This window comes from Aquidulcibacter paucihalophilus, from assembly GCA_030285985.1.
In the GTDB taxonomy this organism is placed as follows: Bacteria; Pseudomonadota; Alphaproteobacteria; order Caulobacterales; family Caulobacteraceae; genus Brevundimonas.
In genome coordinates, this window is sequence record CP127384.1 from 564521 (window position 1) to 621369 (window position 56849).

The window sequence follows — 56849 nt, forward strand, 5'->3', positions numbered from 1 at the left end:
GTTGATGACCAGGGCCCCGCACCGGTAGCCCGCTTCGGCGAAGGTCCGGCAGATGACCTCGAAATCCCGACCGCCGTGCGAGGTCAGGGCTCCGCAGACATTCTCGACGGCCATGACGCGCGGTGCCCGGCCTTCCGCCGCCAGCGCGCGGGCCAGCCCCCAGAAGTCGTGAAACGTCCCCGACCGTTTGCCGCCCAGACCGGCACCGACGCCGGCCAGCGACAGATCCTGGCAGGGGAAGGAGCCCCACATCAGCGCCGCTTCGCCCGGAAGGTCGGCGGCGGTCAGGGCGGCGATGTCGCCAACCTTGAGACCCGCGTCCCCCCAGTTGGCCCGATAGGAGGCTGCCTTGGCCGGATCGAAGTCATTGGCGAACAGGCAGCGCCAGGCCTCCCCGAGGCCTGCGCGCACCATCCCGCCTCCGGCGAAGAACTCGTAATAGCCCCCCGGCACGGGCTCCCTGACGGTCGATTCGGCCATCCGCGAACGCTGACGCGGCGACAGGCGGAAGTCCACAGATGGTCCGTCGACGGTAATTCTTGCGTCGCTAAAGCTTGGGAAAGGGTCGGTGGGTCATGGTGGGCGGTCATCACGGAACCGAAATGTCCCCAGGGAAGCTTGTCCTCGTCGCCGCCTTGCTGCTCGGCTTCGCCTTCGCCGGCGGCGCGGAGGCTGCGACCCAGTCCCGTGAGAGCCGGATCGAGCTGGCCCAGCGCGTCGAGCAACGGGCCGCCGCCACCAGCTTTCCGGCCCTCGAGGCTTTCGGGGAAGCCGCCCTCACTCACCCGGGCCGCGAAGGGCTGAACCGGCTCTATCACGTCATGTGGATCACCCTGAACCAGGGCGATTTCGAGCGCGCCGAGGTCTGGAACAACCGCCTCGCCGCCGCCGCCCTGGCCCGTCGGGACGAGCGGTACCAGATGATCGCCAGGTTGAATGCCCTGGCCATCCGCTACGACAGCGGCGACAACGCTGCGGCGGTCGACATCGACCAGATCGCCCGCACCACCACCGACTGGTTCGTCAAGGCGCACGCCATGCGCCTCAGCGCCCTCGCGCTCATGGACCGCGACCGTATCGGCGAGGCGCTGCGCCTGCTGACTGCCGCCGACGCGGTTATTCCCGATGACGCTCCCTTTGCCGACACCGCGCGCGCGGGCCTGTGGGAGGTCACTGGCCTGGCCCTGATGGACCTGAACGACATCGAGGGGGCGACCACGGCCTTCCGCCGCTTCGAGATCGATTTCTCCAATCCCGCCTATCCTCGCCCCGATTTCGACGCCCTCTACAACCTGACGCGCCTCTCGGTTCAGGTCGGCGACCAGGATCTCGCCGACCAGCTCTATGCCGCCCATCACCGGCTGTCCCTGCGAGCAGGGCTGGAGAGCCTGACGGTCTATGACGCCAATCTCTGCGCCCTGGTGGCCGAGGGCGGCGGCGACTCCCGGGGCGTGCTGGACTGCCTCTCTCCCTATGGCACCGACCTTGGCGCGGCGGAGTTCCTCGCGCCGCAACTGCTGCCGTCCCGCGCCCTCGCCTATGCCCGCACGGGTCAGCTCACCCTGGCGCGCCGGGACCTCGCCGAAATCCGCCGCCGCGAGGCCGCCGGCCTGTTCCGCGAAGACGGCATTTCGGAAGTGCCGCGGGTCGAGGCCGCCCTGCTCTTCGCCGAGGGCCGGACCCGGGAAGGCTTCCAGCGGCTGGAAGCCTATCACAAGGCGCAGGACATCCAGACCGCGCGCCGGTTCAGCGCCGGCATCGGACAGGTCACAGGCGACATGCAGGAGCAGCTCGCCGAACGCCGCCGCCAGCTCGACACCGCCCGGACCAATACCCGGCTGCAGAAGGACGTGATCAGTTCCCAGCGCTGGATCGTCGGCATTGCCATCGTCTTCTTCCTGACCGCCGCCGGCCTGCTGGTCTGGCAGTGGCGCTCGGCCGGGCATCTGCGTCTGGCGCGCCGCGCCGCCGAGGAGGCCAGCCGGTCCAAGAGCGACTTCCTCGCCAATATGAGTCATGAGATCCGCACGCCGCTGAACGGTGTGGTCGCCATGGCCGACGCCCTCGCCCGCAGCGACCTGGGCGCGCGGGAGCGCGAGATGGTCGATATCGTCCGGTCGTCCAGCGACACCCTCCAACGCCTGCTCTCCGACATCCTCGACACCGCCAAGATCGAATCCGGCCAGCTCACCATCGAAACGGCCCCCTTCCATCTGGCCGACATCGTGCGGGAGACCGCCGCCCTGTGGCAGCCCAAGGCAGAGGAGAGGGGCGTCGCCCTGGTGATCGAGATCGCGCCGACCGCGGAGCGGCGGGTCCATGGCGATGCGGTGCGCATCCGCCAGATCCTCACCAATCTGGTCAGCAATGCGCTGAAATTCACGGCCGAGGGCGAGGTCCGGCTGAGCGTCGAGGACACTGCCGACGGCCGCGTCCGCTTCACCGTGACGGACACCGGTGTCGGCTTCGAGCCCGATCAGAAGGCCCGCATCTTCGGCCGCTTCCATCAGGCCGACGGCTCTATCACCCGCCGCTTCGGCGGCACGGGCCTGGGCCTGACCATTTCGCGCGAGCTGGCCGAGCTGATGGGCGGAGTCCTCGACTGCGACAGCCAGCCGGACATCGGCTCACGCTTCTGGTTCGAGACGCCCCTGCCGATCGCTGCAGAGGCGCAGGCCGGCGACGCGGTGGTTTCAGAGGCCGGGTCTGACGCGGTTCCGCTGCGGATCCTGCTGGCGGACGACCATCCAGCCAACCGCAAGGTGATCGAGGTCCTGTTGTCCGGCGCCAGCGCCGAACTGGTCTGCGTCGCGGACGGCCGCGAGGCCCTCGAGGCATTCCGGGCCGGTACCTACGACCTGGTCCTCATGGACATGCAGATGCCGGTGATGGACGGCCTGACCGCCACCGCCGAAATCCGCGCCTTCGAGCTGCAGCGCGGCCGGGATCGTACGCCGGTCCTCATGCTGACGGCCAACGCCATGCCCGAACATGTCGAGGCCGGACGCAAGGCCGGCGCCGACGGCCACCTGGCCAAGCCGGTGACCATGGCCACCCTGTTCGCCGGCATAGATCAGGTCCTGACCGCCGCGGCTCCGGGACTCGACGCCGAGGCTGCCTGACCGCCCGGGAGGATCTGTTCGCTGAACGCGCGGGGCGCATTGCCCGGTGTTTTGGGCTAGGAACGCCGCCCACCGTCCGGAGCCTCGTGCATGATCCCCGCAACCGCGCCGACGGTCGGCATTGATTTCGGCACGACCAACACCGTCGTCGCCATCACCGGTCCCGACGGCGCTGCGGTCGTTCTGCGCTTCGATGCCCCCCCGGGGGAGGTGACAGCGTTCCGCTCGACCCTGAGTTTCCAGGTCCGGCCGGCCGCGGGCAACCAGTCCTCCGAACGGGTCGTGCAAGCCGGGCCCTGGGCCATTGACGCCTATGTCGAGGACGCCCTGGAGACCCGGTTCATCCAGTCGTTCAAGACCTTCGCGGCCAGCGCCGCCTTCACTGACACGGTGATCGACAACCGACGCTACAGGTTCGAGGATCTGCTCGGCGCCTTCCTCCTGCGCCTTCGCGCGCACGGCGGCGAGCGGATGGCCGCCTTGCCGCCCCGCGTCATCGTCGGCCGGCCGGTGACCTTCGCCGGCGGCGCACCGGATGAACAGCTGGCGCTCGGACGCTATGAGGCCGCCTTCGCCCGCCTGGGGTTCACCGACATCCGCTACGCCTATGAGCCGATCGGCGCGGCCTTCTTCTTCGCGCGGACGCTCAGTGCGGACGCCAACGTCCTCGTGGCCGACTTCGGCGGCGGAACCAGCGACTTCTCGATCGTGCGCTTCGAACGGTCCCCGGAAGGCCTTCGCTCGACCCCCCTGGCTCGCTCGGGTGTCGGCGTGGCGGGCGACGCCTTCGACTACCGCATCATCGACCACCTGGTGTCGCCGGAACTGGGCAAGGGCGGGGAGTACCGGTCGTTCGGCAAATCACTTCCAATCCCGCAACGCTACTACGCGGCCTTTGCGCGCTGGGATCAGCTTGCGCTGCTAAGGGCGTCCAGGGAGATGCGCGACATCCGCGCCCTGTCCCGCACGGCCCTGGAACCGGAAAAGCTGGACCGGATGATCGAGATCCTCGACGACAATCACGGCTATGCGCTCTACCGCGCCGTATCAGCGCTGAAGATGGACCTGTCGAGCCGCGACGAAGCCACCTTCTCCTTCGTTGCCGGGTCCATCCGTATCGAGAAGCCCGTCAGTCGTTCACAGTTCGAAACCTGGATCGCGCCGGACCTCGCGGCCATGGAGAAGGCTGTCGATGACGCGATGGAGCTATCGGGATTGGCGACCGACCAGATCGACCGGATATTCCTGACCGGCGGCACGTCGTTTGTCCCCGCCGTGAGAGACATCTTCCATCGACGATTTGGCGTTGAACGAATCGAGACGGGCGGCGAGTTTGAGTCCATCGCATCGGGTCTGGCCCTGATCGGGCTCGAGCCGGACCTGGATGTCTGGAGCGAGCGTCGATCGCCTTCGAACTGAGCCCGCACCTCGCGCGGACCATCACCCGAAAAGGGCGTCCGGCTTCCTGCAAACCATACCCGGCCCGGACTTCGGCCCAACGGCCGCTTCTTCCGACAGATGTTTGAAAGAAAATGGCGCGCCCGGAACGATTCGAACGTCCGACCCTCAGATTCGTAGTCTGATGCTCTATCCAGCTGAGCTACGGGCGCGCTTGGCCGCGAACGGCGAGGGCGGGTATCTAGCGGAGGCAGGGGCGGGGGGCAAGGGCTGTCCGGCGGGTTTTCCTTGATCCTTTCCGTTCGGCCATCGAAGGCGGTGCCGGGCAGGGGGTTTCGTTCGCGCGGACGGCGGGCCAAGGTGCGCCGCCTTCCCGCTTTCGCCTTCCAGTGAGTCCGCCATGATCGTCCTTCCGCTTCGGCCCCTGCGCGCGGTCACGGCCGCCGTTGTCGCGGCGACGGTGGCCCTGGCGGGCTGTGCGGGCGGACCGGTCCTGCCCTGGGCCTCAGGGGATTCCGTCCCGGCTCCCGTCCCGGCGCCGGAAGCCCCCCTTGCCCCGATGGCGCGCGGCCCCTTTGTGGCGGCGGCGAATCCGCTGGCGGTCGAGGCGGGGCTGAAGGTCCTGCGCGAGGGCGGTTCGGCCGTGGATGCGGCGGTGGCGGTGCAGGCGGTCCTGGGCCTGGTCGAGCCGCAGTCGTCAGGCCTCGGCGGCGGGGCCTTCATGATGGTGTTCGACGCGGGGACGGGCGAGGTCACCAGCTATGACGGGCGTGAAACCGCGCCGGCGGCGGCGACGCCCGAACTCTTCTATGAGAACGGGCGGCCGCTCGGGGTCGGTGAAGCCATCCTCAGCGGCCGCTCGACCGGCGCGCCGGGCGCGGTGGCCATGCTGGCCATGGCCCAGGCGGCGCATGGCCGGCTGCCGTGGAACGCCCTGTTCGGCGACGCGGAGCGGCTGGCGCGCGACGGCTTTGCGGTCAGCCCGCGTCTGGCCGGCTTCATCGCCGCCAGCCGGGGGCAGGGGCGGACGCGCTGGGCCGACGCCTATTTCACAAAGCCCGACGGCCAGCGCTATGTCGCGGGCGATGTGCTGAAAAATCCCGCCTATGCCGAGACCGTGGCCGAACTCGCCGCCGGCGGGGCCGGGGCCTTCTACAACGGCCGGGTCGCGCGCGAGATCGCCGCGACGGTGGCCGAGACGCCGCGTCCGGGCACCCTGACAGCGCAGGACATCGCCGCCTATGAGCCGATCGAGCGCGGTGCCCTGTGCCGGCCGTACAGGATCTATGTCATCTGCGTGCCGCCGCCGCCCTCCAGCGGCGTGGCGGTGCTGCAACTGCTAGCCATGGCGGAACAGACGCCGGACATCGCCCTGGGCTCCGACAGCGCGGAGGCCTGGACCGCCTTCGCCCAGCTCCAGCGGCTGATGTACGCCGACCGCGACCGCTATGTCGGCGACCCCGGCTTTGTCAGGGTGCCGGTACAAGGGCTGCTCGACCCCGGCTATACGGCCGCGCGCGCGGCGCTGGCCCCGGGCCTGACCGGGGCGGCCGAGGCGGGGACGCCACCGGGCGGGGTGCTGGCCGGTCCCGATTCGACGAACGAGCCGGCGGGGACCTCGCATTTCGTCATTGTCGACGCCGAGGGCAACGCCGTCAGCATGACCACCACGGTCGAGAGCGTGTTCGGCTCGGGCCGGATGGCGGCGGGCTTCTTCCTCAACAACCAGCTGACCGACTTTTCCTTCTCGCCGACGCGGGCGGACGGGGCGCCGGCCGCGAACGCGGCTGCGGCGGGCAAGCGGCCGCGATCGTCGATGTCGCCGATCCTCATCCTCGACCGTGAGGGGCGGCTGGTCGGAGCCCTGGGCTCACCGGGCGGCCCGTCGATCCTGGCCTATAACGCCCGCGCCCTGATCGCGACGCTCGACTGGGGCCTGCCCGTCCAGACGGCGTTCAACCTGCCCAATCTGGTGGCGCGGGGGGATGGCTTCGGCGCGGATACGGAGCGGTTCTCCGAGGCCCTGCGCGCCGATCTGACGGCCCGCGGCGTGACCCTGCGACCCAACGACAGCGAAACCTCCGGCCTGCACGGCGGACTCTGGCGCCAGGGGCCGGACGGCGTCTGGGCCTGGGACGGCGGCGCTGACGACCGGCGGGAGGGCGTCGCTAGAACAGGGATTAGGGATTAGGGAAGAGATATCCGGGGCGGGATGACGGGCGTAGCCTCATCCCTCATCCCTACTGAGGCTTGATCGACAGCTGGAACGCGATGACGCCTTCGGACACGTCGGTGTCGACGCCCTCGCCGGCCCGCAGGCCCTCGACGCCCATCTGGCGATAGATGAGGCCGATCGAGCTCTGGACGGGTCCCCGCCGCATGGCCACGCCGAGCGAGGCGTCGCCCATGAAGGAGCCCGCGTCATGGCTGACGCCCGAGCGGGCGAATTCGCCGTCCCGGTTGCGGGCCCAGTTGTAGCCGACCGCACGGCCCGAGCCGGCCGCATAGAGATACCAGCGCGGCCGTTGGCCGAACGCTTCTTCGCCCTCCGGCACCAGCCGGTCGAGGTCGGGTCCGATACGCAGGGTCGCCCCGGCCTCGGTCGAGCCGCCACGCGATCCGACACCCACGCCGACATGGGGCGTCAGGGCGACGTCGAGCCCGGACGCCGTCCGGCCGAGAATCTCGGTCCAGCCGCGGGTGTAGGTCAGATCGTAGTGCTCGGCCTCATAGGCCGCAGGATCGAGCGGTCCGGGCGGCAGGGGCGAGCCATCGACCCGGCGCACGGGACCTTCGGTGCGCAGCCGCAGCCGGTCGTCAAAGGCGTTGTTTTCGAACCAGACGTCGCGGTTTGAGGCGACCCAGGGCGAGGTCCGGTCCCGTGAGGGGGGCGCATAGCCGCTCCAGCCCTCTTCGGGTCCGAAGGTCGGGCGGTCCGCCTGGGCGAAGCGGTCCTCGCGGTCGATTCGCGTCAGGAGGTCCGAAACAGTGGCGTCAGGCTCACGGGCGACGACCCACGGATTGGACAGGGGGACCTGGGTTTCCGGCGGTGATGCGACGGCGTGCGCCGGGGCCGCACAGGCCACAGTCGCCAACACTCCGAACGCAACAACCGTCATACGCATCAACGGTCCTCCCGATCCGTTAACGAAGGCAACCCTGCACGATGCGGGCGGCCTCGCCAACAGACTTCTGCTCCGGCCGACAAACGTCGGGCGAAAAGCGAGGTTCCGGGGTCACAGCGCGGTGGACGGTGCCCGCGGCCCTACTGGCAGGCCAGGCACTCGTCGTAGTCGGTGCGGGCGGCGCTGAAGAGGTCCGGCTGGTTGGGATCGACCTCTTCCTCAACCTTGTCCTCGGCACCCGCGAAAGCGGCCCGCTGAACCGATTTGGAGCGCAGATAGTAGAGCGATTTCACGCCCTTCTCCCACGCCGACCAGTGCAGCATGTGCAGGTCCCACTTGTTCACATCGCCCGGGATGAACAGGTTGATCGACTGGGCCTGGCAGATTTCCGCGGCGCGGTCGGCCGACAGTTCGACGATCCAGCGCTGGTCCAGTTCGAAGGCAGTCTTGAAGATCGACTTCTCGTCGTCGGTCAGGCCTTCGAGGTGCTGCACCGAGCCCTCGTGTTCGAGGATCGAGCTCCACACCGCCTCGGTGTCGATGCCCTTCTCGCCCAGGATCCGTTCCAGATAGGGGTTCTTGACCGCGAACGAGCCCGACAGGGTCTTGTGCGTATAGATGTTGGCCGGGATCGGCTCGATGCCGGCCGAGGTGCCGCCGCAGATGATCGAGATCGAGGCGGTCGGGGCGATGGCCAGCTTGTGCGAGAAGCGCTCCATGACGCCGCGCTCGGCAGCGTCCTCGCAGGCGCCCTTTTCTTCGGCGAGCAGGCGGCTGGCCTTGTCGGCCTCGCGGCGCAGATGTTTGAACAGCCGCATGTTCCACGACTTGGCCATGGCGGACTCGAACGCCACGCCCTGTGCCTGCAGGAAGGAGTGGAAGCCCATCAGACCCAGACCCACCGAACGCTCGCGCTTGGCGGAGTAGACGGCCGCGGCCATGGCCGGCGGGGCGCGACGGATGAAGTCTTCCAGCACATTGTCGAGGAAACGCATGACGTCCTCGATGAACTGCGGCTCCTCACGCCATTCCAGGAAGCTCTCGGCGTTGACCGAGGACAGGCAGCAGACGGCGGTGCGGTCGACGCCCAGGTGGTCGCGGCCGGTATGCAGGGTGATCTCGCTGCACAGGTTGGACTGTTTGACCGACAGGCCCAGATCGCGCTGATGCTGCGGCATCTGGCGGTTCACAGTGTCGGAGAAGATCAGGTAGGGCTCGCCCGTCTGCAGGCGGATCTCAAGAATCTTCTGCCAGAGGGTGCGGGCGTCGACAGTCTTCACGACCGCCTGGTTCTTGGGCGACAGCAGGTCGAACGTGCGGCCGTCGCGCACGGCCTCCATGAAGGCGTCCGAGATGTTGATGCCGTGGTGCAGGTTCAGGGACTTGCGGTTGAAGTCGCCCGACGGTTTGCGGATCTCGAGGAACTCCTCGATCTCCGGGTGGTGGACGTCCAGATAGACGGCAGCCGAACCGCGGCGCAGCGAGCCTTGGCTGATCGCCAGCGTCAGGGAGTCCATCACGCGGATGAAGGGGATGATGCCCGAGGTCTGGCCGGCGCCCTTGACCTTCTCGCCGATCGACCGGACGCCGCCCCAGTAGGTGCCGATGCCGCCGCCGTTCGAGGCGAGGGCGACGTTCTCGTTCCAGACCGACTGGATGCCGTCGAGGCTGTCGGCCACGGAGTTCAGGAAGCAGCTGATCGGCAGGCCGCGATCGGCGCCGCCGTTCGACAGCACCGGCGTCGAGGGCATGAACCACAGCTTCGACATATAGTCATAGACGCGCTGGGCGTGCTCGTGGTCGTCGGCATAGGCCGTGGCGACGCGGGCGAACATGTCCTGATAGCTCTCGCCGGGCAGCAGATAGCGATCTTCCAGCGTCTTCTTGCCGAAGTCGGTCAGCAGGTCGTCACGGGTCCGGTCGAGCTGGAGGGAGCGCACCACGGACAAATGGGGACGCGCAGCCGTATCGCTGCCTGCAACCGACGGAAATTCCACCGTCTTCAACGCTTCACCGCCTGCCATGATCCGCCCCGAGTGCTTGTCGATACGCCAGATGTTGTGTGGTCAACATCATTACAGCGCTAAATGTGGTTCATGATTGGTTACTGGCCAAGCCCTCAAATTTTGAGTGAGGGGCAACTTCATGGATGACATTTTCGTATCAGCCCTCGGTGTGAGTGATTCGATCTAGCCACAAACCTGCCGGATTCAGCCACCGTGGGGATTGCCGCCCCGACCAGCTTCCTGTGTGCGATCCGACAGGATTGTGGAAATAAATTTCCGGTGGGAACGTCCCACAAGCGTGACCGTTTGCGACCGATGACTTCATCCCCGATTGTCCCGTTTGCGCGTCGGCTGTGGCGTATCGCCCGGACCGAAATTGTCGCGCTTGCCGCCCTGTTGATCGTGGCGGGGGGCATCATCACCTTCGTCGAACTGGCCGACGACATGACCGAGGCCGACGGCCGGGCATTCGACCAGGCCGTTCTGCAGGCGATGCGGCCCGGCGGCTCTGCGGACGGCTGGGGTCCGCCCTGGCTTGAAACCGCGGCGCTCGACCTGACCTCCCTCGGCGGGATCGCCGTCCTCGGCCTGTTCGCCGTGATCGTGGTGGTATTCCTGATCCTCCAGCGCAAACGGCTGTCGGCCCTGCTGCTGGTGCTGGGCCTCGCCGGCGGCGTGGCGATGAGCGAAGGCCTGAAGGCCCTGTTCGAGCGCGACCGGCCGCCGGAAGCCTTCCGCGCCGTTGAGACCATCAACGCCAGCTTCCCCTCGGGCCACGCCCTGCTGTCGGCGGTCTTCTATCTCAGCATCGGCGTCATGCTGACGCGGGCATTTCCGCGGCGGCGCTTCAAGGCCTATGTGCTGGGCGTCGCCCTGCTGCTGACCCTGATCGTCGGCCTGACCCGGGTCTATCTGGCGGCACACTGGGCCACCGACGTGCTGGCGGGCTGGAGCGTGGGGGCGGCCTGGGCCATGGCCCTGTGGCTGGTCGCCTATGCCGTGCAGCGTCGACAGGCGGTCCACACAGCCGGTCCGCATGACGAGGCCTTGCCGGACGAGCCGATCGCCGATAGAGACCCGCGCGTCATCGGGGAGTAGCCGCCCGCATCTCTCAGCGGGGTTCGCGTCAACACACTTCCTCTCGCCCGGAGAGGATGGCGCGGAAAGGTTCTTGTGGCCCTATGCCACGCACGCGGTGCGCGGCGACTTGAGGGCATGGTCCTCAAGCAGCGAGCGCCCGCGGCGCGAGCGATAGGACCCCAGGACATCACGGCAAGACCGCTGGCTTCGCAGGGTGCTTCCACGCGGGGGCCGGCTGCGATGCCAATGGTTTGTCCGCCGAACCCCCGCGAACGATGATGTATTGGAAGCCTTCCTTATCTCGACCGGCCTCGTCTCCATTGCGGAGATAGGCGACAAGACCATGCTGCTGGCGATCATGCTGGCGGCGGCCTGGCGACGGCCCCTGCCGATCCTGCTGGGCATACTGGTCGCCACCCTCGCCAACCACGCCTTCGCCGCCCTGGCCGGCTCGGTGCTGGCACGGTTTATGGACGGTGACTGGGTGCGTTGGGTCGTCGGTATCGCCTTCCTCGGCTTTGCGGCCTGGGCCCTGATCCCGGACCGGTTCGACGAGACGCCTGACAGGACCGAAAAGACCTTCGCCGGCGTCTTCTGGACCACGACCGCTGCCTTCTTCGTCATCGAGATGGGCGACAAGACCCAGGTCGCCACGGCCATGCTGGCCGCGCAATTCCAGAACCTGCCGCTTGTTGTCGCCGGCTCCACCCTCGGCATGATGCTGGTGAACGGCCCGGCGGTCCTGCTGGGTGAGACGGCGGCCGAACGGTTGCCCCTCGGCTGGATCCGGATGGCGGCGGCGGCGGGTTTCGCGGCGACCGGGGTTTGGGTCCTGCTCGCGGGCTGATAGAAGCGACGTCTCCCGAAAGCACAGAGTCCTATGCGTCTGTTTCTTCGCCTTGCCGGCGCCCTGGTCCTTGTCGTCCTGGTCGCCCTGATGCTGGCACCGGGCGGCACGATCGAGTCCGAGAAGGTGATCTGGGACAAGGCGGCGCATTTCATCGCCTTCGGCCTGGTCCTCTGGAGCCTCGGCGTGCTGTTTCGGCGGCTGCCGCGGATCGGGGCGGTGCTGCTGGCGATCGCGCTCGGGGCGGCTGTGGAAGTGATCCAGGGCTATGTCGGTCGTGATCCGAGCTGGGGTGATCTCCTCGCCGACGTTCTGGGCGTCGCGACCGCTCTGTTGACCTGGCTGGTCTGGCGGAGATTCCGGCCGCGAGAGGCGTTTCAGGGCCGGACCGCCTGAAGCAGGCGGACATCCCACGGCACGTCCGATTTGTTTACGCCTTGGCTGTAACACTTCCGACATTGGATATGGCCGGAGGAAACCGGTTGCGGGGACGTTGGCGTCTTTTCAGGCATGAGGCAGGCCGCATCGCGGGCCCTGCGGCTTGGGTTTATGTGCTGCTGTTCGCCGCGTCGCAGCTGATCGGCCACTGGAGCGTGGCGACCTTTGACGCGGTCGCGGTCTGGCTTTCGAACGGCATTCTGGCCGCGGCCCTGCTGCAGCTGCATCGCCGTCCCGCCGTGGCTGTGCTGACCGCCTGTTTCACGATCAATCTGTTCAGCAACATCATCCGCGGCGACGCCGGTATACTGCTCTGGCTGAACGCCCTCATGAATATGGGCGAGGCCTTCCTGTGCGCCTTCCTCGCCCGCCGGGTCTGCGGCGCGGCGCTCGACATGCGTCGACCGAAGCGCCTGCTGACCTTTGCCGGCTATTCCGCCTTCCCCGCGGTCGCCGTGACGACCGCCATCGGCTTCGGCGTGTTCATGGCTATTCGCGGCATGGGCTTCAGCACCGCCACCGTGTTCAGCATCTATTCCTTCGTCAGCGTGGAACTGCTCGGACTGCTGCTGATGACACCGGTCCTGCTGCTGGTCGCCCGGGCCCATCGCTTTAAGGGCATGGCCCGTGCGCGGGCCCCCGAGGCCATCGGCCTGTTCGCGCTGATGCTGGTCGTGACGACGGCGGCCTTCTGGCAGAACAATCTGGCCATCGCCTATCTGACCTTCCCGCCGATGCTTCTGATCGGTCTGAGGCTGTCCCCGACCAAGACGGCGGGTGCGCTGATCCTGCTGGCCGGGATCACCGGCGTGGCGACCCTGACCGGGCACGGCCCTGTGCACCTGACGCGGCTTGCCGAAGTCCCGGGCCTCGAGGGCGTTTCGCCCATGCTGCACCGCCTCGGCATCTACAATCTGTATCTTCTGGCCATGGTCGCCACCATCCTGCCGGTCTCGACGGTGATGACCGAACGACGCCGGCTGGAGGCCCGCCTGCGCGCCCGCACCGTCGCAGCCCAGGAGGCCCGGAGGACCGCCGAGGACGCCGCCGCCGCCCGCTCGCGCTTCCTCGCCATGATGAGCCATGAGATGCGCACGCCGCTGAACGGCGTCGCCGGCTTCGCCGATGTCCTGGCGAGCCGCCCCGGCCTGGACGCCGACGCGGTCCGTCAGGCGCGTCAGATCCGCCAATCCAGCGACGGCCTGCTGATGCTGGTTGAGGACATTCTCGACTTCGCCCGCGGCGACGACACCCTGTCGAACGAACCGCTCGACCTCGCCGTTGTGGCCCGCGAGACGGTCGCGCCCAGCCTGGCGGCCGCCGAGGCGCGGGGCCTCAGCCTGGTCATCGACGACCGCCTGCCGGCCCAGGCCCGTTTCACCGCCGACCGGCGCGCCCTGCGCCAGGCCCTGCATCCGCTGGTCGCCAATGCGGTCAAATTCACCGAGCGCGGCGAGGTCGTGGTGCGGCTGGATCGCGCCGGCGACGGCGTCTGTATCCGGGTTTCCGACACCGGCTGCGGCATTGAACCGTCAATCCTGCCGGACCTGTTCGAGGCCTTCGCCCAGGGCGATGCCTCGATCCGGCGCAATCACTCCGGGATGGGCCTCGGCCTGGCCCTCGCGGCGCGCCATGTGCGGCGGATGGGTGGACGGATCGATGTGGACAGCCGGGTCGGGGAAGGCTCGACCTTCATCCTGCACCTGCCGTTCGAACGGGCCGCCGATGTCGCCGAGGACCTCCGTCCCGGCGAGGCGTCCGCGCCGGCCGAGGATGGCGGCCGCCCACCCTCCGTGCTCGTCGTCGACGATCACCCCGTCAACCGCGAGGTCGCCCGCATCATGCTGGAAGCCTTCGGTTGCGAGGTGGTGGAGGTCTGCGACGGCCAACAGGCGCTCGACGCCGTGGCGGAGCAGTCCTTCGACCTGGTACTGATGGATGTGCGCATGCCGAACATGGACGGGCTGGAAGCCACGCGCCGTATCCGCGCCATGCCGGGTGCCGCCGGAGCCCTGTCCATCGTGGCCATGACCGCCGACGCCATGCCCGAGGATGTGAACCGCTGCCTCGACGCCGGTATGAACGCCCATATGGCCAAGCCGATCAGCCAGGCCGGCCTGCTGTCGATGGTCAACCTGGCCCTGTCCGGCGACCTTCCGGCTGCGCGCGTGATCCTTGAGGCCCAGGCCGCCTGATCAGCTGCCGTAACGGCCGACCAGCGGAAACCGCTCCGCCCAGAAGGCCGTCAACTCCGGCAGGGCGTCGACCCGTCGCATCACCTCGCCCATGCGCGGGGCAACCTCATGGAACCGCTGGCGGTGCGGCGTCCAGCGGCTGGCGACCGAGACATAGAGGTCCAGAACCGTCAGCTCTGCGCCGAGAAGGAAACGCCCCGGTGTGATCTGGCTTTCCATCGCCGCCCAGCAGTCGGCGATACGGTCTGCGGTGCGAACCTTGATCAGTTCCCGGGCGGCCGGATCGTCGCCGGCCAGCCGCGACGGCTCGTCCCGGACCCAGAACATCGAATAGACCGCCGCCGGCACAAAGGTCATCCAGCGCAGGAACTGCGCCCGTCGCGGATCGCACGGCTCCGGTGCCAGCGCCGCCTCGGGATACTTTTCGGCCAGCCAGATCAGGATCGCCGCGCTCTCGGTGAGGGTCTCGCCTTCGGGCGTGACCAGGGCCGGGATCTGGCGCATCGGATTGACCGCGGCGACCTTGTCCCGCCCGGCCTCGCCCTCCCAGGTGACTGCCTCGATCACCGTGTAGGGGGCCCCGATCAGGGTCAGGGCCGCCTCGACCGGGACCGATCCCGAGCCCGCCGCGCCATAGACGGTATAGGTCATGGTGCCTCCTTTTCCGACGGTCAGGCTAGGGCGTCGGCCACCATTCCGCGCCCAGGAACTGCACGCCCAGCCATAGGGAGCGCTTGGGCTTGTCCCCAGCGGCGTCCCCAGAGACGTGCGGCGCGCCTACTACATCTAGCGGTCGCGAAAAAAGTGATCGCAATATAGCCCTGATTTGGCTTGGCGCCGGGCCTTTCCGCCCGCATGGTGAATCCTCAATCCCGGATTCGCTTCAGAGCCCCGTACCGATGAACGCGCACGTCTCGATCAAGCCCACCACCCCAGGCCTGCTCACCGCCTCGGCGGCCTACAAGCCGTTCCGCTATCCGTGGGCCTTCGACATGTGGAAGAAGCAGCAGCAGGTCCACTGGATGCCCGAAGAGGTGCCGCTGGGCGAGGACTGCAAGGACTGGGCGGCCAATCTGACGCCGTCGGAACGCAACCTGCTGACCCAGATCTTCCGCTTCTTCACCCAGGCCGACATCGAGGTCCAGGATAACTACATGGAGCGCTACGGTCGGGTGTTCAAACCGACCGAGGTCAAGATGATGCTGGCGTCCTTCGCCAACATGGAGACCATCCACATCGCGGCCTACGCCCTGCTGCTCGAGACCATCGGCATGCCCGAGAGCGAGTTCGGCGCCTTCATGGAATACGAGGCCATGCGCGACAAGCATGACTTCATGGGCAAGTTCGGGGTCGAGACCAACGGCGACATCGCCCGGACGCTGGCCATGTTCGGTGGCTTCACCGAAGGGCTGCAGCTGTTCGCCTCGTTCGCGATGCTGATGAATTTCCCGCGTCAGAACAAGATGAAGGGCATGGGCCAGATCGTCAGCTGGTCGGTCCGCGACGAGAGCCTGCACTGCGACGGCATCATCAAGCTCTACCACGCCTTCAACAAGGAGACGGGTGCCGTCACCCAGGCCGTGGCGGATGACATCGTCGAATGCTGCAAGACCGTGGTCGAGATGGAGGACCGTTTCATCGACCTGGCCTTCGAGATGGGGCCGGTCAACGGCATGACGCCGCACGACATCAAACAGTACATCCGCTTCATCGCCGACTGGCGTCTGCGCCAGCTGCACCTGCCCGAGGTCTATGGCGTGACGGAAAACCCGCTGCCCTGGCTGCAGTCCCTGCTGTCAGGCGTGGAACACGCCAACTTCTTCGAAGCTCGCGCCACCGAATACTCCAAGGCCGCCACGACCGGCGCCTGGCACGGGCCCGAAGGCGTCTGGGGCAGTTTCGACGCCATGATGAAGAAGCGGACCGAGGGCGCGGAGGCCTGATCGGCCCTCACGTCCCTGGCTGAATATACGGAATCCGCCCGAAGAACCGCCGCTCGTCGCCGCGCGGATCGTTCTCCATCCGGGGCGGCAGGTCCATGATCATCGTCTCGCGCCGCGCCAGCGAATAGGGTGTCCAGCACGGCAGGCCGGCGTGGTTCGGGTCGCCTGTGCGTGCGAAGGCCAGCAGAGCGTCGCTCATCCGGTCGGCCATGGCCTGGGCCTCCGGCCCCGCCGCGCCCGAGCCCTCGGCGGCGACATTGTCCAGCATCAGGGGGATGTCCGAGGTGTGGAAGGCGCCGGTCCGGCCGTTGGGCAGGCGGCTGGCCCAGTCCAGCTGATACACAAAGGCGGGCGACCCCTGCGCGGCCCGCATCTCGGCCTCGATCACGGCGGCGCGCCAGCTGCGGGCGGCGGTGGTGGCGCGGATCAGGACCTGGTCGGGGCTCATCTCCGGGTGACTGGTGCGATACCAGGCCACGACCTCTTCCGGGGCCACGTCGATCCGCATCTGCGACGGCGTCAGCCGTGCGGGCAGCGCATCCCACGTCAGACCCGCATTGGCCGGGTCGCCGCCGAGGAAGGCCAGCGTCTCCTCGCGGGTGTTGCCGATCATCATCGGGATGGGAGCCGACTGCGGCGCGGCGTCGGGCCAGAACGGGTGCCGGGTCAGGCTCCGCCCGTCCAGCACCGGCCCGAAATACAGCGAACCGCCCAGGATGGGGTCGGTCGCGCCCGCCGCCTCGATCAGCCGCTCGACCGGCATCGTGCGGACCGCGTCGATCCGGTCGGGCGTCAGGCCCAGCGCCTCGAGCCAGACTTCGGCCCGGCGGGTGGCGTTCAGCGGCCCCGAGGCCGTCACCTGCTGGCCGCTCATGGTCACGGCGCGGTGGAACAGGCCCGCGGCGGCGGGCATGGCCATCAGGGTGGCGATCTTGGCCCCGCCGCCCGACTGCCCCACCACGGTCACGCAGCCGGGATCGCCGCCGAAGGCGGCGATATTGTCCCGCACCCACTGCAGCGCCAGCACCAGATCCAGCTGGCCCAGATTGCCTGAGTCCTCAAACCCCGGTGCCAGCCGCGCCAGCGAGGCATAGCCCAGCGGTCCCAGTCGGTGGTTGACCGTGACCACGACCACATCGCCCCTCGCCGCCAGCCGCGCCCCGTGGGTCAGCGGACTGGACCCCGATCCGGTCGCATAGGCCCCGCCATGAATATAGACGATCACCGGTCGCCGGCCCGCCTCGGGCGCGGGCGTCCAGACGTTCAGGCGCAGGCAGTCCTCGGACTGGTTGGGCTCGCTGCCCCGCTGTGGCGAGGCGGGGCCGAAAGTGTCGCCCGCCAACGGATCGGACCAGGACGCTGGCGGTGCCGGCGGCTGAAATCGTCCCGGTCCGGTGTCGGTGCCATACGGGATGCCGAAGGCCGACCAGACCTCTCCGGACCCGCCGGAATGGAGGCGCACCGGCCCGGCTCCGGTTCGGACAATCTGCGAAAGGACCCGGGCCCGCGCCATCGTTCCGGTGGCCCCCGCCAGAGCAACCGTAACCGCCGCCAGCCCCAGCCCGCGTCGGGTCAGATGCCCGCGTACCACTCGTATCCCCGGTCTTCCCAGTAGCCGCCCTTGCCCCCGCCGAGGTGGGCGAAGCTCTCGACCACCTCGATCCGCCGGATGTATTTGGCCTGTTTGTAGCCCAGCTGCCGCTCGACCCTCAGACGCAGGGGCGCGCCGTGCGGCACGGGCAGGGTCTCGCCATTCATCGCCCAGGCGAGGATCGTCTGCGGGTGCCGGGCATCGATCAGGTCGATGCTCTCATAATAGCGCTCCCCGTCCTCGGTCTGGGTCAGGGCGTCGAAACAGTGGAAGACGATGTAGCGCGCCTCGGGCTTCAGCCCGGCCTCGTCGAGCAGGGTCTCCAGCCGCACCCCGGTCCATTCCCCGATCGAGGTCCAGCCCTCGACGCAGTCGTGCTTGGTGATCTGGCTCTGTGACGGCCGGGTGCGCAGCTCTGCCAGACCCAGCGATAGGGGCCGGTCGACCAGACCGTCGATGACCAGCCGATAGTCGGCGAAGTCATTGGCCTTGAGCGCCTTGTAGTCGGCCGCAGCCGGGTCGACCGAGCCATTGGCCTTGAAGTCGGGCGAGATCTCGGCGCGGCTGTAGGTCGGGGCCAGGGCATCGCGCGGGATCAGCAGGCGCTGCGACCGGCGCGTCAGCCCCTCGCCCATCCGCCGCGCCTGTTCGGCCAGGCTGGTCCCCGCCTGACCGCAGGCCGAGAGCAGGGCGGTCGCGGCCGTTGCAAGGGCTCCGGTCAGCCAGCGGCGGCGGTTCATGGCGCGTCTCCCGCATCGGCCGGCGGTTTGCGCCGGAATTTCGGCCCTGCCGTGGAGCCGGGCGGTTCGATCACGAACCAGCCGGTGATTATCGACCGCATATTGTTGAACAGGCCCGTCCAGATCACCAGTCCGACGTGGATGACGATGAAGCCGACGATCAGGCCCGCCGAGATGAAATGCAGCGTCCGCGCCGACTGCCGCCCGCCCATCAGATCCAGCAATATCCCGCCGATGGCGTTGAAGCCGGGCGACATCGACAGGCCGGTGATCAGCATCATCGGCAGGACGATCAGGATCATCGCCAGATAGGTCAGCTTCTGGATCACATTATAGGTGCGGGCGTGGTCATCGGTCGGGAAGTGGAAGCGTGCGTGCTCAACCACCGAGGGCCCGATGCCTTTCAGGTCCTTGCCCGTCGGCCACAGACGGCGTCCGAACCGGCGGGTCACAAGACCCAGCAGCAGATAGGAGAGGCCGTTGAGGACGAAGATCCAGGCGAACAGGAAATGATAGTTGCGGGCATCGGCCAGGTTCCGGCCCTGCGGAATCAGCAGCCAGTTCGGGATTTTCGGAATGCTGATCCACGGGTCCGCGAAGGTCGAGCGGATGCCCCAGTAGAGGTGCGGGTGGGCCAGCAGGATGTTGAGCCCGCTCATGATCAGCACCACGACCGCGACGACATTCAGCCAGTGCGCCAGCCGCACCCACGCCGGATGACGCCAGGTGTCGGTGCGTCCGCCCGGCAGCAGTCTGTCCGGATAACGCGCCGGAGCGCCGGCGGGCGGGCTGTTGCCGATGTCAGTCAATCGTCCCTCCGGGCGCGCGCAGCCGGACGCTCTCACGGCTCCGTGCAGGGCGCAACTGTCGGATGGGTTACGACGACGGTGTTTCAGAGGTTACGGGCCGGGTCGAAAATCGTCGTGGTACCCCGGCAAAACCGGTCGGCGACCGCCTCGACCAGGCCTGTGCGGACCAGCAGGACCCGCTGGATCCCGGGGTGATCCTGCGCGAGTCGATCCAGCAGGGGCGCAAAGCCGGCACCGCGCAGCTCCAGCGGACCGACCTCGTCGATGACGACGGAGTCGGCCTGCCCGAGCGATTGCCCGATCCGGTCGACGGCCCAGTCGAACGCCGCCTGACGGAACTGGAACCGCCCGACCGGCACGGCGACCTCATCTTCGGCCGGATGTTCGAGGGCGACCTGATCGCCGGTGGCGATGTCCAGGAACTGCCGCCCGGTCGGTGCCTTCAAGGCCAGCACGCCGGCCACCGTCCGTCCCGCCAATCCCTCAGACTCGACCCAGGCAGCGGCTCGCCGCGTCTTTCCGGAGCCGATGTCGCCGTGGATCAGACGGACGCGCATGAGCCGACGTCAGTATTTCGGTGCGTTCGTCACACAGGAACGCGGCGAGCGTTCGCAGGCGGCGACCTCGGCGGCCCAGGCGGCGCGATCGCGCTCGTAGCGAAGCCGGGCGGCTTCCGCGGCGGCGGCCTCGGCTTCCCACTGGGCGCGCTCGGTTTCCAGCCGGGCGGTTTCGGCGCGCCAGCGGGCGTCCTCGGCCTGCCAGGCCGCGGTTCCCTCGATCTCGCGGCGCTCGGCGGCGTTGTTGCGGGCGGCGATCTCGGCGTTGAGGCGGATGGTCTCGGCGACCTCGTCCGGGTCCTGCTGGGCCTCGGGCGCGGCGCTGTAGCTTTCGCCACGCAGCCGCAGCCATTCCTCGGAGCCCGGCGCGGGGCTCGACGCCGGCGCTGCGGGCGGTGTGGTGCGCTCCGGCGTCGTCCTCTGGACGGGGGCCTGCGGCCGGGTCGTCTGGGCGACGACGGGCGCGGCCGCCAGCAACAGGGCGGCAACGGCGGCGACGGTGAAGCGGGTCATGCAGGATCTCCAGAGCGGAAAAGCATCAGGCGAAGCTGGGCGGTTTCACCCGGCGGCGCCAGTGATAACGCCGATCGGGCGATTTGGTCTCGTCAGTGTGGCAGCCGCAGGGCGAAGGTCGTGCCCGTCGGCCCGGTCTCGACCAGGGTAAGCGATCCGCCATGGCTGGCAGCCAGTTCGCGCGAGATGGCCAGCCCGAGCCCGGCCCCCTCGGAGGCCCGGCCGCTGACGAAGGGTTCGAACAGGCTTTCCGACAGGCGCGGCGGAATGCCGGGGCCGTCGTCGGCGATCTGGATGATGCAGTCGCCCTCGCCGGTCGAGACGGTGACGCGAACCAGACCCCTGCGACCCGTGCGGCGGGTCGGGTCGCTTTCGATGGCCTGACGGGCGTTGCGCATCAGATTGACCAGCACGCGGTGCAACTGGTCGGAGTCTGCATGCAGGTTCAGGCGCGCCGGGATGGATTTCTTCAGGCGCACGCCCTCGGGCGTCAGCCCGGCGTCCTCCGCGGCCGCCTCGATGGCGGACGTCAGGGGGATGCGGATGCGCTGGGGCGGCGGCTCCTCGCTCTTGCCGTACTCCAGCACATTGCGCGACAGGGCGGCGGCGCGGCCCAGGGCCCGTTCCAGCCGCGGCAGTACGCGGGCCACTTCGGGGTCGGGCGAATCGGCGAGGCGCTCGGACGCCATCTGGGCCGAGGTCAGCATGTTGCGCAGGTCGTGATTGATCTTGGCCACCGCCTCACCCAGGGCGACCAGACGGGCGCGGGAGCGCAGCGAGACGCGCACCTCCTCCTGCATCCGCGCCAGTTCGCGCTCGACCCGGCCGATCTCGTCGTGGCGGTCGCTGGGGGGATCACCTTCGGCTTCGGGGTCGAGGGCGAATCGCTCGATTGACCGGGTAACACGCCGCAAGGGCTGCAGCACCAGAAAGGCCAGACCGCCGTACAGCAGTCCGCCGGCCACCAGCGAGATGAACAGCGAGGTCAGCAGGCTGTTGAGCAGGAAGGCCCCCAGCTCGACCTTCAGCGGCTCCGCGGGTGCCAGGATTTCGATGAAGTCGCCCGAGCGGTAGCGTGGCCGGGCCTGAACCCGGATCGACCGGTCCGGGTGGCCGAACAGGGTGCGCCAGGGGTCGGCGATCCGTGTCACCGGCCGGCTCTGGCGCAGATCGATCAGATCGGGCGTCCGGGGCAGGTTGGGGGCCTGCAGCAGCAGCCGGCGCACGCCCTGGTCGCCCACGACCACCGCCTGCACCCCGCCGATGGCGAGCAGCTGCTCTGCGGCGTCGTCCTCGACCGCCGAATAGGGCAGGGCCTCAACCCCGACCGAGGCCAGTTCCGCCGACTGCAGCCGGTCCAGCAGCCAGCGCTCGTGGAAGCTCGCCGCGCTCGGGACGATGATCAGGACCTCGACGACCACGGTGAAGATGAAGGTCAGCAGCAGCAGCCGCCAGGCCAGGGCGTCAGGGGCGTGGATCTTCAGCCGCTCGCGCCAGTCGGCGGGCAGGCGCAGCCCCCTGCGAAGGGCGCCAAGGAGGGGCCGGATCCGGTTCATTCCGGATTTAACGCAAGGCTCGGGCCAAAAGCTGCGCCGTTCATGTCGCAGCCTTGCGGCCGAGCGCGGCCTGCAGTCCCTTGAGCGCGAACGGCAGGACCACCGCCAGGACGAAGACGCCGGCCATCGGGGCCCAGAACTGGCCGAACAGTGCCTGGAAGTCCGGATTCGGGTTGGTCCGGAGCAGCTCGTTCAGCCGCGCGCCGATCCAGCAATAGATGATGTGCGCCGGAAGCAGGCCGATGACCGTGGCGACCGTATAGGGCATCAGCCGCACCGACATGATGCCCGCGGCCACATTGATCATGTGGAACGGCACGACGACCGCGAGGCGCGAGGCGAGGACGTACCAGAAGGTATCCTTGTCGATGGCCTCGCAGACCTTCTGCATCAGACCCTGGTCACGCTCTGCCTTCCTCCGCAGGGCCTCGCCGAGCGCTGAGCGGGCGACCGCATAGACGATCAGGGCCCCGACGGTGGCCGCGATGGAGGTCGAGATGCCGCCGACCCAGGGGCCGAACAGATAGCCGGCGGTGATGGTCACGAAGAACACACCCGGCACGACGCTGGCGGTCAGGATGGCGAACAGCGCCATCAGGATCAGCAGGCACAGAATATAGTTGGCCTCCTTGAAGGCATGGAAATCCGCGCCGTGATCGCGGATGGTGTCCAGCGACAGATAGCGGTTCCAGCCCATGGCGAAGATCAGCGCGATGACGCCGGCCAGCAAAATCAGGGGCAGAAAGCGTTTGATCCGGTCCATTGTCTCTCCGCAGACGGGCCGTCGGCGTTGACACCGTGGGCCCTGCCGCTTATACGCCCGCCCTTCCCGCGACGGACGCTTTCCGCCGCCTTTTTGTTTTCAGTCCCAGGAGCCGAACGTGAAGCGGACCTATCAGCCGTCGCGACTCGTGCGCAAGCGCCGTCACGGCTTCCGTTCGCGGATGGCCACGAAGAACGGACAGAAGATTGTTGCGCGGCGTCGCGCCAAGGGCCGCAAGCGCCTGACGGCCTGATCGTCCGGCGCCCGGGTTCGGGCGCATGAGCGACCCTCTCAAAATCGAACGCATGACTTCGCGGCCCCAGTTTCTGGCGGCCGCGAAGGGCGTTTCTGAGGCCCGCGGTGCGGTGGTCGTGCAGCGGCTGGATCGTCAGGACGGCGTCACCACGGTCCGGCTGGGCTTCACCGCCACGCGCAAGGTCGGCAACGCCGTTATCCGCAATCGCGCCAAACGCCGGCTGAGAGAAGCGGCCCGGGCCGCGGCGCCCCTGTTGGCGGTCCCGGGCAGTGACTATGTCTTCGTCGCCCGCATGGGCACGGCGGACCGTCCCTGGGACCGTTTGCTTGACGATGTGAAATCGGCGCTTACAAGGCTCGCGACCCCGCGACCGGCGCCAAAGACCGCGCCCTTGACGTCCGCCAACGCCGGCCAGGATTCCTGATCTCCATGCCTCCACACGACAACAGCCGAAACACGATCCTCTTCGTCGTGATCGCCGGCATCATGCTGCTGGCCTACAGCTTCTTCGTCATGGAGCCGCAGGCCAAGGCGCGAAAGGCGGCCCAGCAGGCCGCGGCCGAGCAGACCGTCGCCGGCCCGAATGCGGGGACGACGGGCGCATCGCCCGCCGCCGTCGCCGTCTTCACCGAGGATCGCACCGTCGCCCTCGCCCGGGGCGGTGCCCGTATCCCGATCCAGACCGGAACGGTGACGGGTTCGCTGTCGCTGCGCGGCGCGCGCATCGATGACCTGTTCCTGACCGGCTACCAGGAAACCAACGAAGCCGGTTCGCCGCCGGTCGAGCTGTTCCGCCCCGAGGGCATGCGCCATGCCTATCAGGCCCAGTTCGGCTGGAACGGCCCCAACGTCCCCGGCGGCGTTCCCGGTCCGACGACCCCGTGGCGCCTGACCGAAGGCGCATCCCTGACCCCGACCACACCGGTCACCCTGACCTGGGACAATGGCGCCGGCCTGCGCTTCACGCGCCGCATCGCCATCGACGCCCAGTATCTGTTCACCGTCACCGACACCGTCGCCAACTTCAGCGCCCAGCCGATCACCATCGCGCCCTGGGGCCGGATCGAGCGTCAGGGCGTTCCGGACGACCTGGGCCGCCAGCAGGTCCTGCACGAAGGGGGCATCGGCACCTTCGGCGAGGACGGGAAATACACGACCCAGCAGCTGAAATACCAGGCCTGGGCCAAGAAGCCGGTCCAGGAGCACACCTCCACCGGTGGCTGGATGGGCATCACCGACAAATACTGGCTGGCCGCCCTGATCCCGCAGCAGGACGAGCAGATCGAGGCCGCCTTCCGCGTCACCGATGCCGCCCATGCCGACGTCCACTCGGCCACCATGCTCGGCGAGGCCCACACCATCGCGCCCGGTCGCCAGATCACCGAGACCCAGCGTCTGTTCGCCGGTGCCAAGCGCAACGAGATCCTGGCCGGCTACGAGAAGAGCCTCGACCTGCCGCGCTTCGTCTACGCCATCGACTGGGGCTTCCTGTTCTTCCTGACCCGCCCGATCTTCTGGCTGATTGAGCTCTACTACGGCTGGTTCGGCAACTTTGGTCTGGCCATCCTCGGCCTGACCCTGACCGTCCGCCTGTTCATGTTCCCGCTGGCCAACAAGAGCTACGAGAGCATGTCCAAGATGCGGACCCTCCAGCCCAAGATGGAGGAGCTGAAGAAGAAACACCCCGACGATCCGGCGAAACAGCAGCAGGAGCTGATGGCGCTGTATCAGAAGGAGAAGATCAATCCGCTGGCGGGCTGTCTGCCCCTGCTGCTGCAGATCCCGGTCTTCTACGCCGTCTACAAGATGCTGTTCGTCACCATCGAGATGCGGCACGAGCCCTTCTTCGGCTGGATCCGCGACCTGTCGGCGGCCGATCCCTCGACCATCTGGAACCTGTTCGGCCTGATCCCCTGGGATCCGTCCTCGACGCCGCTGATCGGCACCTATCTGGCCGGCACGTTCGCCCTGAGCATCCTGGCCATCTTCTACGGCCTGACCATGTGGCTGCAGATGGCGATGAGCCCGCCGGCCCCGGATCCGATGCAGCGCAAGATCTTCGCCTTCATGCCGATCGTCTTCACCTTCATCATGGCCACCTTCCCGGCGGGCCTGCTGATCTACTGGGCCTGGTCCAACATCCTGACCATCATCCAGCAGTATGTGATCATGCACCGCCTGAAGGCCGAGAACCCGATCGACACCTTCATCGAGCGGCTGAAGAAGGCGAAGGCCTGAGTTGGACGAGTTCACCCCCGAGGAACTGGAGCAGGCGCGTATCCTGTTTGCGCGCCCCGCGACCTTCGTCATGGGGTGCGCCAAGATCGAGCAACTGCCCGATCCTGATCTGCCCGAGGTCGCCTTCGCCGGCCGCTCGAACGTCGGCAAGTCCAGCCTGATCAACGGCCTGGTCGGCATGCACAAACTGGCCCGGGCGTCGAACGAGCCGGGCCGGACGCGCGAGGTCAATTTCTTCGACCTCGACGGGAAGATGCGGCTGGTCGACCTGCCCGGCTACGGCTGGGCCAAGGCGTCCAAATCGACGGTCAAGAAATTCCAGGACCTGGGCCGCGACTATCTGCGCGGCCGGGTGACGCTGAAGCGGGTCTATCTGCTGATCGATGCCCGCCACGGCCTCAAGAAGGTCGATGACGAAGCCCTGGACGCCCTCGACCTCGCCGCCGTCAGCTACCAGATCATCCTGACCAAGGCCGACAAGCTCAAGAAGGGTGAGGCCGAAAGGGTCCAGGAAGCGACCCTCAAGGGCGTCTCCAAGCGCGGCGCCGCCTATCCGGCTGTGATCGTCACCTCGGCCGAAAAGGGCGACGGCATGCCCGAACTCCGCGCCGAGATCATGCGTACGACGGGCGTGACACTCTAGGCGGACTTGCGGTCCTGGCGCGCGAATGGTCCGTTGGCCGGATGCAGACCCGCCACATCCAGACCGACGGCCTCCGCCAGCAGATCCTCGAGGCCGGCACCGGCCCGCTGGTCCTGCTGATCCACGGTTTCCCCGAACTCGGCATCAGCTGGCGAGCCCAGGTCCAGGCGCTCGCCGACGCCGGCTACCGCGCCGTCGCCCCCGACATGCGCGGCTATGGCGGAACCGACCGGCCGGCCGAACGCGACGCCTATTCCATCCTGCATCTGGTGGGGGACATGGTCGATCTGGTCCGGGCCCTCGGCGAGACCTCCTGCGTCGTGGTCGGCCATGACTGGGGCGCGCCGATCGCCTGGCATTGTGCCCTGACCCGGCCCGATATGTTCCGCGCCGTCTTCGGCCTGTCGGTGCCCTTCCAGCCGCGCCGCCCCAAGGGCCCGCCGACCGCGGCCATGGCGGTGATCTCGAAACGCCTCGGCATGGGCGACCTCTACATCAATCGCTTCCAGGCCGATGACGCCCATATGGTCTTTGACGTCGACCCGGCCACCGCCCTGCGCAAGGCCTTCTACGGCTACGACGGCGCGACCCCGGACGCCCAACAGTCGACCGGCTTCATCGCCGAGGGCGAGACCTTCATCTCAACAGTTCCGGACGACGCCCCCCTGCCGCCGTGGATGAGCGCCGCTCATTTCCAGGAGTATGTCGACGCCTTTGCGCAGGCCAGCTTCAAGGGGCCGATCGACTGGTACCGCAACCTCGACCGCAACTGGTCCCTGACGGCCCATCTGCAGGACGCCCGCATCACTGTCCCCGCCGCCTTCGTGGTCGGTGATCGCGATCCGGTGCGGCACTATTCGGGTCAGCACGAGGCCGGGCTGAAGGACTGGGCACCGGACCTGCGGATGCAGTTCGTGGTTCCCGGCGCCGGCCACTGGATCCAGCAGGAACGGGCCGAGGAGGTGAACCGGCTGCTGCTCGGGTTTCTGCGGATGCCGGGCGTGGCCTAGAGGTCGGCCACCGCTTCGGCCGTGATTTCCAGACTCCGGATGCGGTCCTCAAGGTCGTACACCATGCCGGTGACCATGACCTCGTCGACGCCGGTCCGGGCGATGAACGCCGCCAGCCGGTCCCGTACCGTCTCCCGCCCCCCGACCGCCGCATAGGTCAGCCGGCTCCCCACCGCCGCCCGCTGCCGGCCGTCCAGCACCTGGGTGATGTCGTCCACCGGCGGCTTCAGCCGCCCCGGCTTGCCGGTGACCACCGCGGCGAAGGCCTGCTGCATCGAGGTCGACAGCCGCTGCGCCGCCGTGTCCGTCTCCGCGGCGAACACATTGACCACGGCCATGGCATAGGGCGCTTCCAGCACCGCCGATGGCCGGAACCCCGCGCGATAGGTCTGCAGCGCCTGCATCAGCAGTTCGGGCGCGAAATGACTGGCGAAGGCGAAGGGCAGGCCCAGATGGGCGGCCAGTTCGGCGCTGAACAGGCTCGAGCCCAGCAGCCAGAGCGGAACCTTTGATCCCGCCCCCGGCCAGGCCGTGACCCGCTGACCCGCGACCGGATCGCCGAGGAAGGCCTGAAGCTCCATCACATCCTGCGGGAAGCGGTCGGCACCTTCGAAATAGCGGCGCAGGGCGCGGGCCGTCTCGCCGTCGGTTCCTGGCGCCCGGCCGAGACCCAGGTCGATACGCCCCGGGTACAGGGCGTCCAGCGTCCCGAACTGTTCGGCGATGACCATCGGCGCATGGTTGGGCAGCATCACTCCGCCGGAGCCGACACGGATTCGCTCCGTCGCGCCGGCGACCTGGGCGATCACCACGGCCGTCGCCGCGCTGGCGATACCGGGCATGTTGTGGTGTTCGGCCAGCCAGAACCGCTTGAACCCCAGCCGGTCGGCGGCCTGTGCAAAGGCGGTGGTTTCCAGCAGGGCGCGCCGCATGTCGCCGCCCTCGACGACAGGGGACAGGTCGAGAACGGAGAAAGCGGTCATGTCCCGCCAGATCGGGGTCCATGCGTTGCGATTCAAGACCTTCGACGTGTGGCCTCGCTACGGCCGATCACGGGGGCAGCGGGTCACACACCCCGTCGATCCAGATGGGCCGTCTGCGAAAACCCGGGCCGTTTCGAGCGCGACGGATTGAACGGGAACGCCATCGACGTGACCGGAACCAGCCTCTTCATCGTCATCGATCGAAAAAGCACCGCCGCGGGAGGGAGCCCGCGGCGGGTAACGTTTTCCGGTGAACCGCCTAGCGGCCGGCTTCCGGCATCATCGACGAGTGCAGATGATCGATCTTCCAGTCGCCGCCCTCAAAGCGGTAGATGAACGAATAGCGGGCGCGGACGTCCGTCTTGGCGCCGGTGGCGGGGTCGGTCAGGGTGACCGTCCAGGTGCCGAGCCGGGAAGCCGTCTGGCAATCGATCTCGACCGTGCTGGTGTCGATCCGACCGACCGGCTTGTTTCGCAGGAAGCTCACGAAATAGTCGCGCACCATGGCAGGCGTCGTGCGCGGCGTGTTGGAAACCGTTGCGAGCAGCACCGGTTCGTTCGTGAACAACGCCGTGACGATGTCCGGATTGCCGGTTGCCCAGGCATCGTTGAACCTGGCGAACTGGCTCTCGACATCCGCCTGGGAGACCGTGGGGCAGGCGTGGTGTTGGTGCGAGGCCTGGGCCAGCGCCACGCCGGGGACAGCGGCGGCCAGCGCCGAGAGCAGCGCCAGGCGCATAGAGACTTTGAGGCCGAAACGGCCCTTGGACAGTGATGACATGGTGGTTCCACCTCTAAAGGGCGGCGACCGTTCACGCATGAACCCTCGCCGCCGGTGCGGACCGACATCACGATCGACGCGATCGTCAGAGGGGCCCGGTCCGCACGGTCTGGGTGCCTCCGCGGCGGCTCACCTGTCAACAAGCTTGGCCGCTGGTGTGACAATCGGTTCCGGCCTCGGGAGGCGCGCTGCCCGCCGCCCTGTCAGACCGGGTGCGTCGGTTCCGGCTTCACGGCCGGAGCCGGCTCGGGTGTGGAGGGCACGTCGGGCAGGGGGATGAATTCCACGTCGTCCTCGACTGGCAGGGCCATGCGTCCGGCCTTCCAGTCGGCCTTGGCCGCGTCGATCTTCGCCTGGGACGACGAGACGAAATTCCACCAGATCACCCGCGGTCCGATCGGCTCGCCGCCCAGCACCATGACGGTCGAGGGGCGGATCGCCTTGATGGTCGGCTCGGCCGTCGGCTCCAGAACGATCATCTGACCTTCGTGGAAGGTCCGGTCGCCGACCTCGATCTCGCCCTTGGCGACATAGAGCGCCCGCTCCGAATAGCCGCCCGCGCCCTTGCCGGGCGGCGGCGCCGTGCGCACGCCCTCGGCCAGCTCCCAGTGGACATAGAACAGCGGCGAGGCGGTCTTGACCCGGGCCGAGGCACCATAGGCCTCGCCCGCCACCAGCCGTGCGAACAGGCCGGCGTTCTCATAGGCCGGCAGGTCAGGCCCGGCGTAGTGATGGAAGCTCGGGTCGCAGTCCTCGCTCTCGCCGGGCAGGGCGATCCAGGCCTGCATCCCGTGCATCGGCCCGCCCTCGGCGCGCTTGGTCGGGGTGGTCCGCTCCGAATGCACAATGCCCTTGCCGGCCGTCATCCAGTTGACCTCGCCCGGCCGCACGGCCTGGACCGCGCCGGTGTTGTCCCGGTGCATGATCTCGCCCTCGAAAAGATAGGTCAGGGTCGACAGGCCGATGTGCGGATGAGGGCGGACGTTGATCGCCTCGGACCCCGGTGCGAACTCGGCCGGCCCCATCTGGTCGAGGAAGATGAAGGGGCCGACCATGCGGCGGGCGTGGAACGGCAGGATCCGTCCGACGTCGAAACCGCCCAGGTCCTTGCGGCGGGCGTCGATCACCATTTCGATCATGTCAGGCTCCGTTCAGTCCAGCGGCAGCCTTGCGATGACGGCCGGCGCGGGGGCGGCCGTCGTCTGCGCCCCATCACCGCCGAAATCGCTCCACTGCGAGCGGGAAACGAACACCAGTTCGCGATTCCGGACCAGCCCTGTCGTGGGCTCATCGATCATCGGCAGGTTGGCGGCCAGAATCTCGACGCCCAGGATCGACGCCCAGCCGGCGTCGGGCGTCAGCTTCAGCACCCGCTGCGGTGCCACGCCGTTCTGGAAACCGTAGAGGAACCGGCCGTCGGTGGTCAGGCCGTCGACGCCGATCAGGCTGTCGATCGCGGGCTGGGGCAGGCGCGTCGCCGCGCCGCTCGTCCGATCCACCCGCCACAGACCCGACGAGTAGTCCGCGACGATCAGGGCCGTCCCGTCGGGGGTGATCGCCATCCCCTGCGGCGAACCCAGCGTCCCGGCGGGCAGCAGTACCTCCAGCGCCGTTGCCCCCGGCCTCAGCACCAGCAGCTCGCCGGTCACCGAATCGGCGACGTGGATCGTCCCGTCCGGCGCGCGGACGACATCGCCCAGCCCGCGCTCCGGCGGTCCGGACGGCGCCGCGAAACGCGTCAGAACGGCCCCGGTCGCCAGATCTATCTTCAGCAGTCCCGGCACCGGGCGCGCGGCGTCCGCGGCCAGTCCGTGCACCGACGGCGCGAGCGGCGAGGTGGCGGCCCACAGCACCCCCGCCCCGGCGTCGATCGCCATGCCCAGCACGCCGCCCGTCTGCGGGTCCGCGCCCAGGAAGGGAGAGGCGGTCCCGTCGTCGGCCAGAGCCACGATCGTCCGCCCCCGCACCTGCGACACCAGCCAGCGCCCGCGCGCCTCGTCCCGGATCAGGCTTTCCACAAGGACAGGGCCGTCGATCCGGGCGACCTCGGACAGCCGGTCTGTGCCGACAGGGGCGCGGTTGGCGTCGATGACAGCGGCCAGGGCGTCGAAGTCCGGATGCCCGGTCAGGGCCGACAGCGCCCGATCCCCTGCCAGGTTCATCACCAGACCCGCCCCCGCGTAGCGGTTCAGCTGGGCCATGGCCGCTTCAGGCTGACCCGCGCCGACGGCCAGCCGCGCCCGCATCAGCATCAGGCCGGGGTGGTTGGGAATGCGTGTGTCGGCCTCGGCCAGCAGGCCTGTCGCGCGGGCAAGGTCGTCCGCATTGGCGGCGGCGACGCCCTCGGCGCGCAGACGACGGAAGGCAGCGACGTCTGATTCGACGGCCGTCTGGGCCCAGGCCGACGCGGCTGTAAGCAGAAGGCCGGACACGGCTATGGCTGACACGATACGCATGGCGATCCTCCCCAGGGTCGCCGCGACTATCCGTCGGCGGGCGAGGGCCGCCAACTCAAGGATTGGTAATGTAACTCAGCTGACGTGCGGCGTGACGATCCCAAGCGGCAGGGCCGTCACATTCTTCACCCCGCGGGTGACGATATGGCTTTCGCAGTCCGAGACGATGCCGAGGCTGAGCAGCTTGTGGCGCAGGAACTGGTCGAAGGCGTGCATGTCGGAGGTGATGATCCGCAGCACATAGTCCTCGCGTCCGGTGATGGTGGCGCACTGCACCACCTCGGGCCAGGCCGAGACGGCCGTCTCGAAGGCGTCGAGGTTCTCGGTCGAGGGCAGGCTCAGTTTGACGATGGCGTAGACCTCGAAATCCAGGCCCAGCTTGGTGGCGTCCAGCAGCGTCACCCGCTTGCGGATGAAGCCTGTATCCTCCAGTCTCTTGATGCGCCGCCAGCACGGCGAGGCCGACAGGCCGACCCGGTCCGCCACCTCGGCCACCGACAATCCGGCGTCCTGCTGCAGGATGTCCAGAATACGGGCGTCGACGGGATCCAGATCGTCAGCCAAGGCGTTTCTCCTGATCGAGTTATGACGCAATAAAATACCTCCGATCGGCACAGTGCAAGGTCAAATTCAGGCGAGCCTTGCCTGGGAGAGCGTGCTAAATCGCAGCCGAGGAAACGCGGTCGGACCAACCGAACGGCAGGACGGAATGAAAAAGCCCAATACCCAGGCCCTTTCGCTGCGTGTGCCCGAGCCTTCGGGCCGGCCCGGAGACCCGACGGACTTCAGTCATCTGAAGCTGGACCCCGCCGGCGTGGTGGAGCGTCCCGAGGTTTCCACGAAGCCCTTCGACATGCGCGACCATGCCTTCCGGCTGGTCCGCGTGCTGGACGATGACGGCAAGGCCGTCGGCCCGTGGAATCCGAAACTGGACCCCGAGACCCTGCGTCGGGGCCTCAAGGCCATGATCCTGACCCGCGCCTTCGACGACCGGATGCATCGCGCTCACCGTCAGGGCAAGACCAGCTTCTATATGAAATGCACGGGCGAGGAGGCCATCGCCGTCGCCCAGGGCATGATCCTGTCCCGCGAGGACATGGGCTTCCCCACCTATCGCCAGCAGGGCCTTCTGATCGCACGCGGCTATCCGCTCGCGACCATGATGAACCAGATCTATTCCAACGCCTCGGATCCGATCAAAGGCCGCCAGCTGCCGATCATGTATTCGGCCAAGGACTTCGGCTTCTTCACCATTTCGGGCAACCTCGGCACCCAGGTGCCGCAGGCTGTCGGCTGGGCCATGGCCAGCGCCTACAAGGGCGACGACAAGATCGCCATCACCTGGATCGGCGACGGTGCCACGGCCGAGGGCGACTTCCACAACGCCCTGACCTTCGCCTCGGTCTATCGCGCCCCGGTGATCCTCAACATCGTCAACAACCAGTGGGCCATCTCGTCCTTCCAGGGCATCGCCGGCGGGCTTGAGACCACCTTCGCCTCCAAGGCCATCGGCTACGGCCTGCCGGCCCTGCGCGTCGACGGCAACGACTTCCTGGCCGTCTGGGCCGCGACCCAGTGGGCCGAGGAGCGCGCCCGTTCCAACCAGGGCGCGACGGTCATTGAGCTCTTCACCTACCGCGGTGCCCCGCACTCCACTTCCGACGACCCGCTGCGCTACCGCCCGGCCGACGAGGCCGAGAAATGGCCGCTCGGCGACCCCGTCATGCGCCTGAAACAGCACCTGATCGCCCTGGGCGAATGGTCCGACGAACAGCAGACGGCCGCCGAGGCCGAGGCCGTCGAACAGGTCCGCGCCGCCGGCAAGGAGTCCGAGGCCATCGGCACCCTCGGCCAGTCGCGGCCCTCGGTGAAGACCATGTTCGAGGAAGTCTACGCCACCGAGGACTGGCGGATCACCGAACAGCGGCGCGAGGTGGGAGTCTGACCATGAGCACCGCACCGATGAACATGATCCAGGCGCTGAACTCGGCCCTCGACATCAAGATGGGCGAGGACCCCAACGTCCTCAGCTTCGGCGAGGACGCCGGCTATTTCGGCGGCGTCTTCCGCGTGACCGACCACCTGCAGAAGAAGCACGGCCTGACCCGCAGCTTCGACGCCCCGATCAGCGAATGCGGCATCGTCGCCGCCGCCATCGGCATGGGTGCCTACGGCCTGCGTCCCGTCGTCGAGATCCAGTTCGCCGACTACATCTATCCTGCCTACGACCAGATCGTCTCGGAAGCGGCCAAGCTGCGCTACCGCTCGGGCGGGCAGTTCACCAGCCCGATCACGGTGCGTTCGCCCTACGGCGGCGGCATCTTCGGCGGCCAGACGCACAGTCAGTCGCCCGAAAGCCTGTTCACCCATATCGCCGGCCTCAAGGTCGTCATTCCGTCCAACCCCTATGACGCCAAGGGGCTGCTGACCGCGGCCATCGAGGACGACGACCCGGTCATCTTCTTCGAGCCCAAACGCCTCTACAACGGCCCCTTCGACGGCTGGCACCAGAAGCCGGTGTCGCCCTGGAAGGCCCAGGAGCTCGCCCAGGTCCCGACCGGCAAATATGTCGAGCCGATCGGCAAGGCCCGCGTCATGCGCGAGGGCAATGACGTCACCATTCTCGCCTACGGAACCATGGTCTGGGTCAGCCTCGCGGGCGCCGACCATGCCGGCGTCGACGCCGAGGTCATCGACCTGCGCACCCTCGTGCCGCTGGACATCGAGACCATCGAGGCCAGCGTGAAGAAGACCGGCCGCTGCGTCATCGTCCACGAGGCCCCGAAAACCTCGGGCTTCGGCGGCGAACTGAGCGCCCTCGTGCAGGAGCGCTGCTTCTATCATCTGGAGGCGCCGATCGCGCGGGTGACCGGTTGGGACACCCCCTATCCGCACGCCTTCGAGTGGGAATATTTCCCGGGACCCGAACGGGTCGCCACGGCCCTGAAGGCCGTCATGACCGGAGGGCGCTGAGATGGGTCGTTACGTCTTCAAACTGCCCGACGTCGGTGAAGGCACCGCCGAGGCCGAACTGGTCGGCTGGCACGTTAAGGTCGGCGACATGGTCGCCGAGGACCAGATCATCGCCGACATCATGACCGACAAGGCCACGGTCGAACTGACCTCGCCCGTCGCCGGCAAGGTGCTCGCCGCCCACGGCGAACCGGGCCAGCAACTGGCCGTCGGCTCCCCGCTGGTGGAGTTCGAGGTCGAGGGCGCGGGCAATGCGTCCGCCGAGGCCGCTCCGGTGCCTGCGAAGGCCGAGCCGGCACCGACCCCGAAAGCCGAAACCCCGAAGGTCGAGGCCGCGCCCGCCGCCGCCCCTGCCGCATCGGGCGGCAATTTCGTCTTCAAACTCCCCGACGTCGGCGAAGGCACCGCCGAGGCCGAGCTTGTCGGCTGGCACGTCAAGGTGGGTGACACGGTCACCGAGGATCAGCTCCTCGCCGAGGTCATGACCGACAAGGCCACGGTCGAACTGACGTCTCCGGTCGCCGGCACCGTCGTCGCCCTGCACGGCGAAGCCGGCCATCAGCTGCCCGTCGGCGGCCCGCTGGTCAGCTTCAGCGTCGCGGGCAAGGGCAATCAGGGGGAGGCGCCGCCCCCCTCGAACCCTGCTCCGCAGGCTTCGGTCCCCCTGACAGGGGGACAGACGGCTCCTGTCTCCTCCCCGCTCCGCGGGGAGGGCGACCATCCGAAGCCGAAGGCGACGGATGCTGGAGGGGCGCCGGTCGCACGAACCCTCTCAACCCGCAACGAACGCCCGCTCGCCTCCCCCGCCGTGCGCAACCGCGCCCGTGACCTCGGGATCGAGCTCCAGTTCGTCCCCGGCTCCGGCCCCGCCGGCCGCATCGAGCACGGCGACCTCGACGCCTGGGTCGCCTCCGGCGGCCATGCACCGTCCGCACCCGGAGCATCAACCTCGTCCGCCTACGAGCGTCACGAAGGCACCACCGAAACCCGCATCATCGGTCTGCGCCGCAAGATCGCGGAGAAGATGGCCGAGAGCGTCCGCCGCATCCCCCACATCACCTATGTGGAAGAGATCGACGTCACCGCCCTCGAGGAACTCCGCGCCCACCTCAATGCGACGCGGAAGAAGGACCAGCCGAAACTCAACGTCCTGCCCTTCATCGCCCGTGCCATCGTCGTGGCCCTGCGCGACCAGCCGACCATCAACTCCCACTACGATGATGAGGCTGGCGTCCTGACCACCCACGCCGCCGTCCACCTGGGCATCGCCGCCCAGACGCCGAATGGCCTGATGGTCCCGGTGGTCCGCCACGCCGAATCCCTTGACCCATGGGATACGGCGCTGGAGATCGCCCGCGTCTCGGGCGCGGCCAAGGACGGCTCGGCCAAGCGCGACGAACTGTCGGGCTCGACCATCACCATCACCTCGCTGGGGACCCTGGGCGGCGTCGTCCACACCCCCATCATCAACCACCCCGAGGTCGCCATCGTCGGTCCCAACAAGATCGCCGAACGTGTGGTGGTCAAGGACGGCCAGATGGTCGTGCGCAAGATGATGAACCTGTCCTCCAGCTTCGATCACCGCATCGTCGACGGCCACGACGCAGCGGTCTTCGTGCAACGCATCAAGGGCCTGCTGGAGCATCCCGCGACCCTCTGGATGAGCTGAGAACCATGGCAGAAACCCTCAAAACCAAGGTCCTGATCATCGGCGCCGGCACCGGCGGCTATGTCGCCGGTATCCGCTGCGGCCAGCTGGGCCTCGACACCGTGCTGGTCGACGGCGGCGACGGCCTCGGCGGCACCTGCCTGAACGTCGGCTGCATTCCGTCCAAGGCCATCATCCACGCCGCCTCGAAATTCGAGACGGTGTCCAAGGCTGCCGCCGGCGGCACGCTGGGCATCACGGCGTCCAAACCCGCCATCGACCTGGCCCAGACCACGGCCTGGAAGGACGGCATCGTCCGCAAGCTGAACGCCGGCGTCGCCGCCCTGCTGAAGAAGTCCAAGGTCAAGGTCATCAAGGGCTGGGCGCACTTCACCGACGCCAAGACCTGCACGGTGAAAACCGCCGACGGCGACATCGTCATCAGCGCCGAACACGTCATCCTCGCCACCGGCTCCGAGCCGGTCGAACTCCCGTTCCTGAAGTTCGGCGGCGACGTCATCTCCTCGACCGAGGCCCTGTCGCTGGACAAGGTCCCCGGCAAGCTGGTCGTCGTCGGCGGCGGCTATATCGGGCTGGAGCTCGGCATTGCCTTCCGCAAGCTGGGGGCCGAGGTCGCCATCGTCGAAATGGCCGACCGCCTGTTGCCGCTCTACGACAAGGCCCTGACCGATCCGGTCGCCAAATGGCTGGAGAAGCATGGCGTCGAACTGCATCTCGGCGCGAAGGCCGGGTCGTTCGAGAAGGGCCAGCTGAACATCACGACCAGGGACGGCACCGATCTCAAGCTCAAGGCCGACAAGGTCCTCGTCACCGTCGGCCGCAAGCCGCGCACCCAGGGCTGGGGTCTGGAGAATATGGGCGTGGCCATGGCCGGGCCGTTTGTGAAGATCGACGATCGCTGCGCCACCTCGATGCGCAACGTCTGGGCCGTCGGCGACCTGACCGGCGAACCCATGCTGGCCCACAAGGGCTCCGCCCAGGGCGAGGTCGTCGCCGAGGTCATCGCCGGCCACAACAAGGTCTTCAACCCGGTCACCATCGCCGCCGCCTGCTTCACCGAGCCCGAGATCGTCTCCGCCGGCCTCGGCCCGCTGGATGTCGAGGGCCGCGACGACGTCATCACCGCTGTCTTCCCCCTGGCCGCCATCGGCCGCGCCCTGGCCATCGAGGCCGGCGAGGACGGCGGCTTCGTCCGCGTGCTGGCGTCGAAGTCCGACCACCGCCTGCTCGGCGTCCAGGCCGTCGGCCAGCACGTCGCGGAAATGTCGAACAGCTTCGCCCAGATGCTGGAGATGGGCGCGGTGCTGGAAGACGTCGCCGGCGTCATCCACGTTCATCCGACCCTCGGCGAGGCCTTCCATGAGGCGTCGCTCCGGGCCCTGGGACACGCCATCCACATCTAGGGGGTTGCGGCGAAGGCGGTATCTGCGTCCCTCAAGGGACGCGGAGATCGACCAACTGTCGCTGTGGCGCGCCGAACCGCAAATCCGCGCCGCACGAACGGTGTAGCTTGCTTCCTCCCCTGGAGGACCCAGCCATGACGTTCCGCAAAGCCGCCGCCGCCGCCGTCATCCTCGCGACCCTGACCGGATGCGCATCCCATCCGCGCGGCTTCTCGCCGGTCATGACCCATGCGCCTGCCGACCAGGCGGCGTTTGAGGTCGCGTTCCACGTCTGCTCCGCCGAGGTCGCGGCGGGACGGCGGGAGAGTTTCCGGTCCGGCCGGGGCGGCTCCGCGGCAGGCGGGCTGGCCGTCGGCGGGGTTGCGGCCGTCGCCACGGCCGGGACGGCCATGGCCGGCACCGGGCTCATGGCCAGCGCCGCCGCGGCGGCCGGCCTGACCATCGGAATGGCCGTGTTTGCGCCGCTGGCGATCTACGGTGTTTCCCGGGTCCAGCGCGCGAACAAGGAGCGCGAGATCCAGACCGCCATGAGCGCCTGCCTGGCCGAGGAAGGCTATGTCATTGATGACTGGCAGGTCGTGCAGGACGACACGGGCGGCCTCGCGTCCCCGACCCGTGCCGCGCCCGTCGTCGAACCGTCACACTAGCGTCTGGCCCTCCGTCACAAACCTGTGGTCCAAGCGGCGCAAACCGCTCTTGTTCCGGAGACTGACGATGAACCGCGCCCTGCTCGCCGCCGCCTCGGCGATCGCCCTGCTCGCCCTCGGGGCCTGCAACAATGACCAGTCCGCCGGCAACCAGACCGCCCGTGCGGGCATCTGGGCCGCAGGCTCCTCGACCGTCTTCCCCTTCGCCACCCGCGTGGCCGAGAATTTCGCCCGCGCCTCGGGCGGCGCGGCTCCGCGCGTCGAATCGCTGGGCACCGGCGGCGGCATCCAGGCCTTCTGCCAGGGCGTCGGCCCCAACACCCCCGACATCGCCAACGCCTCGCGGCCGATGAAGGCCTCGGAGTTCGAGCTGTGCCGCACCAACGGCGTCACCGACATCGTCGAGATCAAGATCGGCTATGACGGCATCGTCGTGGCCACCGCCCGCAACGGCGCGGCCTTCAACCTGCGTCTCCAGGACCTGTACCTGGCGCTCGCCAAGGAAACGCCCGGTGCCAACGGCGCCTTCGCCGCCAACCCGGCGACGATGTGGAACCAGATCAATCCCGGCCTGCCGGCCCAGCGTATCCAGGTCTATGGCCCGCCGCCCACCTCGGGCACGCGCGACGCCTTCCTTGAACTGGGCATGGCCCCCGGCGCCGCCCTGCTGCCCGCCCTCGCGGCGATCAAGGACGCGGACAAGGATCGCTTCGAAACGCTCGCCCACACCCTGCGCGAGGACAACGCCTGGATCGACTCGGGTGAGAACGACAACGCCATCGTCCAGACCCTGAACCGCACCCCGGGCTCGCTGGGCGTGTTCGGCTTCTCCTTCCTCGAGCAGAACCTCGACACGGTGAAGGCCGAGACCATCGACGGCGTCGCCCCCTCGGCCGCGACCATCGCTGACGGCACCTATCCGCTGGCCCGCAGCCTCTACATTTATGTGAAGAAGCAGCATGTCGGCGTGACGCCGGGGCTGGAAGCGTTCGTCATGGAATTCATGTCGGAAGCCTCGGCCGGTCGCGGCGGCTATCTGCAGGACCGCGGCCTGGTGCCGCTGCCCGCCGACCAGCTGGCCGCCCAACGCGCCATCGCCACGGCGATGACGGCGATGACGGCCCCGGCGAAGTAGGGCTTCCGCTTTCCGATACGAGAAAGGCCCCGGAGCGATCCGGGGCCTTTTTTCTTTCGTCATCCCGCCATTCGCCGGGACGACGAAAGCAATGCCTGGTTAAGCCGCCGTCTTCCGCCGCAGTCGCGCGACCCGGCGCAGCCTGCGCCAGAAGCGGCCGCGTTCGGGCTCGGGATAGGGCTGCAGGTTCTGAACGAACTCCTCGGCCGAAGCGCGCCAGCTGAATTTCTCGGCATAGGCCCGCACCGCCTTGCGGTCGCACTTCAGCGCTTCAAGGCAGGCCGTGCGCAGGTCTTCGTGGATCGCGCCGGCGTTCGAGCCCGGGATGATGTCGATCGGCCCATGGGCCGGATAGGCCGCGACCGGCGTCCCCGCCGCCATGGCCTCGAGAATCACCAGGCCGAAGGTGTCGGTCCAGCTGGGGAAGACGAATACGTCGGCGTCACGGAAACACCGCGCCAGTTCCTCGCCGAAACGGGCACCGAGGAATTTGGCCTCGGGGTATTTGAGTTCCAGTTCGGCGCGGGCCGGACCGTCGCCGACCACGATCTTGGTGCCCGGCAGGTCGGTTTCGAGGAAGGCCTCGATATTCTTCTCGACCGCCACCCGGCCGACATTGAGGAAGAAGGGCCGGGGCCAGTCCTTGCCACCCAGTTCGTCATAGATGCGCGGCAGGTCGGGGTTGAACTGTTCGGTGTCCACGCCCCGCGACCAGGGCGAGACGTTGCGGAACCCGCGCTCCAGCAGTTCGTCCCGCAGCGTCGGCGTGGCCACCATCAGGCGGCCCGACGGCTTGTGGAACCACTTCATATAGGCGTAGCCAACCTGTACCGGGACCGGGAACCGGGCCGAGATGTATTCCGGGAATTTGGTGTGATAGCTGGTCGTGAACGGCAGCTTCCATTCCACGCAGATGCGCCGCGTGGCGATGCCGATCGGTCCCTCGGTGGCGATGTGCACCGCCTCCGGCTCCAACGCCCTCAGACGTTCGCGAATCTCTTCCTCGGCCCCCAGTGCCAGCCGGATTTCCGGATAGGTCGGGGCGGCGATGGTCTTGAACTGACTGGGTTCGATGACCTCGACCTCATGGCCCATGGCGCGGCATTCCGCGATGGTCCGGGTCAGGGTGCGGACGACGCCGTTGACCTGGGGCTCCCAGGCGTCAGTGGCCAGAACGATGCGCATGTGGGCCGGATGGCTCCGCCGTTGATCAGTCGCAACCTCTAGCGCCTCGTGCGCCCGTTGGCGAGACGCCGCAGCCTCTCCCGTTCCGTTGCGGAATGGTCTAGGACGCCGCCATGAACGCACACGTCTCCCCGCCCGTCGCCCTGTCCCAGGATTGGGATGCGCTGGACCAGGGCAAGTTCGCGGATGAGACCGCCACGGTCCGGGGCCTGCTGGCCAACATGCCGCTGGACGGGGCCGAGCGCGCCGCCGTGCTTGGCGAGGCCATCGGCCTGGTCGAACGGGCCCGCGCCAGCGTAAAGAAACAGGGCGTGGTCGAGAGCTTCCTGCAGGAATTCTCGCTGGGCACCCGCGAGGGTCTGGCCCTGATGTGCCTCGCCGAAGCCCTGCTGCGCACCCCGGACGAGGAAACCCGCGATCGCCTGATCGCCGAAAAGATCGGCTCGGCCGACTGGTCGTCCCACCTCGGCCAGTCCGACAGCCTGTTCGTCAATGCCTCGACCTGGGGCCTGATGCTGACCGGCAAGCTGGTCGATGTGGACGAGGAAGCCCGCACCGACCTGCCCGGCTTCCTCAAGCGAATCGTCGGTCGGCTGGGCGAGCCGGTCATCCGCGAGGCCGTCGCCGCCGCCGTGCGCATCATGGGTGAGCAGTTCGTGGTCGGCCGGACCATTGAGGCGGCGCTGAAGCGGTCCAACCGCGAAGGCTGGCTGTGCAGTTTCGACATGCTGGGCGAGGGTGCCCGCACCGCCCATGACGCCGAGCGCTATGAGAAGATCTACGCCGACGCCATCACCGCCGTCGGCAAGACGGCGAAAGGGCAGGGGCCCGAGGCCGGCCACGGCGTCTCGGTCAAGCTGTCGGCCCTGTCGCCCCGCTATGAGGCCACGCATGAGGCCCGCGTCTGGGACGAGCTCTATCCCCGCATCCTGCGGCTGGCCCGAATCGCGGCTCAGTACGACATCAACTTCACCATGGACGCCGAAGAGGCCGACCGGCTGGCCCTGTCGCTGAAGCTGCTCGACCGGCTGGCGCGCGAGCCTGAGCTGGGCGGCTGGACCGGCCTCGGCCTCGCCGTCCAGGCCTATCAGAAGCGCTGCCCCGAGGTGATCCGTCGCGTCTCGGAACTGGCGAAGTCCTCGGGCCGCCGTCTGATGGTCCGTCTGGTCAAGGGCGCCTACTGGGACACGGAGATCAAGCGGGCGCAGGTCTTCGGCCGCACCGACTATCCGGTCTTCACCACCAAGGCCGCGACCGACCTGAACTACCTCGTCTGCGCGAAGGCGATGATCGAGGCCGCGCCGCACATCTACAGCCAGTTCGCGACCCACAACGCCCACTCCCTGGCCGCCGTCTACAAGATGGCGTCCGAGCGCGCGGTGAAGATCGAATTCCAGCGCCTGCACGGCATGGGCGAGGCGCTCTATGACGCCGCCCATGACGCCTTCGGGCCCGTGACGGTCCGCGCCTATGCGCCTGTCGGCGGGCATGAGGACCTGCTGCCCTATCTGGTGCGCCGCCTGCTTGAGAACGGGGCCAACTCCTCTTTCGTCCATGCCTTGCTGGACGAGCGGGTGCCCGCTTCCGCCGTCGCCGCCGACCCCATCTCCGCCGTCGAGGCCCACCCCGACCGCCACGCCAAGATCCCGACCCCGAAGGACATGTACATGGACCGCCAGAACTCGCTGGGCCGCGACTATTCGCAAGCCGCCGACCGTGAGCGCCACGCCGTCGCGCTGCAGAAGGTCGACAGCGAGACCCTGACCGCCGGCCCGATCATCGGCGGCAAGCTCAAGGCCGGGACCAATGCCCAGCCGGTCACCAATCCCTTCGATACGACCCGCGTCCTGGGCCATGTCTCGGAAGCGACCGAGGCCGACATCGACGCCGCCGTCGACGCCGCCGCCCGCGCCCAGATCGCCTGGGACCGCAAGGGCGGCGCGGGCCGGGGCGCTGTGCTGCGCGCCATGGCCGATGCGCTGGAAGCCGATATGGACCGGCTGGTCGCCCTGCTTTCGCGCGAGGCCGGCAAGACCCTGAACGACGGCGTGGCCGAAATCCGCGAGGCCGCCGACTTCTGCCGCTACTACGCCATGCTGGCCGAACGCGACTTCGGCGGCCCGACCGAGCTCAAGGGCCCCGTCGGCGAGATCAACCAGCTGGTCCTGCACGGTCGCGGCGTCTTCGCCTGCATCAGCCCGTGGAATTTCCCGCTGGCCATCTTCACCGGCCAGATCGCCGCCGCTCTCGCTGCCGGCAACGCCGTCCTGGCCAAGCCCGCCGAACAGACGCCCCTGATCGCCGCCGAGGCCGTGCGCCTCTATTACAAGGCCGGTCTGGACCCGAACCTGCTGGCCCTCGTCCCCGGACGCGGCGAGACGGTTGGCGCGAAACTGGTCAGCCACCCCGGCATCGACGGCGTCGCCTTCACCGGCGGCACGGACACCGCCAACCTGATCAACCGTTCGCTGGCCGCCCGCCCGGGTGCCATCATCCCCTTCATCGCCGAGACCGGCGGCCTCAACGGCATGTTCGTCGACACGACGGCGCTGAAGGAACAGATCATCGACGACGTCATCCTGTCGGCCTTCGGCTCGTCGGGTCAGCGCTGCTCGGCCCTGCGCCTGCTCTATGTCCCGCATGACGCTGCCGACGCCCTGATCGAGGGGCTGAAGGGCGCGCTCGCCGCCCAGGTCGTGGGCGATCCGACCGACCCCGCCACCGACATCGGCCCCGTCATCGACGCCGACGCCAGGGCCATGCTCGAGGCCCACCTGAAGCGGCTCGAAGGCGATGCGAAGATCATCGCCCGCGCCGAACTGCCCGCCGGCGCCGACAAGGGCCACCTGTTCGCCCCGACCATCGCCGAGATCCCGACCGCCGACTATCTGGAGCGCGAGGTCTTCGGCCCGATCCTGCACGTCTGCCGCTATGAGCCGTCGAAGCTGAAGGAGACGGCGTCGAAACTGGCCGCACGCGGCTATGGCCTGACGCTCGGCGTGCACAGCCGGATCGAGGCCTTCGCCGAGGAGGTCGCCCGCCTCGTCCCCGCCGGCAACGTCTACATCAACCGCTCGATCATCGGCGCGGTGGTCGGCGTCCAGCCCTTCGGCGGCGAGGGCCTCTCCGGCACCGGCCCCAAGGCCGGCGGCCCCTATAGCCTGATCCGCTTCGCGTCCGAAAAGGCCATCAGCAACAACATCTCCGCCCAGGGCGGCGACCCGGCGCTGCTGAACCTCTAGGCGGTCCGCGTCGGGCTGGCCGCTTCCCGGAACAGCCAGGCTGCGAGCAGCCAGCCGAGCGAGAACACGCCGACGATGCCGAAGACGATCTGCCCGTCGGCGAGCGCGACGAAGGCTGTCCCGAACTGCGCCGCCGCGGTCACGGCCATGGCGAGCGCCATGCCGCTCGGCCGGAAGCGGGCCAGGAACGATCCGATGATCCCGATGGCGATGACGCCGAAGAAGATCTGGTTCAGCGGGTTGTCTTCATTGCCGATGATGCCGACGGCGAGGTTCGACCAGACGATCAGGAAACTGGTCCCCACCGCCACCACCATCCCGGCCCGATAGGCCAGCTCGCCCGACAGCCTCAGCCCGATCTCGCAGACTCCGGCGGCGACGAGCAGCATCACGCCCCAGGCGACGAAGTCGAACGTGGTCCACGGGATATTGATCATCAGCTTCGCGGCCACAGGGATCAACCAGGCGAAGACCGCCCCGCCCCAGATCGCGATGCGCAGCCATCGACTGAGCCGTTCCCTGTTGTTCGCCGTCGCCATGGTCATCGCCCTGTCCCGCTTCCTGAATGAAGCCCCATCCTGACGGCACGGCCGGTGAGCCGCATGAGCAAGTTGTGACGGCCTGCTGAAAAGCGCCGCCCGAACGACGAAAGCCGGCTCCACTCGCGTGAAACCGGCTCCCGTCATCCCTTGACGCACACCACCTGACGCAGGGTGTGCACGACCTCGATCAGGTCGGTCTGGGCCGCGATGACCGCGTCGATGTCCTTGTAGGCCATCGGCGTTTCGTCGATCACCTCGGCGTCCTTGCGGCATTCGACGCCTTCGGTGGCGCGGATGTGATCCTCCACCGTGAAGCGCCGCTTGGCCTCGGTCCGGCTCATCGCCCGACCGGCGCCGTGCGAGCAGGTGCAGAACGAGTCCGCATTGCCCTTGCCGCGCACGATGAAGGATTTCGCCCCCATCGAGCCGGGGATGATGCCCAGTTCATCCAGCTTGGCCGACACCGCGCCCTTCCGGGTCAGGAACACGTCCTTGCCGAAATGGCGCTCCTTCGAGACGTAGTTGTGGTGGCAGTTCACCGCTTCCTGCGTCGTCTCCAGATCCGGCCAGAACGCGCGCAGCACGGTCAGGACGCTGTCCATCATCACCTCGCGGTTGGCGCGCGCGTATTTCTGCGCCCACGACACCGCCCGGACATAGTGGATGAAGCCGTCCGTCCCTTCCGGGAAATAGGCCAGGTCCTGGTCCGGCAGGTTGATGTGCCAGCGCCGCATCTCGTGCTTGGCCCGTTCGATGAAATAGGTCCCGAACCGGTTGCCCACGCCCCGCGAGCCGGAGTGCAGCATCACCCACACGTCCCCCGCCTCATCGAGGCAAAGCTCGATGAAGTGGTTGCCCGTGCCCAGCGTCCCCAGATGGCCGAAGCCACGCGGGTGCGCCGCCTTGGGATGAGCCTCGACCACGGCGTCGTAGCCGGCCTTGAGCTCGCCCCAGCGGGTCACGGCCGAGGCCGGCGGCTCGCCGGCCCAGGCGCCCTTGTCGTTGCGCCCGCCGTTGTCGGTCCGGCCGTGCGGAACGGCCGCCTCGATGGCGGAGCGGATGCCCGACAGGTCGTCCGGCAGGTGTTCGGCGCGGATCGAGGTCCGCACCGCCATCATGCCGCAGCCGATGTCCACGCCCACGGCGGCCGGGATGATGGCCCCCACGGTCGGGATCACCGACCCCACGGTCGCGCCCATGCCCCAGTGCACGTCGGGCATGACCGCGACGTGTTTGTGGATGAACGGCAGCGAGGCCACGTTCTTCAGCTGCTTCAGCGCCGCATCCTCGATGGGCACTCCCCGGGTCCACGCCTTGATCGGCACATGGTCCGGGTTTTCGATCACGTCATAGCCACGCATGGCCGACGTCTCCTTCTCTGTCTGATCCTCCCGGACCGACCGTCAGGCGTCTTGCGGATACAAGAAACCCCTCCGGCCGGTGGCGGGAGGGGTTGCTGGAAAACCGAAGTCAGAATGACCGGCTGTTCTCCTATACACCCTCCGCACGCGCGTCCTTGCCCTCGACCGGCTGGCGGTCGAGCGACATGGGCAGGCTTGCGTTGAGGCGATAGGCGAACATGGTCATCTCGTTTTCGGGAGGGCGCTGATAGGCGAAGGCTGTCGGAAAGACCACCCCCAATTCACTCGGCAAGCTCCGGCGTGGCGCCGGTGCGTCAGTCCAGCAAACCCGTCTCCCGCGCCGAACGCTCCAGGCCATCGCGGAATTTCGGATCCGCGATGGTGATCAGGGCGCGGGTGCGTTCGGCGTCGCTCTTGCCTTTGAGTTCGGCCCGGCCATGCTCGGTAACGATGATATGGACGTCGTTGCGCGGGACCGTCACCGGTCCGTCGAGCCGGGCCACGATGCGCGAGACCGTCCCCTTCGCCGCCGTCGAATGGCAGGCGATGATCGACCGCCCCCCGGCCGAGGCATAGGCCCCGCGCACGAAGTCCAGCTGGCCACCCGAGGCCGTGAACTGGCGCCCGTTCAGATGCTCCGAACAGCAGGCCCCGGTCAGGTCGACCTGCAGGGTGGCATTGACCGAGATCATCCGGTCATTGCGGGCGATGACCGCCGGATCGTTCACATGGTCGACGGGGTACGCCTCCATGTCGCGATTGCCGTCGAGGAAGTCGTAGGTGGCCCGCGTCCCCATGCAGAAGGAGAATACCCCCTTGCCCGGATGCAGGGTCTTGCGGGCGTTGGTGATCACGCCCTGCTGCATCAGCTCGACCAGCCCCGGCGTCAGCATCTCGGTGTGCAGGCCGAGGTCGCGGCGCCCGTGCAGGGCCGCGCAGACGGCGTTCGGCAGGGCCCCGATGCCCATCTGCAGCGTCGAGCCGTCCTCGATCAGGTCCGCGATCAGGCCGCCGATGGCGAGGTCACTGGGCGCGGGCGCGGCCACCGGCAGTTCGAGCAGGGGCACGGCGTTCTGGACCACCGCCGTCACCCGCGAAACATGGATGGTGCAGTCGCCGAACACCCGCGGCATCGCCGGATTGACCTCGAGGATGATCCGCCCGGCGTGCGCGCTGACCGGCTGGTTGTAGTCAGTGTTGATCCCGAAGCTGAAGAAGCCGTCCTCGTCCATCGGCGAGACGGTGCAGATCAGGGTATTGACCCCGGCCTCCCGCATCAGGCGCGGGACCTGCTGGAAGCCGGTGGGAATGAAGGTCACCGGATTGGGCCGCCCCGCCGCCCGCGCCCGCGCCTCCAGCCCGCGCTCGATGGCGCTGTGGAACAGGCTCATCGGCCGGATCCGGCCCATCAGCGCGTCCTGGAACACCGTCCCGCCGGCGATGCCGGTGGAGAGCAGATAGTAGAGGCGGACATCATCGACCTGCCCGGCCCGCGCCCGGTCCGCCAGGGCGGCGAGGATGGCGGGCGGCTGCGAGAAACCGAGGCCCATCGCCACCCGGGCGCCCGAGGGGATCAGGGCGGCGGCCTCGGCCGCGGACATCAGGCGCTGGGCAAACAGGGTGTGCGGCATGACGGTTTCCATCGGCGAACCCGGACCCTGCCACATCGCGAGGCCCGCCGACCTGCCTTTGCGCAAATCAGTTGCGGCGCGGTGGCCACCCGCCCGCCCGGCTCAGCGCGCTCGGGGCCGGGCGGCCGATCTTCTCCCCGATCCAGCGGGCCGTATTGATCAGGGCGTCGAGGTCATAGCCGGTCGAATAGCCGGCGCGTTCCAGCATATAGACCAGGTCCTCGGTGGCGATGTTCCCCGTGGCACCCGGGGCGAAGGGACAGCCGCCGATCCCCCCGACCGAGGCATCCAGAACGCTCACCCCCGCCTCGATCCCCGCATAGGCATTGGCCAGGCCGGTGTTGCGGGTGTCGTGGAAATGCAGCCGCAGGACGGCGTCGGGCGCTGCTTTGCGGGCCGCCTCCACCTTGCGCGTCACGGCCCAGGGATCGCCCGCGCCGATGGTGTCGGCCAGGGCGATTTCCGAGACGCCCAGTTCGGCGATCCGCCCGACCAGATCGGCGACCTGTTCGGCCGAGACCTCGCCGTCGAACGGACAGCCCCAGACGCAGGACAGGGTGGCGGACAGGGATGGCGTCGCGCCCGGTTGACCCGCGGCATTGGCGCGGCCCGCGATGATGTCAGCCAGCATCTGCACCTGCTGGTCGACCGACAGGCCCTGGTTCTTCAGCCCGAAGCCGTCCGTGGCGGACATGGCCACATTGACCTCGTCCACCGCCGTCCCGAGCGCGCGATCATAGCCCTTGCCGTTCAGAACCAGACCGATGCGGCTGCGACCCGCCGTGTGGGGCAGGGCGGCCATGACCTCTTCGGCGCCCGCCATCTGCGGCACATATATCGGATGGACGAAGCTGACGGCCTCGATCCGGCGCGCCCCCGCGGCCTCCAGCCGTTGCACCAGTTCGGCGCGGACCGCTGGTTCAAGGACAGTCTTCTCGTTCTGCAGCCCATCGCGGGGGCCAACCTCGACGATGGTGACGGGTCGGCTCACCGCGACGGCTCCGCCGCCGGTCCGCCGGGCGGGGCATAGACGGTCAGGCTGACGTCATCGCCTTTGGAATAGTTGTGGCCGTCGACCTCGCCCACGACCCGGCCGGTGACGCCCAGTTCCGCGGCGGCGGCCCGGAAGGCGTCGGCGTCGCGTGCCTCGACGATGACGGGCCGACCTTCCGCCAGGGCGCGGGCGGTGCCGGCGGCGTCGGTCAGCTCGGTGTCGCGCCCGGTCAGGAAGACGAGGCTGGGCTCATGGAAGCCGGTCACGGCGATCGGCCCGGCCCGGCCCTGACGCGGGTGCAGGTTGGCCGCCAGCAGGACCTTCTCCAGCTGGGGCGCGACGGACAGGGGCCGCAACTGCCGAAGCGTACCCGCAAGCGCACCGTGGGCGACGACGCCCAGGGCGATCGAGGCGATCACGGCGGTCATGGCCGCCCGGTGGAGCATCAGGAAGGCTCCGATCAGGCTGGCGAGAATGGCGAAGACGATTGTGATCGTGGCCCATGTCTGGGCTGTGGAGCGGCCGTACTCGGTCAGCAGCCAGACGGAGGCGACGGCCAGCAGGGCGCCGACCACGATCGTCAGACCGGCCCCGGCGTAGCGGGATATCTTCCCGACCGGACGGGTCAGGGCGGCGGCGGCCAGCAGGGCGAGGGCGCCGAAGGTCGGCAGGGTGTAGTGGGGCAGTTTGGTCGGCGTCAGCTCGAAGATCAGCCAGGCCGGGACCAGCCAGCAGACCAGGAACCGGATCGCCGGCTCGGTGCGGCGGCTCCACCCCGTGGAAAGGGCGGCCGGCAGCAGCAGGGTGGCGGGGAAGAACAGCAGCGGTGCAAGCAGCAGATACAGGCCCGGCGGCACGCCGTGGCCCTCGTCGCCGCCCGCGAGCTTGGGCGCCAGATCGCCGCCGATGGCCTCGGTCCAGAAGCCGCCGTCCGTGGCGATGGTGATGGCGATGGCCCAGGGCCCGACGATCAGGGCCACCAGCGGCAGGCCCCAGCCCCAGCCCAGCCGCTTGAGCCAGCTGACGTCCCGATCCCAGACCGACAGGGCGATCATGGCGGGCCCTACAACGATCAGACCGATGGGCCCCTTGATCAGGATCGACAGCCCCAGCCCCAGCCAGAACATCAGCTTGTGCGGCCGGATGGGGACCTCGCCGGCCCGTGTCGCCAGATAGATTCGCGCCAGCCCGGCCATGGCCAGGGTCACAGACCCGCACAACATCGCGTCGGTCTTGGCGATCCCCGCCTCGGTCGACAGCAGGAAGCTGGCCCCCAGTATGGCACCCGCCAGGAAGCCCGCCCTCTGGCCGAACATGGCAGCCCCGGCCCATGCGCAGGCGGCGGCGGCCAGCATGGCCCCGAGGATGGACGGGATGCGGTAGGGGGCGATGTCCCGGTTCTCGACGCTCGAGGTCACCGCGACCGCGGCCGCCTGCATCCAGTAGATGCCGACCGGCTTCTTCCAGCGGGGATCGTCCTGGAACCGGATGTCGACGAAGTCGCCCGTCTCCAGCATTTGCGAGGTCGCCTGGGCGTACCGGCTCTCGTCCCGATCCAGCGGCGGCAGCAGCATCAGGGCTGGCAGACCCGCCAGCAGCGCCACAAGGGCGGCGAGCACGGGTCCGCGCCAGCCCGCGATGAATCGGTCGAGATCGGAAAGCGTCATGTTCATCTTCCTAACACGCCCTTTCGCGACGCGGCAGCTGCCCATCTCCCGCCCGGCGCGGAAACCGGCTAGACACCCGGGATGAACGAAACGAACCCCGATATTTCCGTCGTCGTCCCGGTCCACAACGAACAGGGCGCGGCCGGCCCCCTGGCCCGTGAGATCGCCGCGGCGTTCGAGGGCCGCTCCTATGAGATGGTGTTCGTCGACGACGCGTCGCGCGATGACACCCTGGCTGAACTTCGGGGCCTGATGACCGAACTGCCGGCGCTTCGCGTGCTCAGCCATGGCTCGAACGCCGGTCAGAGCCGGGCGGTCCGCACCGGCGTGCTGGCGGCGCGCGGGGCGATCGTGGTCACCCTCGACGGGGACGGCCAGAACCCCCCGGCCGACGCGCCGAAACTGGCTGATCTGCTGGCGTCCTCGCCGTCCTCCGTGGCCCTGGTCGGCGGCGTGCGGGCCAAACGTCAGGATTCCGGGGCCAAGCGGCAGGCCTCGCTGTGGGCCAACCGTATCCGCCGCAAACTGCTGGGCGACGACGCGGACGACACGGGCTGCGGCCTGAAGGCGTTCCGGCGGGAGATCTTCCTGCGCCTCCCCTATTTCGATCACATCCACCGCTATCTGCCGGCCCTGATGATCCGCGAGGGCTACCAGAACCTCTATCTCGATGTGGACCACCGTCACCGCGAGACCGGCCAGTCGAAATACACCAACTGGGGACGGCTGATGGCTTCGCTGTCGGACCTGCTCGGCGTGATGTGGCTGAAAACGCGGTCCCGCAGGCCCGGCGCGATCAGCGAATTCTGACTTTCCCCTGACGCGCGAGCGGGCGTAGCCGTTTGGATCGAACCGGGGTAAGCATCGTTAACAAGCGCGGCTGTTTCGCGGCCGTACGTCGATGGAGCCCGCCATGCTGATCGCCATCCCGCTGCTGTTCATCCCCGTGGTGATCTACGCCATCGTGATCGGGTTCGGGGTCCTCGGGTCCGGCGGACTCTCGGCGGCCCAGCAGGCGTTGAGTGACCCCCTGTTCTCGATCCCGATGGTGTCCGGCAGTGCCTGGAACGTCGGCACGGGCGACCTGATCCTGTTTCTGTCGCTGATCCTGCTGTTCTTCGAACTGCTCAAGTCCACCTCCAGCCAGAAGGTGGCGATCATCAATCACGCCCTGTCGATGATCCTGTTCGTCTTCTGCCTGGTCGCCTTCCTCCTGTTCAAGGGGTTCGCGACCTCGACCTTCTTCCTGATCCTGACGATGGTCATGCTGGACGTTCTGGCCGGCTTCATCGTCACCATCATCTCGGCCCGCAAGGACCTGGACTTCGCCAGCGGCGCCTGATCGGCTTAAGAAAAGGCCACGAAAATCAGGGCCACGACGGTGACGTCGATGGTGCGGGCGAGGATGGTCAGCATTGCGGCGGTCCCGAACGAGGCTTGATAACCTCTCGTTCAGCAAGGACCGTGCCGCGCTCTCAGATGTCGGTGTCTTTCGCCTTGCCCGGCAGGGGGCGGCGCTCGGCGGCCCCTGAATGTTCCGCGCCGAGATAGGCCGAGCGGGCGGCGTCCAGCACGGGCGGGCCACCCTTCAGACCGCGGCGCTGGCCGGTCTGTCCGATCATCTGGGCGGCAAAGACGGCCGCGCCACCGTCCGCAGACGGGGTCGGGGCAGGTCTTGCCGGGGGCTCGGCAGCCTCGACCGGGAAGTCCACGGGCACGAGGGCGCGCGAGGCGGAGGCGGCCCGGCGCTCGGCGGCGCGCCGTTCATCCGAGCGGCGGTCCGCGCGGCGTTGGACGGGACCGACGGGGCGAACCTCGTCGGCCATGTCAGCCGCCCTTCGACAGCTTGTCGAGCTGGCTGCGCATCTCGTCCATCTGACGGCGCATCTCGGCCAGGGGATCGGCGGCGGGCGCGGGTCGTGCTTCGGGTGCCGTACCCGGGGCCTGACCGCCGGGCGTAAGGGCGTTGAAGCCGGGCCACATCTTCATGGCGTCGGTGAACAGGGCCATGTTGCGCTTGACGGCCTCGTCGAGGATGCCGGCGCCGGGCGCGGCACCGAAGGCCTTGGAGAACTGGCCGCGCATCTGCTCCTGCTGCCGGCTGAAGCTGTCGAGCGACATCTCCAGATAGCTGGGCAGGACCCCCTGCATCTGGCCGCCGTAGAAACCGATCAGCTGGCGCAGGAACTGGACCGGAAGCAGGGCCTCGCCGCGGCTCTCTTCCTCGAAGATGATCTGGGTCAGGATCTGGCGGGTCAGGTCGTCATTGGTCTTGGCGTCGAAGACAACGAATTCGGTGCCCTCGCGGACCATCCTGGCCAGGTCCTCGAGCGTCACATAGGCGCTGGTGGCCGTGTTGTAGAGCCGCCGGTTGGCGTATTTCTTGATGACGACAGTGTCGCCCGCTCCGGCCTTCTTGTCCGCCACGCCAAACCCCTGAACGGTTGCAACGCCGCACTATCCCGCAGTGCGAAGCCGCATGCAAATCAGCTCATGGCGGCGGGGGCGAGAACCACGCCCACAAGCACCGCAGCCCAGTGGACGGTGGCGCCGGTGACCACGAAGCCGTGCCAGATGGCGCGGCGGAACTTCACCGTCGGGCTGATGAAGACGAAGACGCCGGCGGTATAGATCAGTCCGCCCAGCACCAGCAGGCCGAGGGCGATCGGGTGAACCGTGTCCATCAGGGGCTTGGCGGCGACGAGGGCCAGCCAGCTGAAACCGAGATAGACGAGGCTCCAGAAGGTGTCCGAGATGCGCGGCGCGACCAGCTTGACCACCACGCCGCCCAGCGCGACCGCCCAGACCAGGACGGTGAAGCCGATCGACCAGGCCCCTTCGAACCTCTGGGTGGTGAAGGGGGTATAGCTGCCGGCGATCATCAGGAAGATGGCCGCCTCGTCCATCCGCCGCAGCAGCGGCCGCGCCGCACCCGGATGGGCCTGGTTGTAGATGGCCGAGACCGTCAGCATGATGATCAGGCACAGGGCGTAGGCGGCCGTGGCCACCACGGCTCCGATCCCGGAATAGATCGCGGCCAGCACGGCCAGGACGATCCCGCCGACGGCGGCGAGGGTCAGGCCGACCACATGTACGATCAGGTCGGCGGTCTTTTCCGCCGGCGTCCGGTAATGCTCGGCCATGTCCAGCTCATCGGGGACACAGACCTGCACGAAGACGTTCTTCAATCTCTTGAGCATGGCCCCATCAAGCCTTTCTCGCTCTTGTTTGTTCCCGGCATCATGCGGGCGGCAGGTGACCATTCACTGAACGGCGCGGTCATGGGTGACGAAGGCGGCGGGATGCGGCAGAAACGGCACGATTAGTTTCGCGCGGCCTAATGCCCGGGAAGGGCGTAGAGGTTTCGTTTTCCATGGCCCGGACGCTCCCCCGTCCCGGCCGGTTTCAGGGGTCACCGCATGTCCATTGAAGTCGTCATCGTCTCCGCCGCGCGCACGCCGGTCGGCTCCTTCCTCGGCGGCCTGTCGAGCCTGCCGGCGTCGAAGCTGGGCGAGGTCGCCATTCGCGCGGCGCTGGAGCGGGCGGGGGTGAAGCCGGAAGAGGTCGATGAGGTGATCCTCGGCCACGTCCTGCAGGCGGCGGCGGGGCAGGGGCCGGCGCGGCAGGCGGCCATGGGGGCGGGTATTCCCAAGGAGGCCGCGGCCTGGAGCCTGAACCAGATCTGCGGCTCGGGCCTGCGCGCCGTGGCCATCGGGGCCCAGCAGATCGCCCTGGGCGACGCCCGCATCGTCGTCGCCGGCGGCCAGGAGAGCATGAGCCAGGCGCCGCACGCCCAGGCCCTGCGCACCGGCCAGAAGATGGGCGACATCAAACTGGTCGACACCATGATCAGCGACGGCCTGTGGGACGCCTTCAACGGCTATCACATGGGCCAGACGGCCGAGAACGTGGCCGACACCTTCCACATCAGCCGGGCCGATCAGGACGCCTTCGCCGTGGCCAGCCAGAACAAGGCCGAGGCGGCGCAGAAGGCGGGGCGGTTCGATGACGAGATCGCGCCGGTCACGATCAAGGGCCGCAAGGGGGATGTCGTCGTCGACAAGGACGAGTTCATCCGCCACGGCGCGACGCTGGAGGCCATGCAGGGGCTGAAGCCGGCCTTTACGAAGGAGGGCTCGGTCACGGCCGCCAACGCCTCGGGGCTCAATGACGGGGCGGCGGCGCTGGTGCTGATGAGCGCGGCGGACGCCAAGGCCCGGGGGCTGGAGCCGCTGGCGCGGATCGTCTCCTCGGCGACGGCGGGGGTCGATCCGGCGGTCATGGGCACCGGGCCGATCCCGGCGTCGAAAAAGGCGCTGGAGAAGGCGGGCTGGACCGTGGCCGACCTGGATCTGGTCGAGTCCAACGAGGCCTTCGCGGCCCAGAGCCTGTGCGTGCTGCGCGAGCTCGGCCTCGACCCGGACAAGGTCAACGTCAACGGAGGTGCCATCGCCATCGGCCATCCGATCGGCGCCTCGGGCGCCCGCATCCTGACGACCCTGCTGCATGAGATGAAGCGGCGGGGCGCCAAGCGGGGGCTGGCCACGCTGTGCATCGGCGGCGGCATGGGCGTGGCGATGTGCGTCGAGCGGCTCTAGCCGCCGTACAGAGCCTTCCAGCCGAATTCGAGCAGCGGCTTCATGTCGTCGACGAAGCCGGCGAGCACCTCGGGCAATTCCGGGCTTGAGACCTCGGCGCCGGTCAGGGGGCGGCGGGCGTACCACTGCAGGCGTTTCAGCGACGGCTCCAGCGCCGTGCCCGCGTGGTCGTCAAACCCCTTGGGCATCCGTTTGACGGCCATGCCGGGGGCGAGGCGCAGGCCGCGCGCCGCCAGATGCGCCTCGACGGCCAGCCAGTCCTCGGGGTCGGCGGCGATGGCGCGGCGGACCTTGTCGCTGTTCTTGCGGTCGTAGAGGAAGAAGCCGGCGGAGACATAGGCGCCGCGGCCATGGGCGTCCTCGATGTCGGGGATGGCGGCGGCGGGCGCTTCAGGCTCGGGCGCCGACAGCCGGGCCGCCGGATGGGTCGAGGGGTCCAGCGGGTCGATCGAGTCATAGTCGAAGGTGTCGGCGGTGACGCGCGAGCCGCCCTCCGGCTCGATGTGGATATAGGCCATGCCGGGCGACATCTTCAGCCCGTCGCGGGTCAGAACCGCCGAGAGGTGGGTCTTGTACGGCTGTTTGTTCTTCGAAAAGCGGACGTCGCGATGGATGCGGAACTGGCTCTTCGCCGGATCGCCGCCCAGCGGCAGGCCGCGCCGGGCGCAGGCGGTCGAGGCGTCGGCGATCAGGGCCCCGAGCGCGGGCTTGAGCCGCGCGTCATAGACGGCGCGATTGGCCGCGAACCAGTCGCGGTCGTTGTGCACGGCCAGGCCGGAGAGGAAGGCCAGGTCGGCGGGGTCGAAGCCGGTGAAGGAGGCGGTCATGCCCGCGAGGCTGGCCCCGTTGGCGGGGCCCGCGCAAGGGGTCAAAGGACACGCCGGCGGTGGAAAAAATGCAGGCGGCCCGCGGCGCATTTTTCAGGGCGGACGACGGCCTGTCGCGGCGGCGCGTCGGGGGGAGTTGGACTGTCAAAGACCCGGGCGGGGCGGGGATTCGGGCCCGCTTCGCCTCTGATCCTAGCTGGGGTCCGGAAAGGGCGGCGCAAGGGGCCTGACTCGGTACGATCGGGGGGTGGAAGGGGCGAGATTATACGGGGCGGGAAGACACTGTTTGGAGGGGGCAAGCGCGCGCCTTCAGGCTGACCAGCACACCCTCGAGATTGCCCAGTATGTCGCGGGCGGCGATCCGGAAGACGGTGATGCCGCGCTGGTTCAGCCATGCTGTCCGTCGAGCGTCGTGCCGTATGCGGTCGGGGTGCTCGTGGATTACGCCATCGACCTCGACCGCCAGCCGGGCTTCCTCGCAATAGAAGTCCAGGATGTATGGGCCGACCGGATGCTGTCGCCGGAACCGGACGCCGAGCCGCTGCCGCCGTATCGCCTGCCACAGGATGACCTCTGGCAGGGTGAGGGTCCGCCGGAGCTTGCGTGCACGCGCGATGGTGGATTTCGACGGATACATGAGACAAGTTTAGCGCGAACGCTGTGACCCGAAAAGTCCTCCCCCATCGGGGGAGGTGGCGCGGCGCACCTTCGCGCCGTGACGGAGGGGGCTGAGGGCGGGCCGGATGTCCAACGCCGTGCCCGCCGCCGGCCCCCTCCACCGCGAAGACGCGGTCCCCCTCCCCCGATGGGGGAGGAATGCTATGGTCCCCCATGCCCAAAGCCCTGCACATCGACTTCGTCTCCGACATCGTCTGCCCCTGGTGCGTGGTGGGGCTGGGCGGGCTGGAGGCGGCGCTGGACAAGCTCAAGGCCGAGGGGATCACGGCCGAGGTGCATTTCCAGCCGTTCGAGCTGAACCCGCAGATGCCGCCCGAGGGCGAGAACATCGTCGAACACATCGGCCGCAAATACGGCTCGACCCCCGAACAGTCGGCGGCCAACCGGGCCATGATCACCGAGCGGGCGGCCGAGGCCTGGCCGGGGTTCGAGATGCGGATGGGGCCGGACAGCCGCATCTGGAACACCTTCGACGCCCACCGGCTGCTGCACTGGGCGGGGACGGTGGGGGCGGCGGAACAGAGGGCGCTGAAGGCGGCGCTGTTCACGGCCCATTTCACCGAGGGCCGGACGATGACGGACGCCGGGGTTCTGGCCGACGCGGCGGCGGCGGCGGGGCTGGACCGGGCGAAGGCGGTCGAGGTGCTGTCAGGCGGCCTCTATGCGGCCGAGGTGCGGGCGGCGGAGGCGCTGTGGGTCTCGCGCGGCATCAACGGCGTGCCCGCCGTGGTGGTGGAGGGGAAGTGGCTGATCTCGGGCGGGCAGCCGGCGGGGGTGTTTGAGGAGGCGTTGCGGGGGATGGCGGGGGAGGGGTGATGCTCACCATTGTGAGCCGATCATGCATCGGCGAGTGCCTTGCGGCCAAAAAAACGACCCGCTCAATGGGAGTTTTGCGTGCCATGAAGTGAATATCGGTCCAGCCGATTGCTACGCCGAGATGACCTATCTACCCTGCAAGTGGCCGACGTCGGTCAACGTCTGATCGCTTGGTCGAAGGAACTCCGCGCATGTACCTGAGGCGCTTCACCATAGAAAACGTTCGCTCCATCTCGGAGTTTGAGATGGAATTCGAGAAGGGTGAGGAGGCCGGCTGGCATGTAATTCTTGGAACGAATGGGTCAGGAAAGTCCTCCGTAATCAGATCCTTTGCTCTCATGATGATGGGAGAGCGAGAAGCATACGCATCTCGCCAAGATTTCAATAGATGGATCGGCTACAACAAAAATAGTGCGAGGATCAGCGGCACA

53 protein-coding genes, 1 tRNA gene and 1 riboswitch (2 of these 55 running past the window's edge) are annotated in these 56849 nt (G+C 68.3%); of the genes, 25 read left to right on the plus strand and 29 right to left on the minus strand.

From position 1 onward, the window contains the following. On the minus strand, positions 1–480 hold the start of the coding sequence (locus KB221_02860; GenBank protein WIY69971.1) for a DNA cytosine methyltransferase. Its footprint begins 690 nt before the window's first position; 480 of the gene's 1170 nt are visible here — the first part of the coding sequence; it begins with the start codon at positions 478–480; its stop codon lies beyond the left edge, outside the window. Between the two features lie 122 nt (positions 481–602). Here KB221_02860 and KB221_02865 point away from each other — a divergent pair, with 122 nt between their 5' ends. Together KB221_02865 and KB221_02870 are read left to right on the plus strand one after the other, a co-directional pair. Further along, positions 603–3122, plus strand: coding sequence for an ATP-binding protein (locus KB221_02865; GenBank protein ID WIY69972.1), 2520 nt, complete (start codon positions 603–605; stop codon positions 3120–3122). A gap of 90 nt (positions 3123–3212) precedes the next feature. Beyond that, positions 3213–4541, plus strand: a complete 1329-nt coding sequence (locus tag KB221_02870) for an Hsp70 family protein (protein ID WIY69973.1) — start codon at positions 3213–3215, stop codon at positions 4539–4541. Positions 4542–4655: 114 nt separating this feature from the next. Here KB221_02870 and KB221_02875 read toward each other — a convergent pair. Next, positions 4656–4732 (minus strand) — tRNA-Arg (locus KB221_02875). A 188-nt stretch (positions 4733–4920) separates the two neighbouring features. On the opposite strand from KB221_02875, the gene KB221_02880 reads away from it, so the two are divergent. Beyond that, positions 4921–6711 (plus strand): gamma-glutamyltransferase family protein, encoded by a 1791-nt coding sequence (locus KB221_02880; protein ID WIY69974.1) that lies wholly within the window; start codon positions 4921–4923, stop codon positions 6709–6711. 49 nt (positions 6712–6760) lie between these two features. On the opposite strand, the gene KB221_02885 is transcribed toward KB221_02880, so the two are convergent. Both KB221_02885 and KB221_02890 read right to left on the minus strand, forming a co-directional pair. Next, on the minus strand, positions 6761–7645 hold the full coding sequence (locus tag KB221_02885; protein ID WIY69975.1) for a DUF2219 family protein: 885 nt from the start codon (positions 7643–7645) through the stop codon (positions 6761–6763). A gap of 140 nt (positions 7646–7785) precedes the next feature. Further along, on the minus strand, positions 7786–9669 hold the full coding sequence (locus KB221_02890; GenBank protein ID WIY69976.1) for a ribonucleoside-diphosphate reductase subunit alpha: 1884 nt from the start codon (positions 9667–9669) through the stop codon (positions 7786–7788). Between the two features lie 297 nt (positions 9670–9966). Here KB221_02890 and KB221_02895 point away from each other — a divergent pair, with 297 nt between their 5' ends. The 4 genes from KB221_02895 (at position 9967) to KB221_02910 (ending at position 14211) form a co-directional block, all read left to right on the plus strand. Then, the gene (locus KB221_02895; protein WIY69977.1) at positions 9967–10749 is read left to right on the plus strand and encodes a phosphatase PAP2 family protein; all 783 of its coding nucleotides are present in this window, start codon (positions 9967–9969) and stop codon (positions 10747–10749) included. Continuing rightward, positions 10729–10874: riboswitch (yybP-ykoY riboswitch) on the plus strand. (Overlaps the previous gene by 21 nt.) Positions 10875–11014: 140 nt before the next feature. Continuing rightward, entirely contained in the window at positions 11015–11578 is a 564-nt protein-coding gene (locus KB221_02900; GenBank protein WIY69978.1) for a TMEM165/GDT1 family protein, read from the plus strand. A gap of 33 nt (positions 11579–11611) precedes the next feature. After that, entirely contained in the window at positions 11612–11974 is a 363-nt protein-coding gene (locus tag KB221_02905) for a VanZ family protein (protein WIY69979.1), read from the plus strand. Positions 11975–12129: 155 nt separating this feature from the next. Next, positions 12130–14211, plus strand: a complete 2082-nt coding sequence (locus KB221_02910) for a response regulator (protein WIY69980.1) — start codon at positions 12130–12132, stop codon at positions 14209–14211. Here the strand turns inward: KB221_02910 and KB221_02915 are convergent, their stop codons facing one another. After that, positions 14212–14862, minus strand: a complete 651-nt coding sequence (locus KB221_02915; GenBank protein WIY69981.1) for a glutathione S-transferase family protein — start codon at positions 14860–14862, stop codon at positions 14212–14214. Between the two features lie 248 nt (positions 14863–15110). On the opposite strand from KB221_02915, the gene KB221_02920 reads away from it, so the two are divergent. Continuing rightward, positions 15111–16154, plus strand: coding sequence for a ribonucleotide-diphosphate reductase subunit beta (locus tag KB221_02920; protein WIY69982.1), 1044 nt, complete (start codon positions 15111–15113; stop codon positions 16152–16154). Positions 16155–16161: 7 nt separating this feature from the next. Here KB221_02920 and KB221_02925 read toward each other — a convergent pair whose 3' ends face one another. From KB221_02925 to KB221_02955, 7 genes are all read right to left on the minus strand, one after another. Continuing rightward, positions 16162–17616, minus strand: coding sequence for a carboxylesterase/lipase family protein (locus KB221_02925; GenBank protein ID WIY69983.1), 1455 nt, complete (start codon positions 17614–17616; stop codon positions 16162–16164). Positions 17617–17726: 110 nt separating this feature from the next. Beyond that, a complete protein-coding gene (locus KB221_02930) occupies positions 17727–18485 on the minus strand; it encodes a molybdopterin-binding protein (GenBank protein ID WIY69984.1) in 759 nt (252 codons plus the stop codon). Further along, the gene (locus KB221_02935) at positions 18482–19294 is read right to left on the minus strand and encodes a cytochrome b/b6 domain-containing protein (GenBank protein WIY69985.1); all 813 of its coding nucleotides are present in this window, start codon (positions 19292–19294) and stop codon (positions 18482–18484) included. Before KB221_02935 ends, KB221_02930 begins: the two co-directional genes overlap by 4 nt. A gap of 83 nt (positions 19295–19377) precedes the next feature. Beyond that, positions 19378–19851, minus strand: coding sequence for a nucleoside-triphosphatase (locus KB221_02940; protein WIY69986.1), 474 nt, complete (start codon positions 19849–19851; stop codon positions 19378–19380). A 9-nt stretch (positions 19852–19860) separates the two neighbouring features. Then, on the minus strand, positions 19861–20364 hold the full coding sequence (locus tag KB221_02945; protein WIY69987.1) for a hypothetical protein: 504 nt from the start codon (positions 20362–20364) through the stop codon (positions 19861–19863). 92 nt (positions 20365–20456) lie between these two features. Then, positions 20457–21920: a HAMP domain-containing sensor histidine kinase gene (locus KB221_02950; GenBank protein ID WIY69988.1), complete on the minus strand. Its 1464-nt coding sequence runs from the start codon at positions 21918–21920 to the stop codon at positions 20457–20459. Between the two features lie 40 nt (positions 21921–21960). Beyond that, the gene (locus KB221_02955; protein WIY69989.1) at positions 21961–22683 is read right to left on the minus strand and encodes a VTT domain-containing protein; all 723 of its coding nucleotides are present in this window, start codon (positions 22681–22683) and stop codon (positions 21961–21963) included. Positions 22684–22801: 118 nt separating this feature from the next. On the opposite strand from KB221_02955, the gene rpmH reads away from it, so the two are divergent. From rpmH to KB221_02980, 5 genes are read left to right on the plus strand one after another with little or no spacing between them, the layout of a single operon-like run. Further along, entirely contained in the window at positions 22802–22936 is a 135-nt protein-coding gene (gene rpmH, locus KB221_02960) for a 50S ribosomal protein L34 (GenBank protein ID WIY69990.1), read from the plus strand. Positions 22937–22961: 25 nt separating this feature from the next. After that, positions 22962–23363: a ribonuclease P protein component gene (gene rnpA, locus KB221_02965; protein WIY69991.1), complete on the plus strand. Its 402-nt coding sequence runs from the start codon at positions 22962–22964 to the stop codon at positions 23361–23363. 5 nt (positions 23364–23368) lie between these two features. Continuing rightward, the gene (yidC, locus tag KB221_02970; protein WIY69992.1) at positions 23369–25177 is read left to right on the plus strand and encodes a membrane protein insertase YidC; all 1809 of its coding nucleotides are present in this window, start codon (positions 23369–23371) and stop codon (positions 25175–25177) included. A gap of 1 nt (position 25178) precedes the next feature. After that, on the plus strand, positions 25179–25820 hold the full coding sequence (gene yihA / locus KB221_02975; GenBank protein ID WIY69993.1) for a ribosome biogenesis GTP-binding protein YihA/YsxC: 642 nt from the start codon (positions 25179–25181) through the stop codon (positions 25818–25820). Between the two features lie 41 nt (positions 25821–25861). Beyond that, entirely contained in the window at positions 25862–26830 is a 969-nt protein-coding gene (locus KB221_02980; protein WIY69994.1) for an alpha/beta hydrolase, read from the plus strand. On the opposite strand, the gene KB221_02985 is transcribed toward KB221_02980, so the two are convergent. The 5 genes from KB221_02985 to KB221_03005 all read right to left on the minus strand — a co-directional run bounded on the left by KB221_02985 (position 26827) and on the right by KB221_03005 (position 31614). After that, a complete protein-coding gene (locus tag KB221_02985) occupies positions 26827–27813 on the minus strand; it encodes an LLM class flavin-dependent oxidoreductase (protein ID WIY69995.1) in 987 nt (328 codons plus the stop codon). The genes KB221_02980 and KB221_02985 overlap by 4 nt on opposite strands. A gap of 259 nt (positions 27814–28072) precedes the next feature. Next, the gene (locus KB221_02990) at positions 28073–28552 is read right to left on the minus strand and encodes an SgcJ/EcaC family oxidoreductase (GenBank protein ID WIY69996.1); all 480 of its coding nucleotides are present in this window, start codon (positions 28550–28552) and stop codon (positions 28073–28075) included. A 245-nt stretch (positions 28553–28797) separates the two neighbouring features. After that, positions 28798–29733, minus strand: coding sequence for a pirin family protein (locus KB221_02995; GenBank protein ID WIY69997.1), 936 nt, complete (start codon positions 29731–29733; stop codon positions 28798–28800). 12 nt (positions 29734–29745) lie between these two features. Next, complete coding sequence (locus tag KB221_03000) at positions 29746–31050, minus strand: hypothetical protein (GenBank protein WIY69998.1); 1305 nt, start codon at positions 31048–31050, stop codon at positions 29746–29748. Between the two features lie 75 nt (positions 31051–31125). Next, the gene (locus tag KB221_03005) at positions 31126–31614 is read right to left on the minus strand and encodes an Lrp/AsnC family transcriptional regulator (GenBank protein WIY69999.1); all 489 of its coding nucleotides are present in this window, start codon (positions 31612–31614) and stop codon (positions 31126–31128) included. A gap of 145 nt (positions 31615–31759) precedes the next feature. Here KB221_03005 and KB221_03010 point away from each other — a divergent pair, with 145 nt between their 5' ends. From KB221_03010 to KB221_03035, 6 genes are all read left to right on the plus strand, one after another. After that, a complete protein-coding gene (locus tag KB221_03010) occupies positions 31760–32995 on the plus strand; it encodes a thiamine pyrophosphate-dependent enzyme (protein ID WIY70000.1) in 1236 nt (411 codons plus the stop codon). Positions 32996–32997: 2 nt separating this feature from the next. Beyond that, complete coding sequence (locus tag KB221_03015) at positions 32998–34023, plus strand: alpha-ketoacid dehydrogenase subunit beta (protein ID WIY70001.1); 1026 nt, start codon at positions 32998–33000, stop codon at positions 34021–34023. 1 nt (position 34024) lies between these two features. Continuing rightward, a complete protein-coding gene (locus KB221_03020; protein ID WIY70002.1) occupies positions 34025–35692 on the plus strand; it encodes a 2-oxo acid dehydrogenase subunit E2 in 1668 nt (555 codons plus the stop codon). Between the two features lie 5 nt (positions 35693–35697). Continuing rightward, the gene (gene lpdA, locus KB221_03025; GenBank protein WIY70003.1) at positions 35698–37095 is read left to right on the plus strand and encodes a dihydrolipoyl dehydrogenase; all 1398 of its coding nucleotides are present in this window, start codon (positions 35698–35700) and stop codon (positions 37093–37095) included. 134 nt (positions 37096–37229) lie between these two features. Continuing rightward, on the plus strand, positions 37230–37742 hold the full coding sequence (locus KB221_03030) for a hypothetical protein (protein WIY70004.1): 513 nt from the start codon (positions 37230–37232) through the stop codon (positions 37740–37742). A 67-nt stretch (positions 37743–37809) separates the two neighbouring features. Beyond that, a complete protein-coding gene (locus KB221_03035; GenBank protein WIY70005.1) occupies positions 37810–38877 on the plus strand; it encodes a substrate-binding domain-containing protein in 1068 nt (355 codons plus the stop codon). A 99-nt stretch (positions 38878–38976) separates the two neighbouring features. Here KB221_03035 and KB221_03040 read toward each other — a convergent pair whose 3' ends face one another. Then, entirely contained in the window at positions 38977–40062 is a 1086-nt protein-coding gene (locus tag KB221_03040; GenBank protein WIY70006.1) for a glycosyltransferase family 1 protein, read from the minus strand. Positions 40063–40175: 113 nt separating this feature from the next. Here KB221_03040 and putA point away from each other — a divergent pair, with 113 nt between their 5' ends. Continuing rightward, the gene (putA, locus tag KB221_03045) at positions 40176–43304 is read left to right on the plus strand and encodes a bifunctional proline dehydrogenase/L-glutamate gamma-semialdehyde dehydrogenase PutA (GenBank protein WIY70007.1); all 3129 of its coding nucleotides are present in this window, start codon (positions 40176–40178) and stop codon (positions 43302–43304) included. Here the strand turns inward: putA and KB221_03050 are convergent. The 6 genes from KB221_03050 to KB221_03075 form a co-directional block, all read right to left on the minus strand. Continuing rightward, on the minus strand, positions 43301–43849 hold the full coding sequence (locus KB221_03050; protein ID WIY70008.1) for a hypothetical protein: 549 nt from the start codon (positions 43847–43849) through the stop codon (positions 43301–43303). The genes putA and KB221_03050 overlap by 4 nt on opposite strands. Positions 43850–43986: 137 nt before the next feature. Continuing rightward, positions 43987–45207, minus strand: a complete 1221-nt coding sequence (locus KB221_03055; GenBank protein ID WIY70009.1) for an RtcB family protein — start codon at positions 45205–45207, stop codon at positions 43987–43989. Between the two features lie 130 nt (positions 45208–45337). Continuing rightward, positions 45338–45481 carry a hypothetical protein gene (locus tag KB221_03060; protein ID WIY70010.1) on the minus strand — a complete coding sequence of 48 codons (144 nt, stop codon included), beginning with the start codon at positions 45479–45481 and terminating at the stop codon, positions 45338–45340. Positions 45482–45521: 40 nt separating this feature from the next. Then, positions 45522–46838: an acetyl-CoA hydrolase/transferase C-terminal domain-containing protein gene (locus KB221_03065; protein WIY70011.1), complete on the minus strand. Its 1317-nt coding sequence runs from the start codon at positions 46836–46838 to the stop codon at positions 45522–45524. 67 nt (positions 46839–46905) lie between these two features. Continuing rightward, a complete protein-coding gene (locus KB221_03070) occupies positions 46906–47829 on the minus strand; it encodes a hydroxymethylglutaryl-CoA lyase (GenBank protein WIY70012.1) in 924 nt (307 codons plus the stop codon). Continuing rightward, entirely contained in the window at positions 47826–49499 is a 1674-nt protein-coding gene (locus KB221_03075; GenBank protein WIY70013.1) for a glycosyltransferase family 39 protein, read from the minus strand. The genes KB221_03070 and KB221_03075 overlap by 4 nt, the downstream gene beginning before the upstream one ends. Positions 49500–49580: 81 nt before the next feature. Here KB221_03075 and KB221_03080 point away from each other — a divergent pair, with 81 nt between their 5' ends. Together KB221_03080 and KB221_03085 are read left to right on the plus strand one after the other, a co-directional pair. Beyond that, positions 49581–50309 (plus strand): glycosyltransferase family 2 protein, encoded by a 729-nt coding sequence (locus tag KB221_03080; GenBank protein ID WIY70014.1) that lies wholly within the window; start codon positions 49581–49583, stop codon positions 50307–50309. 103 nt (positions 50310–50412) lie between these two features. Beyond that, positions 50413–50841: a hypothetical protein gene (locus KB221_03085; GenBank protein ID WIY70015.1), complete on the plus strand. Its 429-nt coding sequence runs from the start codon at positions 50413–50415 to the stop codon at positions 50839–50841. A gap of 133 nt (positions 50842–50974) precedes the next feature. Here KB221_03085 and KB221_03090 read toward each other — a convergent pair whose 3' ends face one another. Genes KB221_03090 through KB221_03100 form a run of 3 tightly spaced genes read right to left on the minus strand, consistent with a single transcriptional unit; the run spans position 50975 to position 52699 of the window. Further along, positions 50975–51325: a hypothetical protein gene (locus tag KB221_03090; protein ID WIY70016.1), complete on the minus strand. Its 351-nt coding sequence runs from the start codon at positions 51323–51325 to the stop codon at positions 50975–50977. A 1-nt stretch (position 51326) separates the two neighbouring features. Beyond that, positions 51327–51926 carry a polyhydroxyalkanoate synthesis repressor PhaR gene (gene phaR / locus KB221_03095; protein WIY70017.1) on the minus strand — a complete coding sequence of 200 codons (600 nt, stop codon included), beginning with the start codon at positions 51924–51926 and terminating at the stop codon, positions 51327–51329. A 59-nt stretch (positions 51927–51985) separates the two neighbouring features. Then, positions 51986–52699, minus strand: coding sequence for a hemolysin III family protein (locus tag KB221_03100; GenBank protein WIY70018.1), 714 nt, complete (start codon positions 52697–52699; stop codon positions 51986–51988). A gap of 219 nt (positions 52700–52918) precedes the next feature. On the opposite strand from KB221_03100, the gene KB221_03105 reads away from it, so the two are divergent. Then, a complete protein-coding gene (locus KB221_03105) occupies positions 52919–54097 on the plus strand; it encodes an acetyl-CoA C-acetyltransferase (protein WIY70019.1) in 1179 nt (392 codons plus the stop codon). Here KB221_03105 and KB221_03110 read toward each other — a convergent pair. Both KB221_03110 and KB221_03115 read right to left on the minus strand, forming a co-directional pair. Further along, positions 54094–54924, minus strand: coding sequence for a DUF2461 domain-containing protein (locus tag KB221_03110; GenBank protein WIY70020.1), 831 nt, complete (start codon positions 54922–54924; stop codon positions 54094–54096). The two genes, KB221_03105 and KB221_03110, sit on opposite strands and share 4 nt — an antisense overlap. Before the next feature lie 262 nt (positions 54925–55186). Continuing rightward, positions 55187–55561 (minus strand): endonuclease domain-containing protein, encoded by a 375-nt coding sequence (locus KB221_03115; protein WIY70021.1) that lies wholly within the window; start codon positions 55559–55561, stop codon positions 55187–55189. A 194-nt stretch (positions 55562–55755) separates the two neighbouring features. Between KB221_03115 and KB221_03120 the strand changes: the two genes are divergently transcribed. Both KB221_03120 and KB221_03125 read left to right on the plus strand, forming a co-directional pair. After that, positions 55756–56418 (plus strand): DsbA family oxidoreductase, encoded by a 663-nt coding sequence (locus KB221_03120; GenBank protein ID WIY70022.1) that lies wholly within the window; start codon positions 55756–55758, stop codon positions 56416–56418. 245 nt (positions 56419–56663) lie between these two features. Beyond that, a protein-coding gene (locus KB221_03125) for an ATP-binding protein (protein ID WIY70023.1) crosses the window boundary here: on the plus strand, positions 56664–56849 show its start. It continues 1080 nt past the right edge of the window; only the first 186 of its 1266 coding nucleotides appear in the window; it begins with the start codon at positions 56664–56666; the stop codon falls past the right edge of the window.

Coding starts and splice junctions, on each gene's coding strand:
- KB221_02905 (WIY69979.1), top strand. CDS start 11,612: ATGCGTCTGTTTCTTCGCCTTGCCGGCGCCCTGGTCCTTGTCGTCCTG.
- KB221_03085 (WIY70015.1), top strand. CDS start 50,413: ATGCTGATCGCCATCCCGCTGCTGTTCATCCCCGTGGTGATCTACGCC.
- KB221_02885 (WIY69975.1), bottom strand. CDS start 7,645: ATGCGTATGACGGTTGTTGCGTTCGGAGTGTTGGCGACTGTGGCCTGT.
- KB221_02870 (WIY69973.1), top strand. CDS start 3,213: ATGATCCCCGCAACCGCGCCGACGGTCGGCATTGATTTCGGCACGACC.
- KB221_03015 (WIY70001.1), top strand. CDS start 32,998: ATGAGCACCGCACCGATGAACATGATCCAGGCGCTGAACTCGGCCCTC.
- KB221_03050 (WIY70008.1), bottom strand. CDS start 43,849: ATGACCATGGCGACGGCGAACAACAGGGAACGGCTCAGTCGATGGCTG.
- KB221_03110 (WIY70020.1), bottom strand. CDS start 54,924: ATGACCGCCTCCTTCACCGGCTTCGACCCCGCCGACCTGGCCTTCCTC.
- KB221_02915 (WIY69981.1), bottom strand. CDS start 14,862: ATGACCTATACCGTCTATGGCGCGGCGGGCTCGGGATCGGTCCCGGTC.
- lpdA (WIY70003.1), top strand. CDS start 35,698: ATGGCAGAAACCCTCAAAACCAAGGTCCTGATCATCGGCGCCGGCACC.
- KB221_03080 (WIY70014.1), top strand. CDS start 49,581: ATGAACGAAACGAACCCCGATATTTCCGTCGTCGTCCCGGTCCACAAC.
- KB221_03065 (WIY70011.1), bottom strand. CDS start 46,838: ATGCCGCACACCCTGTTTGCCCAGCGCCTGATGTCCGCGGCCGAGGCC.
- KB221_03000 (WIY69998.1), bottom strand. CDS start 31,050: ATGCGTATCGTGTCAGCCATAGCCGTGTCCGGCCTTCTGCTTACAGCC.
- KB221_03035 (WIY70005.1), top strand. CDS start 37,810: ATGAACCGCGCCCTGCTCGCCGCCGCCTCGGCGATCGCCCTGCTCGCC.
- KB221_03120 (WIY70022.1), top strand. CDS start 55,756: ATGCCCAAAGCCCTGCACATCGACTTCGTCTCCGACATCGTCTGCCCC.
- KB221_02955 (WIY69989.1), bottom strand. CDS start 22,683: ATGGACCGGATCAAACGCTTTCTGCCCCTGATTTTGCTGGCCGGCGTC.
- yidC (WIY69992.1), top strand. CDS start 23,369: ATGCCTCCACACGACAACAGCCGAAACACGATCCTCTTCGTCGTGATC.
- KB221_02995 (WIY69997.1), bottom strand. CDS start 29,733: ATGATCGAAATGGTGATCGACGCCCGCCGCAAGGACCTGGGCGGTTTC.
- KB221_03115 (WIY70021.1), bottom strand. CDS start 55,561: ATGTATCCGTCGAAATCCACCATCGCGCGTGCACGCAAGCTCCGGCGG.
- KB221_03030 (WIY70004.1), top strand. CDS start 37,230: ATGACGTTCCGCAAAGCCGCCGCCGCCGCCGTCATCCTCGCGACCCTG.
- KB221_02945 (WIY69987.1), bottom strand. CDS start 20,364: ATGACCCGCTTCACCGTCGCCGCCGTTGCCGCCCTGTTGCTGGCGGCC.
- KB221_03075 (WIY70013.1), bottom strand. CDS start 49,499: ATGACGCTTTCCGATCTCGACCGATTCATCGCGGGCTGGCGCGGACCC.
- KB221_03040 (WIY70006.1), bottom strand. CDS start 40,062: ATGCGCATCGTTCTGGCCACTGACGCCTGGGAGCCCCAGGTCAACGGC.
- KB221_02930 (WIY69984.1), bottom strand. CDS start 18,485: ATGAACCGCCGCCGCTGGCTGACCGGAGCCCTTGCAACGGCCGCGACC.
- KB221_02920 (WIY69982.1), top strand. CDS start 15,111: ATGAACGCGCACGTCTCGATCAAGCCCACCACCCCAGGCCTGCTCACC.
- KB221_03055 (WIY70009.1), bottom strand. CDS start 45,207: ATGCGTGGCTATGACGTGATCGAAAACCCGGACCATGTGCCGATCAAG.
- KB221_03020 (WIY70002.1), top strand. CDS start 34,025: ATGGGTCGTTACGTCTTCAAACTGCCCGACGTCGGTGAAGGCACCGCC.
- rnpA (WIY69991.1), top strand. CDS start 22,962: ATGAGCGACCCTCTCAAAATCGAACGCATGACTTCGCGGCCCCAGTTT.
- KB221_02895 (WIY69977.1), top strand. CDS start 9,967: ATGACTTCATCCCCGATTGTCCCGTTTGCGCGTCGGCTGTGGCGTATC.
- KB221_02980 (WIY69994.1), top strand. CDS start 25,862: ATGCAGACCCGCCACATCCAGACCGACGGCCTCCGCCAGCAGATCCTC.
- KB221_03010 (WIY70000.1), top strand. CDS start 31,760: ATGAAAAAGCCCAATACCCAGGCCCTTTCGCTGCGTGTGCCCGAGCCT.
- KB221_02890 (WIY69976.1), bottom strand. CDS start 9,669: ATGGCAGGCGGTGAAGCGTTGAAGACGGTGGAATTTCCGTCGGTTGCA.
- KB221_02865 (WIY69972.1), top strand. CDS start 603: ATGTCCCCAGGGAAGCTTGTCCTCGTCGCCGCCTTGCTGCTCGGCTTC.
- KB221_03100 (WIY70018.1), bottom strand. CDS start 52,699: ATGCTCAAGAGATTGAAGAACGTCTTCGTGCAGGTCTGTGTCCCCGAT.
- KB221_02940 (WIY69986.1), bottom strand. CDS start 19,851: ATGCGCGTCCGTCTGATCCACGGCGACATCGGCTCCGGAAAGACGCGG.
- KB221_02950 (WIY69988.1), bottom strand. CDS start 21,920: ATGAACCGGATCCGGCCCCTCCTTGGCGCCCTTCGCAGGGGGCTGCGC.
- KB221_02990 (WIY69996.1), bottom strand. CDS start 28,552: ATGCGCCTGGCGCTGCTCTCGGCGCTGGCCGCCGCTGTCCCCGGCGTG.
- KB221_03090 (WIY70016.1), bottom strand. CDS start 51,325: ATGGCCGACGAGGTTCGCCCCGTCGGTCCCGTCCAACGCCGCGCGGAC.
- putA (WIY70007.1), top strand. CDS start 40,176: ATGAACGCACACGTCTCCCCGCCCGTCGCCCTGTCCCAGGATTGGGAT.
- KB221_02985 (WIY69995.1), bottom strand. CDS start 27,813: ATGACCGCTTTCTCCGTTCTCGACCTGTCCCCTGTCGTCGAGGGCGGC.
- KB221_03105 (WIY70019.1), top strand. CDS start 52,919: ATGTCCATTGAAGTCGTCATCGTCTCCGCCGCGCGCACGCCGGTCGGC.
- KB221_02880 (WIY69974.1), top strand. CDS start 4,921: ATGATCGTCCTTCCGCTTCGGCCCCTGCGCGCGGTCACGGCCGCCGTT.